Here is a 57,671-nt window from a genome sequence, read left to right on the forward strand (position 1 = left end):
ACTGGTATCGCTGATGGGACAATACCATCGGCTCAAATGTATGACGTGAACCGCCGTATACGGAACCGTACGTACGGTGGTGTGAGAGGACGGAGGCCGTGAGGCCTCCTCCTACTCGATTTCAAAAACGGCACCGCGACAGAATTTGTATTGCCTCAATAGCCATTCCGCAAGCAGCTGCTTTTCGCGCAGCCCAGTGACCGCAAATGCGTTAGGCGAGTTTGAATCGCTGTCTTGAAGCATGCCATCAGCAGCAGGCTCAGCATACCGCCTAAGCCGCCGGCCAGGTGCGCCGTCGGGTAGCCGGGCCAGCCGCCGGCAACGATCAGCGTACTGTTATCGATCAGCTCGAGCGCCGTTTTGCCGGCCACCATCAACAACGGCAGCCAGCCGAGCGGGCCATGTTGCCGACGACCATGGAGAAACAGTGCCACCGTCAGTGGTGCGTAGAGCAGGCCGGACAAGCCGCAGTACCGGGCCAGCGGTGACAGGTCTGACAGCAACAGCAGATCGACACTCAGCAGACCGACCAGCAGGCAGGCGCAGAGCAGGGTGCGGCTACGACGTTCCAGGTAACCGGCTGCCAGGCTGAAGGCCAGCAAGTCCCAGCACAGGTGACTGGCCGAACTGTGCACCAGGTGGCCGCTTATAAGCCGCCACCATTGCCCCTGGATGACAGCGTCATAATCGAAGCACCAGTCCAGCAGTTCGCCGAAATTGGCCAGCAACAAGCTGGCCAGACCAACCGACAGCGTAATCAGCGGCAGCTGAGGCCGGCCCGGCAACTGCGTTAGCGGCCGCATCAGCAGGTACTCCGATTAAACAACCGGCTTTGCAGCGGGGCGCCGAGGGCTATCAAAACAACCAGCAACAGCCAGGGCGAGACTGCGCCGCTACCGTTGCCGCCGCCGTTTCCATTGCCGCCACCCAGGCTGGCGCTGTTGCCGCTGAACATCGGCTGCTGCTGATCGGCCTGGCGTTGCTGCACCGGCAATTGTGCCCGCTGTACCCGGGCCTGCTGTTCATTGGCGACGCGTGTCCGGTTATCGCGATCGATGTTCATCGCCGCGAACACCTCGTCGCGCAGTACCACCATCGAGGTCTGGTCGGTGACCAGGTCGTATTGCAGGGCCAGGTCCTTCATCGCTTGGCGGGCGTCGGCATCGGCGCCCAGGTAGTCCTGCTCCGCCCGTAGGTTGTCGATGGTGGCGAACGCCCAGAGCCGCTCCAGTTCCGGATGCAGGTTGGCCTGTGCCGGTAGCTCTATGGTGGTCTGGTAGCTGCGCGGCTGGTCGCCGACCTTGCCGGTCAGGGTCACCGTGACCGGGCCGGGCTGCTGGTAGCGGCCCAGCGTGATCAGCTGCTGGCCGCGATAGAGCGAGCCCAGCTGGTTGCGGGTGACCTCGCTGACCCGGCCGCCGTCGATACGTAACTCGATATCCCGCAGTGCGGCGTGGTTCAGTTTGCTGGTCGCCTGCATCAGCTTGCCGACGATGTCATCGGCGTTGGAGACGGTCATCGCGAAGCCGTTGGAGACCCGGGTCATCCCCTCCAGCAGCGGCCGGTTGGCACTGTTGCCCATGATGAAGGTGAACAGCCTGACATCCTTGCGTTGCAGCAGGTCGAGAAAGTCCCGTCGTTCGGTGTTACCGACATTGGCCACCCCGTCGGTTACCAGCACGATGGCGCCGGGCCGGTCGCTGTCCAGGCTGTCGAGGCCCAGTTCCAGGCCGGCGTAGAGGTTGGTGCTGCCGCCGGCCTGCAGCTGGCCGAGCCGGTTCAGGGTGCGCTCGATATGGTCGCTGGTGGCGGGCTGGAAGCCGCGGGTGAACTCATCGGCGCTGTCATTGAACAGCATGATCCGGTAACGATCGTCCGGTCGCAGCTTGCCGAGCCCCTGGCGGACCCCTTCGGCCAGCGTGGCGAACTTGCCGCGCATCGAGCCGGAACGGTCCAGCACGAATACCCAATCGCGGCCGCCCTGCAGCGCCGGCAGGTCGTCGCCCGGTGTCAGGGTCAGCATGAAGGTGCCGGGCTCGGAGCCGGCATCGCGCTGGGCAACCAGTTCCAATCGGCCGGGCAGCCCCTGCTGGTGACGCCAGTAAACGAGAATGTCCTGGTCGAGCGTGGCGGCAGGGCCGCTCGATGTGGCAGCGCCTTCCTCGACTGCGGGGGCGCTGGCGAGGCTGACCTGCCACTGTTGGGCATCCAATTGCTGTACTCGGGCGTCGGGATGCTGCGGCAGCCGCAGGCCGTCGATCGGATAGCTGGTACGCAATTTCAGGTTGAAGCTGAACTGGGCTTCGACCGTCTCGTTGCGGCTCCAGAACGCCAGTTTCTGCTCGTCGACGCCGCCTTCCTCCAGCGGATAAAGGTAGCGACCGACACCGTGATCGACCTCGGCGGTCTGCAGGTAAACCAGCCGTACCCGCACCTCCTGCTGGGGCCGCACCGGATAGACGTTGATCTCGAAGGTCTTGTACGCATCCTTCTCGACCAGCGCGGTTTCCCGGCCCGCCAGCTTCTCCTGTTCGTAGACCTGACGTGCCTGCTGCTTCTCCAGCACCTCGCCGGTCACCGGCTGGCCGTCGATCCAGTAGCTGAATTCGCCGACCACCGCCTTGTCCGGTACCGGGAAGCTGTAGATCGCCTCCAACTCGCCGGCGTTGGGGTTGTAGAACACCTGTTCGACCTGGGTGGTGGCATAGCCGTCCTCGATCACCACCTCAACATGGTGCTGGCGGATCTGCAGATCGGCGTAGCTGCTGTTGACCGGCTTGATCAGGCCGGCGGCCTGGCTGGGCAGCGCCAGCAACAGGCTGGCGGCTGCAATCAGTATCAGTTGGCAAAAACGGAACATCGCTCTGTCCTCTCGGTTTGGTTATATCCGGTTCGATGACAGGCGAAGTGTCGAATGGCGAGCGGGTAGCGGACAGTAAAAACGTAAAAGTAGCGCATATCGCTACCTGATGGCTTGCTGGGTGCGCCGGGCTGCTTGGGTGAGGGGAGTATGAAACTAGCCGCAGTTGCTGGTTCCCGCCCCGGCGAACTGGTTGGGGGACAATCTATCTGCTGCAGGGAGCGCCGTATGCAGGCGTGGAAATGGCAGCGGCTCGCTCATTGAGCGAACCGCTTGGTACGACAGATCTCAATCAACTATCAGTTCGCCAACCCGGGTTTCCACCGGCCGGACGCCGGCCCAGACATCGAGCGCCATATCGGCCGGATCGTCGACCGGCCCGCCGGTGCGGATCTTGGCCGATACCTCTTCGATCGGAAAGGCGAACACCGAGGTCGCTTTCAGCTCGGTGTCATTCGGCGGCCGGGCCTCGCCGCTCCGGCCCGGGCTGTAGCGCTCCAGCAACGCGTCCAGCGCGGCCCGTTTTTCCTGTTCGTCCTCGATCAGTCGGCCCTGTCCATAGAGCATCACCGAGCGGAAATTGACCGAGTGGTGAAAGGCCGAACGGGCGAATACCAGGCCATCCAGCGTCGACACCGTGATGCAGGCTTTCTCGCCCTGCAGGATCGACTGGAACAGGGCGTTTTTGGCCGAGCCGTGCACCAGCAGTTCGTCGCCGATCCGCCAGTGCAGGTTCGGCTGTACCACCGCCTGGCCGTGGATGGTGGCGCCGATATGGCACAGGTAGGTGTCGTCGTAGATACGGTAGATGGTTTCCCGGTCGTAACAGGCCTTCTTCGGGCCCCGTTTTACTTGGGTTTGCTCGGTGACGGAGATCGGTTTCATAGCTGAGTCCTTACTGCAATGTTGTCAGGTGGGGCCAGATTACGCAGACTGTGGATCTAATATGAGATCCATTTATTGGAAGATATGGGGCCCACTTTGAGCGACAGTCAGCTATCGGCAGAGCTTTTCCGTCCTTTCCTGGCAGATAGCGGGCAGGACGACTCCAGGCCGCGTTATCGCCGGCTGTTTCGCGCCTTTCAGCAGGCGATTCTGTCCGGCCTGTTGCCGGCCGGTGCCAAGTTGCCTGCCAGCCGGGCGCTCAGCAGCGAGTTGTCGCTGTCGCGTAACACCGTCAAAACCGTTTACGAGATGCTGCAGGCGGAGGGTTATATCGAGACGCGGCACGGTGCCGGCAGTTTCGTGTCGACGCAGCTGCCGGAGCTGAAACCGCTTTCCGAACAGCTAGCGCCGGTTCGCTCCGGCGCGCGGCAAGCCCAGCTGTCCCGCTTGGCCGACCGGTTGGCACCACCGGCTGGCCGCCACCGGTTGAGGCGTGGTGACCTGCTACTGCCGGCGATGCCAGCGCTGGACCAGTTTCCCTGGCAGAGCTGGCAGCGCTCGGTGGCCAGGGCCGGGCGGGCGATGAAGTTTGAGACCGAGTCGGGGGGCTTGGGCCTGGCAGCGCTGCGTCAGCAGATTGTCGACTACCTCGGCGTCAGTCGTGGTATCCGTTGCGATGCCGGGCAGGTGCTGATCTGTTCCGGCTCCCAGCAGGCGATCTGGCTGGCGCTGAGCATGCTGGTCGATCCGGGCGAGCCGGTGTTGGTGGAAAATCCGGGCTTCCCGGGCATCGATGGGGCCTTGGCCGCGGTGAGTGCCGACAGGGTGCCGGTAACGGTGGATGTTGATGGCTTCAGGCTGTTGGACGGCTTGCAGGCAGCGCCACAAGCACGGTTGGCGCTGCTGACACCCTCGCGCAACTACCCGATGGGTTATACCCTGAGCCTGCAGCGCCGGCTGGAACTGCTGCAGTGGGCCGAGGCCTCCGGCGGCTGGATCATCGAGGATGATTATGACAGCGAGTTTCGCTTCGACGGATCGCCGCTGACCGCGTTGCAGGGGCTGGCCGCCGATGCGCCGGTGATCTATGCAGGTACCTTCAGTCGTATCCTGCATCCGGCGATCCGACTCGGCTACCTGATCCTGCCGCGTTCGGTGGTCGACGCCTTCGCGACCGCCCGGGCCTACCTGGATGGTGGTCTGTCGTTATTGCCGCAGCTGGCGTTGGCCGATTTCATGGCCAGCGGGCAGTTTTCCGGCCATGTACGGCGGATGCGCAAGCTCTACAAGCAGCGCCGCGATCTGCTGACGGAGATGGTGCAGGCCCGTTTCGGCAAACGACTGCAGCGGGTGGCATCCGACGGCGGCATGCACTCCGTCTACCTGTTGCCGGATGGCTGCGACGACCGTGAACTCTACCGGCAGGCGCTGGAGCGGGGCGTCGGGATACGCGCGCTGTCGCATTACTACCACCACCATGTCGGTCAGCCCGGCCTGGTAATCGGTTTCGCCGGCTACGACGCGCCGGCGATGGCGGAGGGGCTGGATCGGCTGCAGCCACTGATAGAGCAGGCGCTGGGTAACTGATCATGATTAGTTGCACCAGTAGCCGGTGCGCTACCGGAGTGCCTCCCGCACAGATCGACAGCAGTTTGATGCGCTCTCGACCGATGCTGTGCCGGAGGGGACGAGATAGGAAATCAGCTCTCGTAGATATAGCTTCCCGGTGCATCGCAGATCGCCGGATAGCCGGCGTCGGCCCGACCGAGCGGCGGCGGCTTGATTGCCGGACCGGAGTGGCGGTCCAGCCAGTCTACCCAGGCCAGCCACCATGAGCCTTCCTGCGGCTGCTGGCGCAGCTGCCAGTCGTCCGGGGCGATAAACCGGTCGTCCGCCTGGTGGCTGGCGATGCGGTAGTGGCGCCGTGGGTGGCCCGGCTCGCTGACGATGCCGGCGTTATGGCCGCCGCTGGTCAACGCGAAGGTCACCTCGGTATTGGTCAGGTCGATGATCTTGTAGACCGAATGCCAGGGGGCGATATGGTCGTTCTCGGTGGCCACTGCGAAGATCGGCGTACGGATATCGCGTAGCGAGATCGGTCGGTCGTCCACCACGTAGCGGCCGGTCGCCAGGTCGTTGTTCAGGAACAGCCAGTGCAGGTACTGGGTGTGCATCTTGTAGGGCATCCGCGTGGTGTCGTGGTTCCAGGCCATCAGGTCGTTGACCCGGCCGCGTTCGCCCAGCAGGTAGTCGTTGACCAGCCGTGACCAGAACAGGTCATAGGAGTGCAGCAGGGTAAAGGCACCGGCCATCTGGCTGGACTCCAGGAATCCCTGGTCCCACATCATGTCTTCCATGAAGCTGAGCTGGCTCTCGTCGATGAACAGCATCAGCTCGCCGGCCTCGGTGAAATCGGTCTGTGAGGCGAACAGGGTTACCGATTTAAGCCGCTTGTCGCCATCCCGTGCCATCGCCGCCGCGGCGATCGACAGCAGGGTGCCGCCCAGGCAATAGCCGGTGGCATGCACCGACTGTCCTGGCACAATGGCGTTGATCGCCTTCAATGCGTCCATGACGCCAAATCGCCGGTAGTCGCTGAGTCGCATGTCGCGGTCGGCTTCGGTCGGGTTGTGCCAGGAGATGGCGAACACCGTGTAACCCTGGTCGACCAGGTACTTGATCATCGAGTTGTGCGGCGACAGGTCGAGGATGTAGTACTTCATGATCCAGGCCGGCACGATCAGGATCGGCTCCGGTTTCACCTCGGCGGTAGTAGGGCTGTACTGGATCAGCTCGATCAACGGGTTGCGGTAGACCACTTTTCCTGGCGTTACCGCCAGATTCTCGCCGACCTTGTATTCGCTGTCGTTGTTCGAGGTGGCATTCAATCGGCCCAGGGTATCGTTCAGCAGGTTGCTCCAACCGTCGAGCAGGTTCTGGCCGCCGCTCTGCACGGTTTTATCGATGACTTCGGGGTTGGTGGCGGGGAAGTTCGTCGGCGACAGTAGATCCAGCCATTGGCGGGCCATGAAGCTGACGACCCGCTCATGGTGGCGCGACAGACCGGGAATATCGGTGGTAGCGTAATGCCACCACTGCTCCTGCAGCAGAAAGCCTTGGGAGATGAGGTTGAATGGATAGCGCTGCCAGGCCTCCGCACGAAAACGACGATCATCCATCAGCGGTTCGATAAAGGGAAAGGCATCGCCATCCCGGCGGTGATGGCTGAGCGCCGCCCAAGTCATGAAATCACCGCCCTTGCGGGCCATGTTTTCGGCAATCTCCGCCATCTTGCCGGGCGAATGGCACAGGTGGATCAGCCAGTCGCAGTAGGCCAGTTGCAGCGCAGCAGGTGACAGGCCGCCGGTATAGCGTCCCTGGATGGCGTGGGTGATGCGGTCGATGCTGTTTTTCAGTGAGGGGATCGACAATTCGAACATGGGGGGCACTCCCTTGGTCGGCGGCGCGGCTAACGGCAAAAATACCGACTAAGTGTAGATCGCTTTCCATGCCGGACGCCTGACCTGGGGCAAATGCGGGGCAGCGGAGCAGGGCGCCATCACCGTTATCGTCTGCTGGGAAAGTTCATACTTTGGAACGAATTTCGAGCCGAACTCCGCCGGAATACAGGCGGAGGATCTAGAGTGTGGGTGTAAGCAAACAAGCGCGCCGGGACTAATATTGGCCGAGACGCTGCTGACCTGCTCACCCCATCCAGGCTTCTAACAGCTGTCTGTTAGGGGAGGCCTTTATGAAACATCTCTTGATTACGCTGCTGGTGGTGCTGGGATTGGCCAGCGGTAGTGTTACTGCGACTGCTGACTCGATACCGGCAGCCGGACAGGATGTCATAGAACAGAACATCAACAACATCTTTAACCCTTACCAGCCCGCTGATCACGGCGCCAGAAAATAAGGGGCGCACCAACCGTCAGGAGTATATAGGCTGACTATCCGCAGCATTGATTAACCAAGAATCACCGCCACCGTAAGTGGCAACAGTTGCCCCGAAGCCCTTTGTGCATTCCAACGCCGGGGGCTTCCTTCGTTTGACGATTCTGTGGTTAAACGATCAGCGTTGCGATACGGACAATGGCTGCATCGGGCGTACCGCCTTCCAGTAATGCGTTTGCCAGTACGGGTTATTCAGATTGCTGATCATCACGCCGTTGCTGGTTGATGCGTGCAGGAAACGGTTGCGTTCGATATAGATGCCGACGTGGCGGACTTTGCGGCTGGTCTTGAAAAATACCAGGTCGCCCGGCTGCAGTTGCTGACGGGGCACCGGCTGACCGCTGTACTGCTGACGGGCGGTGGTCCGGGGTAGGCGGGTGCCGAACTGGTCGAGAAAGGTGCGTTGAGTGAAGGCCGAGCAGTCGATACCGCTACGGTCGGTACCGCCTAGCTCGTACGGGGTACCGCGCCATTGCAGATGCTGGTCGTACAGTGCCTGGGCGACCGGGCTGCTGTCGGGGGAGGCTGTGTAGTGGTATGAGGCAGGTTTGTGCGATAGGCCGCCACAGGCGGTCACCAGTGCGCAGATAATCAGCAGCAGTCCGACTCGAACCGATCTCAGTCCCATCATCCTCGTCCCAAATATTCCCTAATTCCACAACCGGTATTTCGGGCATCTTAGCAGTGGATTTGCCAGGATGACCAATGATTTAGGTTGGGATTTAGTACTATCGGTCGCGACAGGGTTAACGCAGTCTGCGGGTGTTGCCCTCGGTACCCGCGAGCATAAAAGCGGGCGGCTACGAAGCCCGGACCCCGTAGCAGCGGGCTCTGGCCGCGATAGGGTTGGAGCGGCCGCGGATGTTGCCCTCGGCACCCGCGGGCATAAAAGCGGGCGGCTACGAAGCCCGGACCCCGTAGCAGCGGGCTCCGACCGCGACAAGTCGGATAGTTCGTGGAAAGCGCCCTCGGCACTCACAGGTATAACAAGAGGGCTGCTACGATACGATCGGTACCTGCCTAGAGCGTGTGCCGTCAAAAGGATAGGGGACCAAACCATGCTTGACGTTGCGGAACGGGCGGGGATACTTGTACGCAATATACTTTAGTACGAGTAACTTGCCATGCACTTGGACGACTGTGTCTTTTTCTCCCTGACCACCGCGGCGCGGCGCGCCAGCAAATACTGGAAACAGCATGTTACCGGTTTCGGGGTGACCGGTGTGCAGGCCATGGTGCTGCACGCGTTGCAGGAGGGCGATCGCATCCTGTCGGTGGAGCTGGGCGAGCGTACCCAGCTGGACAGCGCCACGCTGACCGGGGTGCTCGACCGGCTCGAACGCGACGGACTGATCGAACGCCAACGCCACGACAGGGACCGGCGTGCCATCCTGATCTGCCTGACCCCGCAGGGCCGTGAACTGGCCGAACAGATCCACCCGGTAATGGAACAGGCCAACCGCTCATTTACCGGCAACTTATCCGACGCGGAACTGGAACAGCTTAAGGCGCTGCTGGCGCGACTCTGAGTTCCCCAAATAGACCTTGTAGGGAAACTCCCTGATTATCTATATTGCTTGTACACGAGTAATACGTGTAAATATAAAAAGCATATAAGTGATTTGGGAGTGAGGCGATGGGCAGTTATCCGTCAGGTTTGGAGTTTTTGCGCGGCATAGCCGAGGGGATGGTGCCGCCGCCCAGCATGTTGCAGACGCTGCCGATGCAGCTGCTGCGAGTCGAGTCGGGTCTGGTCGAATTCGAGGCCCGGCCGGACCGGCAACATCTGAATCCCCGCGGCATGGTGCATGGCGGTTTTGCCGCCACGGCACTGGATTCCTGCACCGGCTGTGCGGTGCAGACCCAGTTGGCGGCGGGCAGCAGCTGCAGCACCATCGAACTGAACGTCAAGATGATGCGGCCGATCCAGGCCGGCATGGTACTACGGGCGATCGGCACCACTCTCAACCTGTCCCGCCGTTTGGGCGTGGCAGAGGGGCGGCTGGTCGATGAAGCCGGCAAGCTGTACGCCCATGCCACCGCCACCTTCATGATTCAGCGCGACTGACCTCAGCCTGGGAGCCTCAACATGCATGCTCAAAGCAGTCGTATGAAGGTGCTGTTCGCCGGCATCTTCAGCCAGATTCTCTGTATCGGAATCGCCCGTTTCGCCTATACCCCGCTGTTGCCGGTGATGCAGCAGCAGACCTGGATCGGCGATGCCGAAGGGGGCTGGCTGGCGGCGATCAACTATGCCGGCTACATGTGCGGTGCGCTGCTGGCCGCCTCGGTCAGCGACCTGCGGTTGAAGGACCGGTTGTACCGGACCGGCCTGCTGCTGGCGGTGGTCACCACCGTGGCGATGGCCTGGACCGAGGATATGTTCTGGTGGTCGTTCTGGCGCTTCCTGTCCGGCCTCAGCAGTGCCGGCTCGATGCTGCTCGCCGCCGCGCTGATCCTGAACTGGCTGATTCGCCATCATCATCGCGGCGAGCTGGGCATCCATTACGCCGGCGCCGGCCTGGGGATCATCTTCGCCGCAGTGGCGGTGGAATTGATGTTACGGCTCAGCCTCGACTGGGCGCAGCAGTGGTTCTGGTTCGGTCTGCTGGCGGTAGTACTTGCAGTACCGGCCTGGCGTTGGTTGCCGCCGCCGGATACCCGGCCGGTGACCACCGGTGGTCAGCCGCTGGTCGACCGGCCGCCGAGTCGGCGCTTCATGCTGATCATGCTGGCAGCTTACTTTTGTGCCGGCTACGGCTACGTGATCCACGCCACCTTCATCGTCACCATTGTCGAGCGCCAGCCGGAGCTGACCGGTATGGGACCGCTGGCGTTCGCGCTGGTCGGCCTGGCGGCTACGCCGGCGGTGATGCTCTGGGACCTGCTCGCCCGCCGGTTCGGCTATCTGGGTGCCCTGATGCTGGCCTACGGCCTGCAGGTGCTGGGTATCCTGCTGCCGGCACTGGACCATGGCCTGGCCGCCGCGCTGCTTAGCGCGCTGCTGTACGGTGCCACCTTCATAGGCTGTGTCAGCCTGGTGCTGACCCTGGCCGGCCGGCTGTTCCCGACCAAGCCGGCCAAGTTGATGGGCAAGTTGACCCTGGCCTATGGCGTGGCGCAGATCGTCGCGCCGGCACTGACCGGCATGATGGCCGAACGGACCGGCAGCTACGACAGCGGCCTCTGGCTGGCCGGCGGTTTCGTCGCGCTGGGCACGCTGCTGATCGGCTGGCTCAAACTGAGCGACGATTCGCTGGATGAGCTGGACCGGGCCGCTCGGCCGCTGGCGGCGGTGCGTGGCTGATACCCGCGACTTGTAACCGGCCCGTGCTGTTCGCGTATACTGCGGCCATTGCGAACAGGGGAGAGTTTGAATGTCGCAGGCGGTACGCGGCCAGGTGTTGCTGGTCGACGACGAACAGATGGTCCGGCAGGCCACCGAGCAGTGGTTGAAGATGTCCGGCTTCGAGGTGATCAGTTGCTCCGGCGCCGAGCAGGCGCTGGCACAGCTCGACGAGGCGTTTCCCGGTGTGCTGCTGACCGACGTGAAGATGCCGGGTATGGATGGTCTGCAGCTGATGCGCGAGGCGCGCAGCCGGATCGCCGAGCTGCCGGTGATCCTGCTGACCGCACACGGCGACGTGGATATGGCGATCAGCGCAATGCGCGAGGGGGCCTACGATTTCATCGAGAAGCCGTTCGTACCGGAACGGCTGGTGGAAACCATCAACCGGGCCTGCGACAAGCGTCGGCTGATGCTGGAGAACCTGCGGCTGCAGCAGGACCTGGCCTCACGCTCCGGCATCGATGCCAAGCTGATCGGCATTTCGCCGGCGATTCAGCGGCTGAAACGGGAGATCCTGGCGCTGGCGGCGCTGGATACCAATGTGGTGATCTACGGCGAGACCGGCACCGGCAAGGAGCTGGTCGCCCAGTGCCTGCACGAGTTCAGCAGCCGCAACAGTCGTCATTTCGTGCCGATCAACTGCGGTGCGATACCGGAGGCGCTGATCGAGAGCGAGCTGTTCGGTCACGAGGCCGGTGCCTTTACCAGCGCCGCCAAGCGCCGCATCGGCAAGTTCGAGCACGCCGATGGCGGCACCCTGTTCCTCGATGAGATCGAGAGCATGCCGCCGCACCTGCAGGTCAAGGTGTTGCGTGCGCTGCAGGAAGGGGTGATCGAACGGTTGGGCTCCAACCAGCCGATCTCGGTCGATCTGCGGGTGGTAGCGGCCTCCAAGGCCGATCTGCGCGAGGAAGCGAATTTCCGCGAGGACCTGTTCTATCGACTCAATGTTGCCCAGCTGCATATCCCGCCGCTGCGCGAGCGGCTGGAGGATGTGCCGCTGCTGTTCGCCCACTATGTGCGCCAGGCCGCCGCGGCCCATGATCGCAACAGCCGTAACCTGAGCGAGCAGGACCAGCGCACCCTGCAGGGCTATAACTGGCCCGGCAACGTACGCGAGCTGAAAAACGTGGCGATCCGCTTTGCACTGGACCAGCGGGCCAGCCTGGCGGAGCTGCTCAGCGCTCATACTCAACCGGTGGTGTTCGAAGCGCCGCAGGATAAGCCGCTGTCACTGGCATTGCAGGTGGCGGCTTTCGAAGCGGAGGTAATTCGCCAGTCGCTGATGCGCCATAAGGGCAATATCAAGTCGGTAATGGATGAGCTGGACCTGCCGCGCCGGACCCTGAACCAGAAGATGGTCAAGTATGGCCTGAACCGCAACGATTTCCTGTCTGAAGCGGATCCTGAGCAAAGCGCCTGAACGGGATGGGCAAAATTTTGCCTATCCTGTTTTTCACCGCCGAAACCGGGTTCTTTTTTCCTCCGATACCCCTTCAACTATCCGCAGCAGTACAACGCTTGATCAGTATCTGCTGGCTATAGGCAAAATTTTGCTTATTGATTTGTGGGTCAATAAGCAAAAAATTGCTTACGGCTATCCTGTGTCTACCTGTGCTTGGCTCGTTTATTTATTAAAAAACAAATAGTTACAGAAAATAATAGAAATTGGCCTGTGGTTTGCTTTATCTGGTCTACGCTGAGGATTCTCCTCCGATGCCGGATTCATAATCTGAATAACAACAAGCATAAGGACTAGAAAATGAGCATGAGTAAACGCAGCTTCATCAAAGGTATGGGCGCCGCCCTGGTACTGAGCACCGCTGTGGGTGCCGCTACTCAGGCACTGGCGGACGACAAGCGTGCCTACGTGATGGCGACCGCGTCCACCGGCGGTACCTACTACCCGGTCGGTGTCGCGCTGGCGACCCTGACCAAGGTCAAGCTGGAGCCGACGCACAAGATCTCGATGTCGGCGATCAACTCCGCCGGTTCCGGTGAAAACATCAAGCTGCTGCGCGAGAACGAAGCCCAGTTCGCCATCCTGCAGGGCTTGTACGGCGCCTGGGGCTGGGAGGGCGAGGGCCGCATGGCGCAGTCCGGTCCGCAGAAACAGCTGCGCTCGGTCACCATGCTGTGGCAGAACGTCGAGCAGTTCGTGGTCAAGAGCGACTACGCCCAGAGCGGCACCATTACCGACCTGAAAGGGTTGAAGGGCGAGAAGTTCTCGATCGGTAAGAAGAACTCCGGTACCGAAGGTTCCGGCCGTACCATCCTCAACAACCTGGGTATCGATCCTGACAGCTTCAACCTGGCCTACATGGGTTACGGCCCGTCCGCCGATGCGCTGCAGAACGGCACCGTCGATGGCATGAACATCCCGTCCGGGGTGCCGACCAGCGCGATCACCCGTGCTTACGCGGCGCTGGGTAGCGATATCACCATGCTGGAGTTCACCGACGAGCAGATCGAGCAGGCCAACGGTAAATACAAGCTGTGGACCCGCTACGTGATTCCGGCCAACACCTACCCGGGCCAGAGCAAGGAGATCCGCACCATGGCGCAGCCGAACTTCCTGGCGGTGCGCGACGATATCTCCGAAGAAGATGTCTACCTGCTGACCAAGACCGTCTACGAGAACCTGCCGTTCCTGAACGGTATCCACAAGGCCACCAAAGCGATGGCGATTGAAAAAGCGATTGCCGGCCTGCCGGTACCGCTGCACCCGGGTGCCGCCCGTTACTACAAGGAAGTCGGCCTGGAGATCCCGGCCCACCTGATCGCCGACTAAGCGTTGCAGCGTTAAGCGGCAAGCTTCCAGCCGCAAGCTGTCCGGTGCAGGGCTGACGTATGCAGTCCTGCGCCGATTTCCTCATCAATCATAATTAGAAAGCTGAGCACAGCCGATGTCGCCTTTGCTGCGTCGTCGTTTCGCTGTTGCTCGAAAGCCTCAAACGGATAACGGGTCTAGCCATGTCTGAATCCAACGCCACACCGATGACCGATCGGGAGACGGCGGCCAAGCTGAAAAGCCTGGAGCTGGCCAAGCGCGACGAGCAATCGGCCGCCGGCCGCTTCATCTACTGGGCCGGCGTACTGTTCTCTCTCGCCCATATCTACTTCAATACCCTGGGTACGATGTCTGAGCTCTGGGTATCGGCGATCCACTTCGGTGGTTTTGCACTGATCTGCGCGCTGATGGTGCCGTCGATCCGTAGCAGCAGTGCCGCCAAGCAGAAGCTGGCGCTGGTGCTCGATGTATTGGTGGGGTTGGCGGCGATCGCCTGCACGCTCTACCTGATCGGTTTTGAGGATGCACTCTACGACCGCGGCGTGCACTTCATCGCCTCCGACTGGTTCTTCTCGCTGTGCGCAATCTTCATCGCACTGGAGATGGCCCGCCGCACCACCGGCTGGTTCATCCCGAGCATGATCCTGGTGGCGCTGACCTACGTGTTCTGGTGGGGCCCCTATATCGAAGGGATCTTCGGCTTTGCCGGGTTGAGCCTGGAGACCCTGCTGTACCGTTCCTATTTCTCATCCGAGGGGATGTTCGGCCAGATCGCCCGTATCTCCTGGACCTACGTGTTCATGTTCATCCTGTTCGGCGCTTTCCTGGTCAAGTCCGGCGCCGGTGACTTCATTATCGAACTGTCCCGTTGCGCGGCCGGTCGCTTCGTCGGCGGCCCCGGCTTCGTGGCGGTGCTGGGTTCCGGCCTGATGGGCTCGGTATCCGGCTCCTCGGTGGCCAACACCGTGTCCACCGGCGTGATCACCATCCCGCTGATGCAGCGCGCCGGCTTCCCGGCCCGCTTCGCCGCCGGCGTCGAGGCGGCCGCCTCCACCGGCGGTCAGCTGATGCCGCCGGTGATGGGGGCAGGGGCGTTCATCATGGCCTCCTATACCCAGATCCCCTATATCGACATCATCGCCATCGCTGCCTTGCCGGCGCTGCTGTACTTCCTGTCGGTCGGTTTCTACGTGCGGGTCGAGGCCAAGCGCAGCCACGCCCATGCGGTGGAGCTGGACAGCCGGCCGATCGGCGAAGTGTTCAAGGAGGGCTGGCACTTCCTGCTGCCGTTGGTGGTGCTGGTTGCTTTGCTGATCTACGGCTTCACGCCGACCTACGCCGCCGGTATCTCGATTATCTCGGTGGTGGTGGCCTCCTGGCTGTCGCGTCAGCCGATGGGGCCGAAGGATATCCTGGATGCGCTGGCACAGGGCGCCAAGAACATGGCGACCACCGCGATGCTGCTGGTCTCGATCGGCCTGGTGGTCAACGTGGTGGCGATGACCGGTATCGGTAACGTGTTCTCGCTGATGGTCACCGAATGGGCCGGCGGCAGCCTGCTGATCATGCTGGTGCTGGTGGCGCTGGCATCGTTGATCCTCGGTATGGGCTTGCCGGTGACCGCCTCCTACATCGTATTGGCGACCCTGTCGGCGCCGGCGCTGTACAACCTGATCGCCGAGTCCCAGCTGGTCGATCTGATCGCCGCCGGCAACCTGCCGGAGCAGGCCAAGATGATCTTCATGCTGATCAGCCCGGACCAGTTCGCGCTGCTGTCGGCGCCGATGAGTGAAGCGGATGCGCTGGCGCTGCTGGCCCAGGTGCCGGACGACTTCCGCAGCCAACTGCTGGAACAGGCGCTCGATCCGTCGATCCTGGCGGCTACGCTGCTGTCAGCCCATATGATTATCTTCTGGCTGTCGCAGGACTCCAACGTGACGCCGCCGGTCTGCCTGACCGCCTTCGCCGCGGCGGCGATTGCCAAGACCCCGCCGATGGCAACCGGCTTTACCGCCTGGAAGATCGCCAAGGGGCTCTATATCGTGCCTCTGCTGTTTGCCTACACCAACTTTATCGGTGGCTCGGCGCAGGAGGTGATGACTATCTTCCTGTTCTCGCTGTTCGGCCTCTATGCCTTCGTCGGCTTCATGGAGGGCCACCTGGAGGGCAAACTGAATATCCTGCTGCGGCTGGTCAGCGGCGTTTGCGCGCTGGCGATGCTCTGGCCGCACGGCCAGCTGGCGATCGACCTGGCCGGCCTGGTGGTATTCCTCGGTTTGTTCCTTTACAGTCGCCGGCAGAATGGCGACCAGGCGCAGGCAGCGAGTAACGGAGTAGTAGCTAAGTGATCTATGACTTTGTCGTAATTGGCGGCGGCATCATCGGTATGTCCACCGCCATGCAGTTGCAACAGGCCTACCCGGGCCGTTCGGTGCTGGTGCTGGAGAAAGAGTCCGGCCCGGCCCGTCACCAGACCGGCCACAACTCCGGCGTGATCCACGCCGGGGTCTACTACAAGCCGGGCAGCCTGAAAGCGCGTTTCTGTAAGGAGGGCAATATCGCCACCCGGCAGTTCTGCGAGCAACACGACATCAAGTACGACCAGTGCGGTAAGCTGCTGGTTGCCACCAACGCGGTGGAACTGGAGCGGATGCAGGCGCTGGTTGGCCGCTGTGCCGAAAACGGTATCGAGATCGAGGTGCTGGACGCCGAGCAGCTGAAAGCGCGCGAGCCCAATATCAGCGGTGTCGGTGCGATCTTCGTGCCGTCCACCGGGATCGTCAGCTACACCGAGATCAGCGCCAGGATGGGCGAGCTGGTGCAGGCCAACGGCGGCGAGGTGCGCTTCAACACCGAGGTGCAGAAACTGGAGGAGTTCGCCGACCGGGTGACGGTGTTCACCAACGAAGGGCGGGTGCAGGGCCGCTACCTGGTGGCCTGCGCCGGCCTGCACGCCGATCGGATCGTGCGGATGATGGGGCTGGAACCGGACTTCAAGATCATCCCGTTCCGCGGCGAATACTTCCTGCTGGACGCCCAGCACAACCAGATCGTCAACCACCTGATCTACCCGATCCCCGATCCGGAGCTGCCGTTCCTCGGCGTCCACCTGACCCGGATGATCGACGGTACCGTGACGGTCGGCCCGAACGCGGTGATCGCCTTCGCCCGCGAGGGCTACGGCAAGTTCGATATCAGCCTGAAGGACTGCTTCGAGATGTTCAGCTATCCCGGCATGCTGAAGGTGCTGATGCGCAACTTCAAGATCAGCCTGGTGGAACTGAAGAACAGCCTCTGCAAGCGTGGCTACCTGAAACTGGTGCAGAAATACTGCCCCAGCCTGACGTTAGACGACCTCAAACCCTACCCGGCCGGTATCCGTGCCCAGGCGGTGGCGAAGGACGGCTCGCTGGTGGACGACTTCCTGTTCTTCAACACCCAGCGCGCACTGGCGGTGTGCAACGCGCCTTCACCGGCCGCCACCTCGGCGATCCCGATCGGCGGCTATATCGTCGAGCAGGTGAAAGGGTTGGTGGAGAGTGCGGAAGCGGATGACGCGGCGCAGGTGGTGGCCTGATTTATTAGCGGTTGAAGATGTTCGACCGGTCAGGGGCTCAGGCCCCTGATCAGGTTAACCGCCTGCGGCGCTGGTGCCCCGGCAACGCCCTGCAGAGCAATTCCGTGCCCTGCACAAATATAGGTTCAGCTGCTTTCCTCTGCTGCTACCGCTGGGCGGTCTAGCGCCGCCATTGACTGCGCTTTCAATTCCGGCAATTCCATAATAAAACGACTGCCTTCACCCGGCGTGCTTTCGCAGTGGATAGTGCCGCGCAATACGTCGGTGACGATGTTGTGCACGATGCTCAGCCCCAGGCCGCTGCCGCCCTGGCCGCGGCGGGTGGTGAAGAACGGATCGAAGATCTTCGACAGGTGCTCCGCCGCTATACCCTTGCCGTTGTCGGCCAGCTCGATCCGACAGCCGTCTGTTGTGGCGATTGCGCTTACCACCACCTCACCAGGCTGATCGGGTTCGAAGGCGTGGGTCAGGCAGTTGGCCAGCAGCGCGGTCAACGCCTGCGCCAAGGCGCCCGGGCAGGTGGTCAGGTTCAGCGTCGGCGGGGCCTGCACCTTGATCTGCAGCCGGGTGCGCTTGAACTGCGGTTGCAGGGTGGTGACCACCTTGTCCAGGTAGTCGGGCAGTTCGATCTGACGGATATCCGGTTGCGACTGGTCGACGGCCACCTGCTTGAAGTCGGATACCAGGTCGGCGGCACGAGCGAGCTGGCTCAGCATCAACTCACAGGATGTCCGGGTGGAGCTAAGGAATCGGTCCAGGTCGCCGCGGGTGATCTGGCCGGCCTCGGCTTTGCCATGAATCTCGTCGGTCTCCTCCTTCAGGTGCGAAGCGCCGGTGATGCCGATCCCCAGCGGGGTGTTGATCTCGTGGGCCACTCCGGCCACCAAGCCGCCGAGGGCGGCCATCTTCTCGGAGCGGATCAGCTCCTGCTGGGCTTGTTGCAGTTCCTCCATGGCCGCCTGCAACTCCTGGTTGGTCCGGTGCAGCGCCTGGGTCCGCTCCTCGACCCGCTGCTCCAGGGTTTCATTCAACTCCTGCAACTGCGCCGTGCGTTCGGAAACCCGCAGTTCCAGCCGGGTATTGGCGTTCAGCAGGCTGTCCGCCAGGCTGTTGAAGCTGGTCGCCAGCAGCTGAATCTCTCTGGCATGCTGGGGTTCGACCTCCGCCCGCACCGTGCGTTCGCCCTGCTGTATACGGCGGGCATCCTCGGCCAGCTGCTCGACCGGCCGGGCGATGGCGCGGGCGATGATCAGCCCCAGTGCAATGGCGCAGGCGATCAGTACGCTGGCGGCGATCAGCAACCGGTTCTGGAAGGCGCTGACCGGGGCCAGGATCTCCTGCTGGTCCATCTTGACCAGCACCCCCCAGCCGGTACCGGACATCACCCGGGCAGAGGTCATGATTGGCTGGCTACGGTAGTCGATCGCTGCCGAGGCCAGCAATGACTGGCCGGACAGGGCCTGCTGCAGCGCCCCGGACGGGTCGGAGGAGACGACGGTCAACGCGCTATCCGGCTGGTGGCGCAGTGCGGTCAGGTAGACCGGCTGGCCACGGGCGTCTTCCGTGACCAGCAGGGTTTCGCCACTGTCTCCCAGCCCGGTGTAATCGGCGGCGGCCCGGATCAGCTCGTCGGCCAGCAGGGTCACCTGGGCGCGGCCGACCTGTTTGCCGTCCAGCAACATCGGCGCGTCGAAGCGGGCGTACAGCGTTCCGTTGGCGGCTAGATACATGCCGGCCAGCCGGATATCACTGGTGTCATTATTGAATTCCAGGCTGCGGATGGCCCCCTCCAGCGCCGGACCGGCCTGTGCCAGCACTTTGCCGTCTGGCGGGCCAACCGCGATGGATTGTACCGCGCGCACCGAGTGCTGGGCGTCGGTGATGATCTTGTTGATTCGTGCCAGCGAGGCCTGGTCGCCGGTGGTCAGGTAATGGCGCAGGCTGAGGCGCAGCTGGGTACGGCTGGCAATCAGGGCGACCCGGTCGTGCCAGGCTGCCACCACGGCTTCTATCTTGTCGTGTTGATTGGTCGCCACGGCGTCCAGCCGCGCGCGGATCGAGTCCAGCAGCATCCGCTGGCCACTCTGATAGGAAAGTACGCCGAAGGTAATGATGGCCACGATCGTCAAACCGACGCAGGCGGTAATAACGCGTTGATAGATGGACATTAACGTTGCTCCCTGCATGTTCCGGCGCATGAATAAGATATTACTCAACGGTCGACGGTGCGCACTTTTACTTTCCTGTACTAGATTTATCGAATGCGCAGTAATTATGTTTAGCAGGGAGCGCGGATGATGACAAATAACGCAGCGGATCAGTTGCTGTTCGGTAATAATTCTGAGTCTGAAATCGATCAGCCTGAAAAACCTTTCAAAAAGTGGAAGATTTTAATCGTCGATGACGAGGAGGGCATCCATGCCGTTACCGAGATGGCGCTGAGCCGTGTTCGTTTTGACGGCAGCGGCCTGCAGTTTCTGAAGGCCTATAGCGGTCAGGAGGCCCGGCGGGTGTTGGCCGAACATGAGGATATCGCCGTGGTGTTGCTGGACGTGGTGATGGAAACCGACGATGCCGGCCTGCAGGTGGCGGACTATATCCGCTACGAGCTGGGCAACCACAGTACCCGCATCATTCTGCGCACCGGCCAGCCGGGCCAGGCGCCGGAAGAGAAGGTGGTGGAGCGCTATGACATCAACGATTACAAGGAAAAGACCGAGCTGACCTACCGTAAGCTCTATTCTGCGGTCTATACCGCGTTGCGCTCCTATCGCGATATAGTCGCGCTTGAGCGTAATCGCGCCGGGCTGGAGAAGGTCGTCAACGCCACCACCAGCATCCTTCAGGAGAGTTCGATGCAGAGCCTGGCCCAGGGGGTGTTGGAACAGCTGGCTGCGCTGCTCTATATGGATCAACCGATGTTGCTGGCGGAATATGAAGGGGTGGTCGCTGAAAAAGATGACGATGGTATTTCTATATTGGCGCACACTTCCCAGGGGAATAAAGAGCACTCTATCGAGTATGACTTTGGTATTCGGGCCCAGATTCAGCAGGCGCTGGAATCAAAAACGGACGTGGTCGATAAAGATTACTGCGTACGTTATATCGCCAATAAAAATGGCGTCGAAACCGTACTCTATATGGCGGGAAAACAGCCATTGGCGATTTCCGACCAGCGTCTGCTCGATCTTTATTGCCGCAATGTGGCGGTCGCATTTGAAAATGTACGTCTGAACAGTAATCTGCGTGAGACCCAGAAGGAGATCGTCTACGCACTCTGCGAACTGGCGGAAACCCGCTCGCGGGAGACCGGCAACCATGTCCGTCGGGTGGCGTACTATTCGCGGCTGATGGCGCAGTCGCTGGGGCTGGACCGCTTGCAGTGCGACCAGGTGTTCCTGGCGGCGCCCTTGCACGATGTCGGCAAGATCGGCATCCCGGACGCAGTGCTGAACAAGCCCGGCAAATTGAGCGGCGACGAGTGGACGCTGATGAAAACCCATACCACCATCGGCGCGCAGATCATGAAGCGCTCGCGCCAGCCGGTATTGCAGGCCGGCGCCATCATTGCCGAGCAGCACCACGAGAACTGGGATGGCAGTGGTTACCCGCACGGCCTGGTCGGCGAGCAGATCCATATCTTCGGCCGGATCGTGGCGCTGGCGGACGTGTTCGATGCGCTGGCCAGCAAGCGCTGCTACAAGGATGCCTGGGCGCTGGAGCAGATCGACAACTTCATCTTTGAACAGTCCGGCGTCAAGTTCGACCCGGCGCTGGTGGAGATCTACCGGGCTAGACGGCAGGCGTTCATCGATATCCTGGAACGGTTCAGGGATCGGCCCAACGCGGCGAAACAGGTGGTTTGAGGGGGGCTGTACGCAGGCGATGGCAGGCCGTTACAGCACACAGCCGTTGAATGCTCTGGTATGATTGTCGATCAATCAGACGATCTTGAAGGATGCGTTCAACATGAAGAAAGCCGGGTTGATCAACAAGCGTAGCCTGGAGGAGCAGGCGGCCGATCTGTTGCGTCAGGATATCGTCAATGGCGTGCTGACACCGGGGACCCGACTGGTCGAAACCACGTTGGCGAAGGAGTACGGCCTGTCGCGTGGCACCATCCGCATCGCCTTGCATCAACTGGGCACAGAGGGGTTGGTGACCCAGGTGCCGTACGCCGGCTGGTCGGTGGCGACGCTGGATGACCAGGATATCTGGGAACTCTACACCCTGCGGGCTACGCTGGAGGGGCTGGCGGCGCGGCTGGCGGCGGAGCGGATCTGCCAGCAGGGGGTCGAACGCTTGCAGGCCGCCTACAACCAGTTGCTGAAACTGTGCGAAGGCGAGGATCTGCAGGCGATCACCCGTGGCGACCTCGATCTGCACAAGACCATCATCGAGCTGTCGGGGCACCGCCGGCTCGCCCACCAGTACCAACTGATCGAGAACCAGTTCCTGAGCTATATCACGGCAGCCAACCGGACCTTCGATCCCCATGAGGTCGGTCACAGTCATCAGGCGCTGGTTGAAGCGATCTGTGCCGGCGAGGGGGAGCGGGCCGAGGCCGAGGCGGTGAACAATATTACCGGGTTTGAGCAGTTGCAGCAGGAGCGGGCCGGTTAAGCACGCTCCATGCGGTGATCATCGGACGCGGTAACGCGCGACCGTCTCTTCATTCAGAGTCACGCCAAGCCCCGGTCCTTGCGGCACTGGGATCATGCCGTCCGAATCGATGCCGGGGCCGTTTTTCGCCAGTTGCCAGCGCAGCGGCGAGGCGGAGGTGGAGAACTCGGCGTATTCTGCCAGCGGTTGCACCGCCAGAAACTGCAGGTTGGCCGCCAGCGTCAGGTCGGTGTTCCAGCCATGCGGGATCAGCCGGCTGCCGGCCCGGGCCGCCATCTCTGCGAGCTGCTGTAATGCGGTAAAACCGCCGACCCAGCTGATATCCGGCTGGGCGATATCGATCTGGCCCTGTTCGAAGTAGGGCCGCCACTCGGCCGGCGCGGTCAGGCCGGTGTCGCCGGCGCCCACCGGAATTCCTGCTTCTTTTAGCTGACGGTACTGGTCGATCTCGTCCAGCGGAAAGGGCGCTTCCAGCCAGCGCACCTGGCAGTCGCGCAGTACCGGCAGCAGCGGTTCCAGCTGCTGGCAGTTGGCGAAGCTGGCGGTGGCATCCAGCATCAGTTCGATCTCGTCGCCGACATACTTGCGGGCTGCGCACAGCAGTTCGGTCGCCAGCGCGGGCTGTTCCCGCCAGAACGGATCGATCGCCAGCTTCAACGCCCGTACCGGGTACTGCAGGGCGTGATCCAGCGCCTGCTGCAGTTCATCGACTGTGCCGCCAAGCGGATAGACGGTGATATAGGCCGGCAGCCGTTGGTGCTGTGGCTGGCCCAGCAGCTGGCTGACCGGTTTGTTCTCCAGCTTGCCGAGCAGGTCCCAGAGGGCGATATCGATGCCGCTGATCGCGTGCATCACCACCCCGCGCCGGCCGCAGTAGCTGGTGTGGTGGTACATCTTCTGCCACAAGCCGGCGATATCGCGCGGATCTTCCCCGACCAGTATCGATTTCAGCCCCATCAGCGTTCGGATCCGTGGCGGCGCCTCGACGATCGCCTTGATCACCGACGGCAGGCTGTCGACCTCGGCGATGCCGCTGATACCGGCGTCGGTATGAATCCGGATCAGGCAGCCGTTATCGGTCGGGTCGAGATCCAGCTGGCGCTTGCCGGGCACCCGCAGTTCGATCACCTCGATATCAATAATACGTATCATCTAGCCTCCGATACGGTGATGCCAGAGTGCCTGCTTGGCGACCTGCTGCCAGTCAATCTCGATTCCCAAACCGGCCCCGTCCGGTGCATGCACCCGGCCGTTGTCGGTACGGATCGGCGTCGGGCAGCAGGCTTCGTGGCTGCTGGAGGGCACCGGTTGCTCGAAATAGACCGCGTTGGGGATCGACAGCATCATCTGCAGGTTGGCCGCCTGGCTGGGGGTGTAGCCCCAGGACTGCAGCTCCAGCGGCAGGCTGTGGGCCTGGGCCAGGGCGGCGATGGTGCGGGTGGCGGTAAAACCGCCGGCATAGGTGACATCGGTACGCAGGGCGTCCCAGGCCTGCTGCTCGATCCCCTGGTTCATCAGGCCGGGCGTCAACAGGGTGTTGCCGGCCGGCAGGATCGGCACCGAGGTGTTGCGGCGCAGTTCGGCATAGCCGGCCAGGTCGGTGTCTATCAGCGGCGCTTCCAGCCAGACGCAGTTCATCGTTTCCAGCCGCCTGGCGATACGCTGCGCATCCGGTCGGCTGTAACGCTCCTCGAGATCGACCATAAAGGCCAGCTCCTTTCCGAACGCCTGATCCAGCGCATCGAGCAGCGCCAGATCCTGCGACAGTTCGCAGGGCACGTGGAACTTGACGGTATCGAAGCCCTGGGCCCGCAGCGTATGCACGAAATCCACGTACTCGGCCGGGGTGTCGAACACCGGCGTGCTGGCATAGCTGCGGATGCTGTCACGGCTGCCGCCGAGCAGTCGGTAGAGCGGCAGGTCGAGCGCCTTGGCTTTCAGGTCCCAGAGGGCGATATCGATCGCCGACTGCGGCTTGGGTGTCATGCTGTTGTAGCGCAGCATCAGCTGCTGCCAGATAGCATCGCTGTTCCAGGCATCGAGCCCCGGCAGGATTGGCAGCAAGGGCTTCAGCGCGGCACCCAGCGACTCGTCGAAACAGTGTTCGGAGTAGGTGGTGACACCGGCGAACCCTTCCAGGCCGCAGGCGGTATGCAGTCGCAGCAGCGTCAGGGTTTCATAGACCTCGCCCATGTCCGCCGCCAGCCGGCAGCGGGCCACGTCTGGGCCCACCACGAACAGTTCGGCACGGTCAATGATAAGTGGTTTCATCGGGAATCCTGTGTGCTTGATGGTCCGGCTGGCGGCGACCTGTTTTTTATGGCCGCCGCCTGACGGATGATTACAGCGCTATGTACTGTTTATTAAGTGAGAACGGCTTCGCTACGTTGTTGAGCGGTACTAATCGTCTGCTGAGCGATCTGCACGCCGTTTCGCTCATCCTGGTATAGCCAGCGGATCAGCGAGACCGCCATGATGGCGGTGATGAACAGCTGCGGCAGCGCCAGGGTGATCGCCGTGGTCTGCAACGCTTTCAGACCGCCGACGAACATCAGGCTCAGCGGCAGGCCGGCCAACGCGAAGGCCCAGAACAGGCGCTGCCAACGGGCCGGGTGCTCGTCCTCGCGCAGCTCAACGGTGGCCACCGCGGCCATGGTGTAAGCGGCGGAATCGAACTGGGTGGCCAGGAAGATCAGCGCCAGTACGCAGAACAGCGGCAGCACGATGGAGGAGAGCGGTAGCGCGTTGATCACCGCGATGATCGCCGTGGGGGCATCCTTTTCGTTCAGCAGGCCGGTGACCGACAGGATATCGTTCAGCTCCAGGTGCATGGCGAAGTTGCCCAGCGCGCCGAAGTAGGCCCAGCAGCCGATGCTGCCGAACACCAGCATGCCGGTAACCACCTGGCGGATGGTGCGGCCACGGGAGATCTTGGCGACGAACAGCCCCATGAACGGACCGTAGGCGATCCACCAGGCCCAGTAGAAGATGGTCCAGCCTTCCGGGAAGCCGGAGTTGCTGATCGGGTCGGTCCAGAAGTTCATCTGCACGAAGTTCTGCAGCATCAGCCCCAGACCGTTGGTGGTGGTTTTCAGGATGAACAGGGTCGGACCGGCCACCACGATAAACACCAGCAGCGCCACCGCCAGCCATACGTTGATATCGCTGAGCACCTTGATCCCCTTCTTCAGGCCGGAATAAGCGCTGATGCCGAAGATGGCGGTGCACAGCAGCATCACGAAGATGCTCAGGCCGAAGGAGTTCTCGATACCGAACACTTCGCTGAGGCCGGCGGCGACCATCGGCGTGCCCAACCCCAGGCTGGTGCCGACCCCGCCCAGCAGGCCGAACATGAACAGGATGTCGATCAGCCGACCCAGCGGGCCGTGGGCGTGCTTGCCCAGCACCCCTTCACAGGCGGCGCTGAGCTTCAGTTCCGGCTGCTTGCGGACATGGTACAGGTAGGCCAGCGGAATCGCCGGAACGCCGTAAAACGCCCAGGCGGTAATGCCCCAGTGAAACATGCCGTAGGTGGCGGCCCACTCGGCGGCCTTGTCGCTGCCGGCCTCAATGCCCAGCGGCGGCGACTGCAGGTAGTAGGCCCACTCGATGGTGCCCCAGTACAGGATGCCGGAGCCGATGCCGGCGCAGAACAGCATGCCGGCCCAGCTGAAGGCGGTGAACTCCGGCTTGTCGTTCGGGCCGCCCAGCTTGATATGGCCGAACCGGCTCAGTGCCAGCCAGAGCATCAGGCCGACCGCGGCGATGCCGCCCCACAGGTAGAGAATGCCGAACTTCTCGGTCATCACCGCAAAAGCCGCATTGATGAAATCGTTTGCCTGCTGCTGCATCACCAGCAGCGGAATGCAGATGCCGAGCAGCACCACCAGCGTGGCGCCGAAGGTCGGCCAGTCAGTGCGAGCACCCATCGTAGATACCTCTCTTATTGTTGTCGTTGGTCGCGAGTGTCGACGCTCCGTTGTCGTCACAGACTCGGCTCAGTCACCGAGTAACGGGGTGAGAATAGCACAGCATTGTTGATTGTCCAACAATCTGCAATCTTGTGTTTTTGAGCTTCATGCAGATATAGCAAGGCGGGCGGATGGGGTGCGCCGGTATGCTTGATCTTTGTTTATGGACTAGCCTGACTTTGAGGCTTGGTGCGGCGAACCTGTTTATAGCCAGGGTTCCGGCGTGTGTATAGGCGGGATGGTCTCAACTTGAAACCCGTACTGATGTGAGCAGGCTGGCTGAGTGGCATGGGGACAATGCAGGCGCACAGTCTGATTGCCATCACACGAATCCTGTCGCCTATCGTGCAGAGGGGAAGGGATCAATAGTGTTGCGAAACATGAAGACCACGCAGAAATTATCTATACGGTATGCAGTATAGATAGGTAAATTACGGCGTGTCGTATAACAAACTGATAGCTCAGGTGGTATAGGAACGAGTTAGGTGCCGATATGAAGAAAAAGGAAAATGGTTTTTGGCTTACCCTGGGTCTTCTTGGTCTTCTCCTTGTACCATTAATCTTCATCGGATGGATTTTCTTAGGGGTGAGCTTTCAGGCTCAACTAGAGTTGAATGCTGTCTCAGTATCATCGTGGGTTGTCGCTCTATCCACGGTGATCATTGCGATGCTGATACTTGTTCTTGCCACGGAAACATGGTGTTTGAGAGGGGCCCAAATAGAATAGATTGAAGAGTTAAGGCGTGATGCACTGTGTCCGAATGTAATTTAGAGTTTTACCTGTTGTTCGCTCCTTCCTTACTCTAACTTATTAATATTCGTATCGAGAATAACGGAAAAGGTGCTAAAATAAAATCAGATGTGATTTTAAGCCGAAAAACGGTGAATTGGATGAAAAAACGAAAACCAATTGATACAACAGCTTATTGGTTTAGATATGCTTCATAACGGAATTTTCTCTTTGGATGCTAAGCGATAGGCTTTGGCCGCCGGTTCGAGAATAGCGAGGGTTGAGCACGCGAAGCGCTTTGACCAGCTTCGCCTCACGCGGACGCACTATAGTGCGTTGGTGCGCTTCGACGTTGGGCGGCACGGGGGAATCGCGAAATATTGAGACAGGCGTAGATCTTGTCCGACCGTGATAGAATTCAGGTTGAACCGATAGTTTGAAAATCCATTGATCTGACTGGGAGACTAGTCAATGGCAATTAAACGACGTGCGACAGTCAAAAGAAAAAACGCTCTGGGGTTGTATATTTCGCCATAAATTCGAGAATAACTCAGATGGTTAAAATCGGCATGACAATCGAAACTGCGGAATCACGCATTGAGCTGGCGAACCGTAGAAACGAATTTATGTGTGGAAGATGGGAAATAGCCCAGAAAGTTAAAACAAACGATGCCAAGCGAACTGAAACATTGGCCCATACATTATTTGAGCAATATCACGATAAAGATAGCATCTCAACGGAGATGTACTTTATTCCAGATGGCATGTCTGTTAAACAGATGGCCGATCATGTTCGTGAAAAAGACCGAGTGCATATTGAACATCTTGAAGAAAAAGAAAAGCTGGAGGCGGAAGTTGCTGCTGCACAAGAAAAGCTTAGGCAGTTGGCAGCCAAGCACAAAGCTGAATTGACTCGTGATCTTCCAAGTACTGAAGTGGAAGAGGATTGACGCCTAACCAGTCGCTGCAGGGGACGTTAGACCCGTCACGCGCTTTGCTGCCGAAAAGCTGTTGCCGCTTCAAACGATCCTGAGCCTAGGTGTTATTCAAATTAAGGACTGACGATGCAAATAGCATGTTTAGGATGGGGCTCTCTGATATGGAACCCTGGTAATTTACAGCTTTCATCTGGTTGGAACAGCGATGGACCTAACCTGCCGATAGAATTTGCTCGCGAATCTGCTGATGGTCGAATTACATTAGTATTGGTTGATGGTGTTAAACATTCACCCGCGCTGTGGGCGATACTAAGGGCAACGGACATCGAAACAGCTAAGGCTGATTTAGCTAAGCGTGAAGGAATATCTGATAAGAGTATTAAATTTTCTATTGGGTGTTGGGAGTCTAACTCAGGTACATCGCATGGGAAGTGCTCGGAAGAAATATCTAGATGGGCATTGGGGAAAGGATTGGATGGTGTAGTGTGGATAAATCTGAAGTATGGGTTTCGATCCAATCGAGATGAATTTCCCACATTGACTGGAGTCATAGAGCATCTGAATGGGTTGTCACTGGATCAAAAATGCGTGGCAGAGGAGTATGTTCGCAAAACACCAGTTCAAGTAAGAACCGAATACAGAATTGAGTTGGAAAAAAAATTTGGCTGGTTTCCGGTCAGTGATGATGCATCACAAAACCATTAACTAAGAAAAGATGTTAGGCCCAATTAGACTAGATATTTAGATAGGTAATTTGAAGTATGCCGAATAATAAGCCGTTATGTGGAGAGAACGTGGTTCATGAAAATTACAACTGAAATGACACGGTCAGCCTATGCTGCAGCAAAGGATGTGTATGAAAGGATAACTAAGCTTGGTGATGCATTAGATCATCTTGAAAGTGATTTCGGCATGAATCGTGGAACTGCTAATGATTATATCTACGGCTTCAATAAAATGATGAGTGGTGAAAGGTATAAGCGTACATTTAATTCCGAGGCAACTGACTATTATTTTAATAATATCTATATGGATTATGGTTTATGTGCCCTAAGAAATGCATTGCAGGCTGCCACAGCTCATGTTGAATATTATGAGGGATTGGGTCGTGGAAATTTGAATTCGATAAGAAGTTTAATAGCAGAGTACCAATCGCTTATTTTCACTGAACAATCGATTTATCCGGATGATTTGGATGAGCCAGAAGTTTTGCTGGAAGGGCATAAGAAAAGAGTATTCGTAAACTCTTATGAACGAAACCCTAGAGCTAGGGCCAAATGTGTCGAACACTATGGAACAACATGTTCAGTATGTGAAATGAACTTTGGAGAGGTATACGGGGAGTTGGGTCAAGGATTTATTCATGTCCATCATCTGCTTCCTGTCTCTCAATTAGGAAAGGAATATGAGGTAGATCCGGTCCTTGATTTACGGCCTGTCTGCCCAAATTGCCACGCGATGCTGCATAGAAGAAACCCACCTTTATCAATCAGTGAGCTAAAAGAAATGAAAAAGGGTATCAGGCCAAGGTAGTTACAGTTTGGTAGATAGATGTATGAAGCTAATAACTTCTATTTTTATTTTAACTCTGATGGGTTGTTATTCCTCGCTGATTGGAACTTCTGTCCCCCCTTACCCTGACGGTATAGTGAGCAAATACGGTAAATGTATTGGAAAATCACTCGGTAAAGGGCGGTTGTGTGATTACGCTGTGGGTGAATTACGACAAGAAGATGAAAAACCATATGCTCTAACCGTTAAAAAGCAGATCGGTCGTTCAGGTAACCGAGCAATTTGGGAGATCACAGATCAGATAGATTGGCCTGAAGAACCCGATAATACTTTTCTCTCGATGGGAATATGTCTACAAAATGGAGTGTTTGATGATACTATTGTTGCACTTGTGGAAGTTACAGAGAAACGGTGGTTCAAAGCTAAAAGTTGGGCACAAAAAGTAGACTTAAAGACAGGTAAATTTTTTGATATATCCCCTGATGGAGTTGAGTGTGAGAATGAAGGATGGGGACTATAAAATAGTGAATGTGTCGCTCCCTTTTTCAGGTAGTGTAGGAAACGACACAGAACTCTGAACACTACCCCGGGGTTAACTGGTAACCTTTCTGCATCACCTCTGAGTTAGCTTCAATTGGCCATGGCACATTCCACACAGAGCAACTGGGTTCACTTTGATCGTGATACCGACAGCGGGATCGAGCTGGTGCGTACCCATTTCACCGGTCATAGCCATGCGTATGATCCGCACTGGCACGACGATTACCTGGTCGGCTACAACGAGCAGGGCTTGCAGCAGTTTCACTGCCGTGATCAGGTGCAGCGCGTCACGCCGGGCAACAGTTTTCTGATTGAGCCCGGCGAGATCCATGACGGCGAGGCGCCGCAGCAGGAGGGGTTCACCTACCGCGCGCTCTATCTGCCGGCGGACTGGCTGCACCGCCAGCTGAGCGGCATCTTCGAGGATCTTCCCGATCAGTACGAGCTGCATGTGGAGTCCACCCTGTCGGACGACCGTCGCCTGATGGGCAGTATCGCCTCGGCCTTTATCGCGCTGCAGGCGCAGGAACCGCGTATCGTGCGCAGCGCCTGTCTGGATCAGATGATCGAGCGGATGACGACCCACCTGAGCTGGCGGAGAAAGCAGGCGCATGAACTGCTGCTGCCGCGATTGGCCCGGGAGGGGCGCGATTACCTGCATGCGCACCTCTTCCAGGATATCGGGTTGGAGGATATGGCGGCGGCGTTGGGCAGCGATCGTTTCCGGGTCACTCGGGCGTTCAAGGCCGCTTTCGGCGTGGCGCCCCACAGCTATCTGATCCAGTTGCGACTGGTACAGGCCCGGCAGTTGTTGGCGCTGGGGCGTAGACCTGCCGATGTGGCCAGCGCACTCTGTTTTTCCGATCAGAGCCACCTGGGCCGCTGGTTCAGGCGTGCTTACAACCTGACGCCTGCCGCTTATCGTAATCTCTGCACCAGCGTTCCAGACTGACCATCAGCCGGCGGGGGAGAATTTGAAGACACACCCAGAGAGGAGTCTTCATGTCTACGTTGGTTTTCAGCTTTTCCCTGTTCGCGTTCGTCGCCTCTATCACGCCGGGGCCGACCAATGTGCTTGCCCTGAGCAATGGTAGCCGGTTCGGTACCCTGGCGACCTTGCCCTTCGTGATCGGCGCCGCCTTCGGCACCTCGGTGATCCTGTTGTTGACCACCAGCGGGCTGGCGGAGCTGATCGCAGGCTATCCGTTGCTAAGCCGGATGTTGGCCTGGCTGGGAGCACTCTGGCTGAGCTGGATGGCTTGGAAGCTGTTCCATGCCCCCGACATCGACCACCAGGCGCGCAATGGGCTCGCCCGGGCAGGTTGGCACCAGGGCGCGCTGATGCAGCTGGTCAACCCCAAAACCTGGATGATGGCACTGACGGTTAGCGGGCTGTTCGCGCCGGGTGATGGTGCCGCCCTGGCCCACAACCTGCTGCTGGCGCTGATCTTCTTTACCGTCACCGTGCCCTGCATCGCCGCCTGGGCCTGGTTGGGTGAGGGCAGCGGCCGGTTAATGAAAACCGAGGCTCGGCAGCGCCGACTGAACCAACTGCTGGCGCTATTGCTGGGGGCATCGGTATGGATTGCACTGCTTAGCTGAAGGCTGCTCCCTGTGATTGAGGGGGCGGTTTTGCTGGCGCCTGAGCATTTGGCGAATGAGGTGTCGCGTGGGCACAAGAGATGTGCCCACGCTTTCGAACTGTATGCGCTGTCAGGTACATGCGATCACACCTCAGCCGGTGTCCCTTGGGGCATGCGGCTGAGAGGGGGATTTACTGCGGGCGCCAAAGCGTCTGCTGAATTAAGAATTGGGTCCGACCATATTTTGAGGGTATGCAAATAGGCACTCAGCCACTCGGTCTATCGAAGCTGCTGCTTTAGTTGAGTCACTGTTTTGCCTCCCAGTGCCAGGTTGTCATCGGGAAGCTCGCGAATCGACACCATGAACATCGCTTCAGGGATGCCGGTTATATCGGCGGAAGCTTGCGTCAAACACTCGATAAGCTTTTGTTTAACGGCATCAGGCAGTTGGCCGGACTCGAAAGCAATATGGGGCATAAGGGGTTCTCCGGGTTAGGGTTTAGGCCGCATTCATCAAGCGGTATTGCTCAATTTGGTTGAGTAATCGATCGGCGTGATTTTCCGCACGTAGCGCAACCGCTTCTTTCTCGTTCCATACCCCGGGGATATAGACCATATCATGACTGATAACGGGCGCTTGCCATTGCATCCCGCAGAACTTAGCCGTTTGCTGCAAGGGCGTCAGAAAGGTTGTCATCGGGAAGCTATTGTCGCCGCCTTCCTGGTATGAATTCTCCGGTCCGCCCACCGTGACGGATACCATAAATCCTTTGCCGTGTAACTTATCGCCCTGCGAACCATAGGCAAACCCGTATTGCAGAACCCTGTCCATCCATTCTTTTAGCAGTCCTGGCGCGTTGTACCAGTGGATCGGGTATTGAAGTACAATCAGATCGGCACTTTGTAAAGCGCGCTGCTCAGCCTCGATGTCGATATCAAAGTCGGGGTACAAGCGATAGAGATCGCGGACTTCCACATGACTCTCAGCTTTAAGCTTGGTTATAATTCGACGGTTGGCAATAGATCGGTTTTCCATATCGGAATGGGCCAGCAAAACAAGGGTGTTCATTATTAGTCCTCATGAGATGGAATTTTTAAAGTCCGTATTGCGAGATGGAAAGACGATAGCAAAGGCCGAAATTTTTCGTAAGAACGCAATTTTTTGATACCTGGTACCCTTTTGTATACCAATGGAGTTTTGAGGCCCATGGCTCACACGGACTACGACTGCAATCATGGCTGCCCGGTAGAGGCGGCCCTGGAAGTTATTGGCGGCAAGTGGCGGGGCGCCATCCTCTACCACCTGTTGCAGGAGGTCATGCGCTTCAACGAGATACGGCGCCTGATGCCCGATATAACCCAGCGAATGCTGACCATGCAGCTGAGGGAGCTGGAGGCCCACGGCCTGGTTTTACGAACGGTTTACCCGGAAGTTCCACCACGGGTGGAGTACGCCATTACCGACTACGGAAAAACCTTGGCTCCGGTAATCAGTTCATTACATAGCTGGGGGCGAATGCACCTTGATAAGGTGAGACGGGTGGATAATGATGAATTTTAAAATCTTGTTACGGTGTTGTAATAAGTTTTTTAAGTGATTATGCGCAGGCTTGATAAAATAAAAATCACTGAAACTGTGATAATTCAGAAGGGCACTGAGCTTTGATGGAAGGGAACCAATGGTGAAATTCCTATTACGACAGGCTAAAGACAAGGGTTGTACAGAGCAATTGACCCGGCGAAATATGGAAGCCTACGATGCTTGGTCAGGGTTCAGCTGGGGCCGCACATTGTTCGAAAAGAACTTTAACTAAGCTCAGCAGCGGAAGTTGTCTTCCTGCGATTTGCATCCATCAGGCCGAAAGCGTTAAGCGAGAATATACAAATAAAAAAACCGGCGTATCGGATACGCCGGTGTTAATGGGGTGTAGCACGAACTAAGGATCAGGCCGCTTCGGTTTGGCCGGTTTTTTCGGTTTCTTCAGTCCCTTCGGTCTGGCTGAAGTGCTTGCCGAGCAGGCCGTGGTAGAAGTTGTGGTCCGACAGTACGCCGACGAAGTTGCCCTGTTCTTCCAGCAGTACCGGCAGGCCGGTCTGGTAGCGCAGCTCGATGGCGGTGCGCATCGAAATCTCCGGAGAAGCGATCGCCACCGTGCCCTTGTCCAGTGGCGGGGCGTCTTTCTGCCAGCGTTGTGCCGGTAAAGGCTGGCTGCCACGCAGTACGCTGCCGATGCCGTCCTGTTCCGGTTGCAGCCAGAGATCGTGGGCGGGATCGAGCTGCTGGCGACCGTCCAACTGCGACAGTTCTGCCTTCGGCGTCATCAGGGTGCGGCCGGCCAGTACGTTGAGCGGGTTGGTATGGGCGACGAAATCCTCGACGTAGCGGGTTTTCGGGTTCAGCACGATCTGCTCCGGGGTGTCGTGTTGGATGATGCGGGCCGATTCCATGATCGCGATATGGGAGCCGATCTTCAGCGCTTCGTCCAGGTCGTGGCTGACGAAGATGATGGTCTTCTTCAGCGCCCGTTGCAGCTCGATCAGTTCGTCCTGCAGCTGGGCGCGGATCAGCGGGTCCAGCGCGGAGAACGGCTCGTCCATCAACAGGATGTCGCTGTCCATCGCGAACGCCCGGGCCAGGCCGACCCGCTGCTGCATGCCGCCGGACAGTTCGTGCGGCAGTTGGGCGTGCCAGTCGGCCAGGCCGACCATCTCCAGCTTCTCCATCGCCCGGCGCTGGCGTTCCTTCTTGTCGATCCCCTGCATCTCCAGGCCGAAGGCCACGTTGTCCAGTACGCTGAGCCAGGGCATCAACGCGAACTTCTGGAACACCATCGAGATGCGGTGGGTGCGCAGCTGGCGCAGGGTGCGCTCGTCGCAGTCGGCCAGGTCGATACTGCGTTCGCCATCGCGCACCCGCAGGTGGCCGCGGCTGATCGGGTTAAGGCCGTTGATGGCGCGCAGCAGGCTGGATTTGCCGGAGCCGGACAGCCCCATCAGTACGCAGATCTCGCCTTCGTCGACCGAGATGCTGGCGTTGTGTACGCCGACCACGTCGCCGGTCTGGTCGATGATCTGTTGCCGGCTGAGGCCCTGGTCGAGCAGCGTCAGCGATTTGGCCACGTTGTCGCCGAATACCACGTCGAGGTTCTGGATATCGATTACGCTCATGGTTATGCCTCCTGACCCGGTTTCTTACACAGCCGGTCGAGCAGGATCGCCACCAGCACGATCGCCAGGCCCGCTTCGAAGCCCTGCGAGATATTGACGGTGTTCAAGGCACGTACCACCGGTTTACCGAGGCCGTCGGCGCCGACCAGCGCCGCGATCACCACCATCGACAGCGACAGCATGATGCACTGGGTGACCCCGGCCATGATGCTCGGCATCGCCGCCGGCAGTTCCACCTTGAACAGCAGTTTCCAGCGGGTGGCGCCAAACGCCTTGGCCGCTTCGGTCAGTTCCTCCGGCACCTTGGATACGCCCAGGCAGGTCAGCCGGACCGGCGCGGCGATCGCGAAGATGATGGTCGAGATCAGCCCCGGTACCACGCCGAGGCCGAACAGCACCAGCGTCGGGATCAGGTAAACGAAGGTCGGAATGGTCTGCATCAGGTCGAGTACCGGCCGCAGCAGCGCGTAGAAGCGCGGGTTGTGCGCAGCGATGATGCCCAGCGGGATGCCGATCAGCACGCACAGGAAGGTGGCGACCAGCACCAGCACCAGGGTTTCGATCATCTCCTGCCAGTAGCCGAGGTTGGCGATCAGCAGCAGCGCGCCGACTACGAACAGCAGCAGCGGCCAGCTGCGGTGCAGCCACCAGGCCAGGCCGGCCACCAGGGCGATGATGGCCAGCGGCGGCAGCCAGAGCATCAGGCTGGTCACCGCGAGGATCATCCATTCCATGCCGGCGGCCAGGGCATCGAAGAAGCCGGCGGCGTTGAGGGTCAGCCAGTCGACGAAGATTTCCATCCATTCGCCGACCGGTATTTTATTGTCGGTAATCCAGTTCATTGGCAATCCTCCGGGTGGGGCGTGGCAGAGGGGAGCGGGACGCTCCCCATTGGGCTGAGACGGGGGTTACAGCTCCAGGTGACGACGCACCGCTGCCAGGCCCGGCTGGCCATCTTTGGTGTTGATGCCGTCCAGCCAGCTGTTCAGCACTTCGGGATTGTTTTTCAGCCAGATGCGTGCCGCTTCACGCGGTTCCTCGCCGTCGTCGAGGATCGAGCCCATGATCTGGTTCTCCATCGCCAGCGAGAACTGCAGGTTCTTCAGCAGCTGACCGACGTTCGGGCACTCCTTCAGATAGTTCTTGCGGACGTTGGTGTAGACGGTGGCGCCGCCGTAGTTGGGGCCAAACCAGTCGTCACCGCCGCTCAGGTAGGCGATATCGAAGTTGGCGTTCATCGGGTGCGGGGCCCAGCCGAGGAAGGCGACCCACTTGTTGCGGCGGATCGAGCGCTTGACCTGGGACAGCATGCCGGCTTCGGAGGACTCGACCAGTTTGAAGTCGCCCAGCTCGAAGGCGTTCTTGTCGATCATCTCCTGGATCAGACGGTTGCCGTCGTTGCCGGCCTCGATGCCGTAGATGGCGCCGTCGAACTTGTCCTTGAACTTGACCAGGTCGGCGAAGCTTTTGACGCCCTGATCATAGGCCTCCTTGTTGACCGCCAGGGTGTACTTGGCACCCTCCAGGTTGGCGCGCACGGTTTCGACGGTGCCGGCTTTACGGTATTTGGCGATATCGCCCTCCATGGTCGGCATCCAGTTGCCGAGGAACACGTCCAGGTCGCCGGCCGCCAGCGAGCTGTAGGTGACCGGTACCGACAGCAGTTCAACGCGCGGCTGGTAGCCGAGCCCGGCGACCAGTTCCGAGGCTACCGCGGTGGTGGCGGTGATATCGGTCCAGCCGACATCGGAGAAGCGCACCGTTTCGCAGCTGTTGGCCAGCGCGCCGGCGGAGCCGAACATCGCCGCGGCCAGGCCGGTGGTGGCGATCAGCCGGCGCCAGGCCGGCGTGCGCTGGGTGGAGGTGTAGTTTTTGTCAGTATTGTTGCTCATAGGGCTTCCTTTTATTTTTCTGATTCAGCCATATCGCCAAGGAAACCAGGCCTGCCGGTCGGGTTGCCTTGGGGATACAGCGTGGCGGCAGCTCGGCTGCCACACAGGTTTTAAGGGATTCGTTGGTTCAGCGCTGGGTGGTCTGGTACTCCGGATGGATCCAGACCGGCACATTCGCCGCCGGCAGTGCCGGCTTGCCGAGAATCAGGTCGGCGGCGCGTTCCGCCACCATGATGGTCGGCGCGTTCAGGTTGCCGTTGGTGATGGTCGGGAACACCGAGGAGTCCACCACCCGCAGTGCGTTCACACCGCGTACCCGGCAGTCGGCATCCAGTACCGCCATCGGGTCGTCGTCGGCGCCGATCTTGCAGGTACAGGAGGGGTGGTAGGCACTCTCCACGTTGGCCCGTACCCAGGCGTCGATCTGTTCGTCGCTCTGCACCGCCATGCCCGGCTGGATCTCGTCGCCCCGGTAGGACGCCATCGCCGGCTGCTGCAGGATCTCGCGGGTCAGCCGGATGCAGGCGCGCCAGTCGATCCGGTCCTGCTCGTCCTGCAGGTAGTTGAAACGGATGCTGGGCTTGCCGGCCGGATCGGCCGAGGTGATCCGCACATAGCCGCGGCTTTTCGGCTTGTTCGGTCCGACATGGACCTGGAAACCATGGCCCGGAATCGCTTTGCCGCCGTCGTAGCGCATCGCCGCCGGCAGGAAGTGGTACTGGATATCCGGCCACTTGAGCCCGGCCCGCGAACGGATGAAGGCGCAGGATTCGAAGTGGTTGGTGGCGCCGAGGCCATCCTTGAACAGCAGCCAGCGGGTGCCGATCAGACCTTTGCTGATCGGGTCCAGCTTGCTGTTCAGGGTGATCGGCTGGCTGCAGTGGTACTGGAAATAGACCTCCAGGTGGTCCTGCAGGTTTTCCCCGACCCCCGGCAGTTCATGCTTGAGCTCGACGCCGGCCTGCTGGAGTACCTCGGCCGGACCGATGCCGGACAACTGCAGCAGCTGCGGCGAGCCGATTGCGCCGGCCGCCAGGATCACCTCCTGGTTGGCCTTCAGCTGGCTGACCTTGCCATTGCGCTCATATTCGATGCCGACCGCGCGACCATCTTCCAGCAGTATCCGGCGGCACAGTACCTGGCTGATCAGGGTCAGGTTCGGCCGCGACAGGGCGGGGCGCAGGTAGGCGTTGGCGGTGGACCAGCGCACGCCGTCTTTGACGGTCATATGCATGGTGCCGAAGCCTTCCTGCTGCTGGCCGTTGTAGTCCTCGGTGGTCGGATAGCCGGCCTGCTCGCCGGCATCGATGAATGCTTGGTAGAGCGGGTTCAGCCGCATGTCGTTGCCGGCACAGGTGGCCAGCGGGCCGTCACCGCCGCGATAATCGTCGGCACCGTCCTTCCACTGCTCGGCGCGGCGGAAGTAGGGCAGGCAGTTCTGGTAGTTCCAGCCCTCGGCGCCTTCGGCCTCCCATTGATCGAAGTCGCAGGCGTGGCCGCGCACGTAAACCATGCCGTTGATCGACGAGGAGCCGCCCAGCACCTTGCCGCGTGGGCAGTCCAGTACGCGGTTGTCGAGATGCGGTTCCGGTTCGCTGTGGAACTGCCAGTTGTAGCGCGCGGTATTCATCGGGTAGGACAGCGCGGTCGGCATCTGGATGAAGATGCTCTTGTCGCTGCCGCCGGCTTCCAGCAGGGCGACCGAGTAACGGCCGTCCTCGCTGAGCCGGTTGGCCAGTACACAGCCGGCGGAACCGGCGCCGACGATGATGTAGTCAAACTTGTCTGCCATGAGGGCTCCTCCGCCGATCGGTCAGTAGGGACGCTCGAGGTCGTCCAGACGGACGTAGACGCTCTTGGTCTGGGTGTAGTGGTAGAGGGTGGCGATGCCGTTCTCGCGGCCGATGCCGGACTGCTTGTAGCCGCCGACCGGCATTTCGGCCGGTGAATCGCCCCAGCTGTTGATCCAGCAGATGCCGGCCTGCAGCTGGTTGATCACCCGGTGGGCGCGGCTGATATCGCGGGTGAACACCCCGGCGGCCAGACCGTAGTCGGTGTCGTTGGCGCGCTCGATCACCTCCAGCTCACTGCTGAAGCGCAATACCGACATCACCGGGCCGAAGATCTCTTCGCGGACCTGCGGCATCTCGTCGCTGCAGTCGACGAATACCGTCGGCGCGACGAAATTACCGCTGGCCAGCTTACCGTCGGTAACCCGTTGGCCACCGCAGAGCAGGCGGGCGCCGGCCGTTTTGGCAGCCTCGATGTAGCCCAGTACCTTTTCCAGATGGTTGGTGGAGATCAGCGCGCCGACCTGGGTGGCCGGGTCGAGCGGATCGCCGACGATCATCTGGCCGGTGCGTTTGGCCAGTTCCTCGACAAAGGCGTCGTAGATGCCGTCCTGCACGAATACCCGGGTGCCGTGGGTGCAGACCTCGCCCTGGGTGTAGAAGTTGGCCAGCATCGCGCCGGATACCGCGTTGTCCACCGAGCTGTCGTCGAACACGATCAGCGGCGACTTGCCGCCCAGCTCCATGGTGACCTCTTTCAGGCTGGCGGCGGAATCGGCCATCACCGCCTTGCCGGTGCCGCACTCGCCGGTGAACGACACCTTGGCGATACGCGGATCGCCGGTCAGCAGCCGGCCGGTGCGGGCGTCGCCCTGCACCACGTTGAATACCCCGTCCGGCAGGCCTGCTTCGCTGTAGATCTCGGCCAGTTTGAGGGCGGTCAGCGGCGTCTCCTCGGACGGCTTGAACAGCATCGCGTTACCGGCCGCCAGCGCCGGGCCGGATTTCCAGCAGGCGATCTGGATCGGGTAGTTCCAGGCGCCGATGCCGGCGCAGATACCCAGCGGTTCACGGCGGGTGTAGAAGAAGTTCTGTGCGTCCAGCTGCTGGTAGTCGCCCTGGATCTTGGCCGCCAGCCCGGCGTAGTACTCGATCACGTCGGCGCCGGTCTGGATATCCACCACGCTGGCCTCCTGCCAGGGCTTGCCGGTATCCAGCACTTCCAGCCGGGCCAGTTCGTCGTTGCGCTCGCGCAACAGGTCGGCGGCACGCTGCAGGATGCGGCCGCGTTCGACGCCGGTCATCGCCGCCCAGCGGGCCTGGCCCTGGCGGGCCGATTCGATCGCCTTGTCGATCACCGCTGCATCCGCCAACTGGACCTCTGCCAGCGGCTCGCCGGTGGCCGGGTTGCGGGTCAGAAACGTCTCGGCGTTCGGCGCGTCATGGGCGCAGCCGTGAATATATGAGCGTTCAACCTTCATGATGTTCTCTCTCGTACCCTGAACTTAGTTGGCGGAGCTGCCAGCGTGCAGCTGCAGCTCCAGGTAGTCGGCAATGATTCGCTGGGCCAGGTCGCTGTTGATCCCTTCGGGGGTCAGCGCGCCGCGCAGCCAGATGCCGTCGATCAATGCGGCAATCGCCTGGGCCACGAACTGGGCCCGGTCGCGCGGCATCAGCCGGCGCAGTTCCAGCCGCAGATGGGACAGCAGCCGTTTTTCGTTGACCCGCTGTAGCCGGTAGAGCGCCGGGTCGTGCATCGCCAGCGACCAGAACGCCAGCCAGGTCTTGACCACCTTGGGGTCCAGCTGGCGCGGGTCGAAGTTCCCGCCGACGATCGCCTTGATCCGGCCCGGCACGTCGTCCGGCTGGCACTCGGCCAGGCGCAGACGCACCGCCTCGGACAGCTGGCGCAGCACGTGGCGCATGGTGGCCTCTAGCAGGCCGTGCTTGCCGCCAAAATAGTGGTTGATGATTGCCGGCGAGACCCCGGCGTGGCGGCTGATCATCGCCACGCTGGCGCCCTGCAGGCCAACCTCGTTGACCGCGTCCATGGTGGCGTTGATCAACTGCGGTTTCCTGATCTCCGGCATCCCGATTTTAGGCATACAGCAATCCGAATCTGTTTTTTTAATTAAATGTTTATTTAATAAAAACAGAGTGGGTCATTCGAAGTCAAATCAAAATCTGTAATTTTTTTGTCGGATTGAATGAGATTTTCGCAACTTCGTCAGACGAGGTAGCGCGGATGGAAGTGTTTTTTCGCTGCCTAAAGGGTTTCATTCAGGAAGGCCAGGGAAGTGGTTTTTGCAAGCTGATAGCGGCAATATGTCGCCAACTGGCAGCTGGATGTCGCTTAATGGTGGAAATGTCGCGGATCGGCAAGAATGACTGTCGTAGACGGACTTGAGCGGCTGTGTGGCTGGTGCGCTAGGTCAATGCGAATGTTTTGTGTCGAAATAATTAGTGTTGTAATGGCTTGGTGCTGGGCTGAGCATCTTTGCGTGCCCAGGCCATCAGAGATCGGCAGGCCCAGTAAACGGGAGCGGGCTGCTGCGGCACGGACTCCTGTAGCAGCGAGCTCCGACCGCGACCGGGCTGGCACGGCCTGCGGGTGTCGCCCTCGGAGCGGGCTGCTACGGCACGGACCCCTGTAGCAGCGGGCTTGGCATGCCCTTTGGGTACTGACCGCGACCGGGCTGGCACGGCCTGCGGGTGTCGCCCTCGGAGCGGGCTGCTGCGGCTAGACTCCTGTAGCAGCGGGCTTGGCATGCCCTTTGGGTACTGACCGCGACCGGGTTGGCACGGCCTGCGGGTGTTGCCCTCGGAGCGGGCTGCTGCGGCACGGCCCCCTGTAGCAGCGGGCTTGGCATGCCCTTTGGGTACTGACCGCGACCGGGTTGGCACGTCCTGCGGGTGTCGCCCTCGGAGCGGGCTGCTACGGCTAGACTCCTGTAGCAGCTGTAGCAGCGGGCTTGGCATGCCCTTTGGGTACTGACCGCGACCGGGTTGGCACGTCCTGCGGGTGTCGCCGCGGGGTGCGCCTCCCACGAAACCCGGTTGGACCAACCGACAGCGCGCCAAACTTTCCGCTACGACCCACTACAACCCGCGACTTGCCGCTTCAAGCTTGTCGCTTATGGCTTTTTAGCTGAGGGCGTCGGGCCATTGCTGCGACGCCGGTCGCTGCTCTGTTTCTGCCGCACCCAGTTGATCAGCCCGCCGGCCAGCAGTACCGCCACCTGGCGCTGGCTGAGGCTGTGCGAGAGCGGGTAGTGCTGGTTGCGGCTCTGGTTGGTCAGTCGGATGGCGCTGTTCTGCTCCAGCGCGGTACGGATATCCTCGAGTGCCAACTGGTCGTCCTGCTGCAGTCGATCCCAGTCGGCCGGATCGTCGAAGGTCAGCGGCAGGATGCCGAAGTTGACCAGGTTCTGCCAGTGGATACGGGCGAAGCTCTTGGCGATCACTGCCTTGAGACCCAGGTAATGCGGCGCCAGCACCGCGTGTTCGCGACTGGAGCCCTGGCCGTAGTTGCGTCCGCCAACCACAAAGGAGCCCTCGTGCTGGTAGGGCAGGGCGCGCTCGTAGTAGCTGGCGTCTATGCGGCTGAAGGTGAACCGGCTGATCGCCGGGATATTACTGCGCAGCGGCAGGATCTCGGCGCCCGCCGGCAGAATCTCATCGGTGGAGACGTCGTCGCCCATCTTCAGCAGCAGCGGGCCCGCCAGCCGTTCCGGTAGTGGCTCGAATGTCGGCAGCGGCTGAATATTGGGGCCTTTCTCCAGCGCCACCGGCGGCCCGCTGGCCAACGGCTGGATCGCCTCGAGGTTCAGCGGCAGGTTGTCCGGTTCGACGAAGCGCGGATACTGCATCGCCAGCGTGCGCGGGTCGGTGATCACTCCGGTCAGCGCCGAGGCGGTGGCGGTTTCCGGGCTGCACAGGTAGACCTGATCCTCCGGCGTGCCGGAGCGGCCAGGGAAATTGCGCGGTACCGTGCGCAGGCTGATCCGGCCGCTGGCCGGGGCCTGGCCCATGCCGATACAGCCGTTGCAGCCGGTCTGGTGCAGACGGGCACCGCTGTGCACCAGTTTGCTCAGCAGGCTGAGCTTGATCAGCTGCTCGAGCACCTGGCGGCTGCTGGGATTGATATCCAGCGACACGTTGTCCGGTACCCGCTGGCCGTCGACCATCAGCGCGGCGATGGCGAAGTCGCGCAGTCCCGGGTTGGCCGACGAGCCGATATAGGCCTGGCCGATCTCCCGGCCGGCCACTTCGCTGACCGGCACCACGTTACCGGGGCTGCTGGGGCAGGCGATCAGCGGCTCCAGTTGGCTCAGATCGATGGTCTCGTGCAGGTCGTAATCGGCGCCGGGGTCGGCGATAAGTTCTGACCAGTCAGCGGCGCGCTGCTGCCGGGCCAGAAATGTCCGGCTGTTGTCGTCCGATGGAAACAGGCTGGTGGTGGCGCCCAGTTCGGCACCCATATTGGCGATCACATGCCGGTCCATCGCCGACAGCTGGGCCAGCCCGTCACCGTGGTACTCGATGATCTTGCCGACCCCGCCATCGACACCGTGGCGACGCAGCATCTCCAGGATGATGTCCTTGGCGCTGACCCAGTCTGGCAGCGTGCCGGTCAGCTCGACGCCCCAGATCTGCGGCATCTTCAGGAAGAACGGCTCGCCGGCCATCGCCATCGCCACCTCCAGGCCGCCGGCGCCGATCGCCAGCATGCCCAGCGCGCCGGCTGCGCAAGTATGGCTGTCGGAGCCGAGCAGGGTTTTGCCCGGCACGCCGAACCGCTCCATGTGCACCGGGTGGCTGATGCCGTTACCCGGCGGGCTGTAATAGACGCCGAAGCGGCGGCAGGCGCTACGCAGGAAGCGGTGGTCGTCGGCGTTCTTGAAATCGGTTTGCAGCAGGTTGTGATCGACGTACTGGGCCGACAGTTCGGTCTGTACCCGCGCCAGCTCCATCGCTTCCAGTTCCAGCATCACCAGGGTGCCGGTGGCATCCTGGGTCAGCGTCTGGTCGATCCTGATGCCGATCTCCTGGCCGGTTTGCAGCTGTCCCTCCAGCAGGTGGCTGGCCAGCAGTTTCTGGGCGACATTGCGCTTCATCGTGGTGACCCCGCTCGGTCAAATCGTTCAGTGACGCAGACTGGTATCCAGTTGGTCGACCACTTCGGCCCAATCGGCATCTTCGAGGATCGCTTCCTGCAGGAAGCGGGCCTGGGCGGCGTTCCAGAATGGCGCTTGGTCAAGACGGATATCGTCCTGCAGGTTTTTGTGCTTCTTGATGAAGTTTTTGATCTCCCGATCGCTGCTGGGTAGACCGAGTTGTGCGAACAGGGTGCTGAGGTCGTGGTGCGAGGTATCCATGGTCCGGCTCCCGAAGTTGATACGACGTTCAGTAGTCAAGGCAGGTACAAGTATAGTGGCTGTTGGTGGGTTTATTGGCCGGGGGGATGAGCAGCGGATTGGCCTGAACGATGATTGGCAGGTGTCTGTGCCGCATTGAAGATTATCTGTCGCCCGACGGACGTGTCACACCCGTCGCGGTCGGTACCCAAAGGGCATGCCAAGCCCGCTGCTACAGGAGTCCGTGCCGTAGCAGCTCGCTCCGCGAGCGACAGAGTGTAGATGTTCATTCAACGCCGGCCGAGCAACTGCAGTATCTCCATAAAGACGCCGTTATCCAGCGACTCTTCAATATCCAGGGCGAGGCTGCGGCGGTAGTAGGCGCTGAGATCCAGGCCGACGCCCAGCGCGTAGAGCTCGATCTCGCCGCGGCTCTCCAGCATCGCCGCCACCTGCTTGAGGTGGTTGTCCAGATAATCCGCTTCGTTGTTCAGGCTGGTAGCGGTGTCCATCGGACAGCCGTCCGACAGCACGATCAGGATCTTGCGCTGCTCCGGCCGGCCGTTCATCCGGCTGGCGGCCCAGAGCAGTGCCTCGCCGTCGATCCCTTCGCGGAACAGGTCGGGTTTGAGCATCGCGGCGATCGACGGCCGGGCACGGCGCCAGCGGGTATCGGCATCCTTGTAGACGATATGGCAGAGTTCGTTGAGCCGGCCCGGGTTGGCCGGTTTGCCCTGGCGCTGCCACTGCTTGACCACCTTGCCGCCCTGCCAGGCGCCGGTGGTGAAGCCGAGGATCTCGGTGTTGGCGCCGGCCTGTTCCAGTGCCCGGCTGAACAGGTCGACCAGCATGGCGATCGATTCGATATGGCCCTTCATCGAGCCGGAATTGTCGATCAGGAAGGTCACCAGGCAGTCGCTTTGCGGCTGGTTGCGCTCCTGCTTGAACAGCTGGCGGTTATCCGGGTTGGTCACCAATGCCGGCAGCCGTCGTCCATCCAGGTAGCCTTCCTCCATGCCGAACTGCCAGCCGTCCCGTTGTGGCGCGGCCAACAGTCGACGCAGCAGGCGGGTCAGCCGGTTCAGGTTAACCCCCTGGCCGGCGATGCGCCGGTCCAGCCGCTCGCGCAGCTGTGGCAGCAGGGCGGGGCGCACCGCCTTGGCAGCCGGTAGCTCGCGGTCGAAGGCACGACTGAACACCCGGTAGCTGGCCAACTGCTCGGTCAGTGTTTTCCATGCCTGTGTCGAGCCGCTGGCACCCAGCGCAGCCAGCTCACTGTCGCCCTCGTCGATGTTCAGATGCAGGTTGAAGCTGCTGATCAGCTCCTCTTTGCGCGCCTTGGCCGCCTGTTCGTCGCTCTCCCGGTCGAGTTGTTCGACCAGGCTTTCCAACACTGCGACTATCCCCAGTGCATGGTCGGCATACTTGGCCTGGAAAGCGGCCTGGCGACGCAGCCCGGCCAGGTCGTGACCGATATGGGGTGCCAACATCATCCGGTGCGGCTCGATCAGTCCCTCGGTACGTTCGTCCACCGGCCGGCCGCTAAGCCGCGACCAGCAGACCTGGGCCAGGGTGTAGACCAGCAGCCCGACATGATTCTCGGTCATGCTGGAGCTGTTGAACTGTTCGCACCAACGCTGAAATCGATGCAGCAGGTTCTGCTTCATGCCCGGCAGTTGGGCCGTCGCCAGCGCCTCGCAACGTAGCTGCTCCAGCAGTTCGAATACCAGCCGGGAGACCGGCGCCTGCGGCATCTTCTGCTGGTGCAGAACCGGATCGCTGTACAGCAACCTGAGCGCCATGCCGTCGGCGGCGCCACGGAACGATCGGAAGTCGTCGACGGCGGCATCGGTGTGCAGGTGCGGCGCGTGGATCGGGCAGCGTTTGCCGTTCAGCTCCAGTTGGCGGCCGCGAAAGCGCAGCCCCGGCAGGCCGGTCAGCGCCCGCAGGGTGGCGGCGCAGAGTTCTTCTGCCTGCTGCTGCAGCTTTTCGGTACGCGGTGCGCGCTCTTCAGCTTGGCTCATCCGGCCAGAACCTCGGCCTGGTTCATATAGGACTCGGCCAGCTCCTGGTCGAAGCAGCGCTGGTAGTACTCGGCGACGACGGTACGCTCGGCCTCGTCACATTTGTTCAGGAATGACAGTCGGAACGCCACCGCCGGGTCGCGGAAGATCTCGATATTCTCCGCCCAACTGATCAGGGTGCGCGGCGACATCAGGATCGACAGGTCGCCGCTGGCGAAACCCTGGCGGGTCATCTGAGCGACGCCGAGCATGGTCTCCACCAACTGGCGGCCCTGTTCGTTCTGCAGCGAGGGGACCCGCGCCTGGACGATCTGCACCTCGTCGGCCGGCGGCAGGTAGTTCAGCGTGGTGACGATGTTCCAGCGGTCCATCTGTGCTTGGTTGACCAACTGGGTACCGTGGTACAGGCCGTTCAGGTTGCCGAGGCCGACAGTGTTGGCGGTGGCGAACAACCGGAAGCTCGGGTGCGGTTGGATCACCTGATTCTGGTCCAGCAGGGTGAACTTACCGTCCCGCTCCAGAATCCGCTGAATCACGAACATCACATCGGGCCTGCCGGCATCGAATTCGTCGAAGATCAGCGCCACCGGCCTCTCCAGCGCCCAGGGCACGATGCCCTGCTGGAACTCGGTCACCTGCTTGCCGTCGCGCAACACGATGCTGTCGCGGCCAACCAGGTCCAGCCGGCTGATATGGCCGTCCAGATTGATTCGCACGCAGGGCCAGTTCAGCCGTGCCGCCACCTGCTCGATATGGGTCGACTTGCCGGTGCCGTGCAGCCCCTGTACCAGCACCCGCCGGTCGCGGCTGAAACCGGCCAGTATCGCCAGGGTGACCTCCGGGTTGAAGTGGTAGGCCGGGTCGATCTCCGGTACATGGTCGTCCCGCTCGCTGAACGCGGGTACCTGCAGGTCGCTGTCGATCGCGAACAGCTCGCGTACCGAGACCATCTTGTCCGGCTGATCAATCTGAATGTCGCTCATCGGGTTACCTTTTGCTGGATTCCGGCCGTAGTGGGCGCAATGATGGGCTCGATTCTAGGTCAGCAAAGGCTTTGGATATTGGACCAATTGTGCAGGGCATATACGGCCAGGCGGCGGCAATGGGCGATTTTTAGCCCCATATTTCCGTTGGTTATTTGGTAAGATTGTTCAACTTCGCAGGGTGCTTCAGTATGGCGGTTTATGTTACCGGCCGGCGAAGGGAAGCTTGGTCGGTGCCGGCTTACAAGGGGGCGACCAGGCGATGAACAGGGTTACAGGTAGGTTGTCGGGATGCATTTTGCGGGTTCATTTGTTATAGCGGTGTTTTTGACAGCGCTGGGTTACCTGGTTACCGGTGCCCTGGGGTTGTCGCTGGCCATTCCACCCGGATTTGCCACCGTGATCTGGCCGCCGTCGGGTATCGCCCTGGCGGCGGTGCTGTTGCTGGGCGATCGCGCTTTGCTGGGCGTCTGGCTGGGGTCCTTCCTATTGAACCTGTTCGTGGCCGCCGGCGGTGAACTGTCGGCAATCGGCAGCCCGGTCACGCCGGCGCTGATCGGTCTGGGCGCAGCGCTGCAGGCCAAGCTGGCGGCGACCTTGGTTAGGCGTAGCGTCGGCTTCCCGTTCCCGATCCACCGTACTCGCGAGTCGCTACGCTGTCTGCTGCTGGGCGGGCCGCTGAGCTGCCTGTTCAATGCCACGATGGGCACCGGTGTGCTCTACTGGCAGGGCATTGTCACGTCGGCCAACTACTGGGACCAATGGCTTACCTGGTGGGTGGGCGACACCATCGGCGTGGTGGTGATGACACCGTTGTTGCTGCTGTTCTTCGCGCCGCCGCGCAATCTCTGGTGGCCGCGGGTCAGGACGGTCGGCCTGCCGTTGGCGCTGATTCTAGCGATCGGAATGGCGCTGTTTCTGCTGGGCGATGAAAAGGAAAAGTCGCACCAGGCGGAGCTATTCGCCGAGCATTCGGCGCTGCTGCAGGACTCGCTGCAGGAGAAGGTCGATGCCACCGTCGACTCGCTGTACGCGCTGCGTGGCTATATTCGCGCCACTGACAACCCGACCCCCGAAGGCTTCGCAACCTTTAGTGAGGAACTGCTGCAACGCTCGCCGCATCTGTTCGCCGTGTCCTGGAACTGCTGGGTGCCCCATGCGCAACGGGCCGAGTTCGAGCGGCAGATGGCCCGCCGCTATGATCAGCCGGACTTCAGCATCCGTCAAAAGAAACCGGAAGGGGGGCTTAAAGTTGCCGACCCGGCCGACCACTATCTGGTGGTCAGCCTGGTAGAGCCGATGGCAACCAACCGGGCGGCATTGGGCTTCGATGTCTACTACGATCCGATCCGCCGGTCGACCATCGATCAGGCGATCCGCACCGGTCGGGCGATCCCCACCGAGAAGATTTCGCTGATACAGAATCACGGTTCCCGCGATGGCATGCTGATCTTTCTGCCGGTGGCGCAACAGGCGGATTCGCTGCAACAGTCGGCCGGCATGGTGGTCGCCGTACTGGTGTTCGACGAGCTGGTGGCGCCGGTGATCGCCGATCACCGGATGCCGGGCAGCGAGGTGGCGCTGATCGATCCGCGCGCCCAGCGCAAGGTGCTCTACCGCTCGGAGCAGGCGATCAGTGACGAACAGCTGCTGGCGGCACTGGACCGGGCCGAGTATCCGCTGCAGCAGCAGCGGGAGATTCGCATCGACGGTCACCGCTGGCTGTTGGTGCAGTATGCGCCGCACGAACTGCTGTCGCTGGCCTGGGACAGCTATTTCCTGATGGCGGCGGGTTTCCTGTTCACCGGTCTGTTGAGCTGGTTGCTGCTGGTGATCGCCGGTCGCACCACGGAAGTAGAGGAGGAGGTCAGTGAGCGTACCCACCAGCTGTCGGTACTGAACCACCTGCTGGCCGAATCCCAGCGGCTGGCGGAACTGGGTAGCTGGCGCTGGAATCTCGCGGACGATACTCACCACTGGTCGGCGCAGATGTACCAGTTGCTGGGGCTTTCGCCGGAGGAGCAGACCGCTTCGCGGGAACTGTTTTTCAGCCATGTCCGCCCCGAGGCCCAGGCACTGGTGCGCGAGGGCTTCGAGCGGGCGCGCCAGAATATGCAGACCGTCAGCGACCTGTGCTGCCCGCTGGTCGGTTCGACATCGCGTGAATCGGGCCGGCTGCTGCGGATCAATATCGAACCGGCCGGCGACGCTAATCGCCCAGCACTGACCATCGTCGCTCAGGATGTGACCGAACAGCAGGCGGTGGAGGATGCGTTACGACGTAATGAATCCCGTTTCCGCGCGCTGGTCGAGGATGTCAATGCGGTCGGCTGGGAATACGATGTTCGCGCTGACCGGTTCACCTACGTGTCGCCCCATAGCCAGAAGATGCTGGGTTATCCGGCAGAGGCTTGGGGCACTCTGTCTGCCTGGGCCGAAATGATCCACCCGGATGACCGCGATCAGGCGGTTCATTTCTGTACCATAGAGACGGCGCAGGGCCGAAGTCACACCTTTGAGTATCGGATGTTGACCATTGACGGCCGGGTTATCTGGGTCCGGGATGCGGTTACCGTGATCTGCGACGATGAGGGACGGCCCTCTCATCTGGTCGGGGTGCTGACCGATATAGATACGTTGAAGGCGCAGTCAGAAGTGTTGGCGGAACAGCGACGTACCTTCGAAGCGTTGCTGGACAACGCGCCGATCGGAATCTGGCTGACTGATCGCAATGGTCGGGCCCGGTTCGTCAACCAGACTTTCTGCAATGCGCTGGGGATCGACGAGCAGACCTTCCTGGAAGCGGAGCACTATGTGGTGCCGCTCGGCGAGGAGACCGCGCAGCGCTTCCGCGAGTCCGATACTGCTTGCCTGGCGCAGCAGGCTCCCCACCGATCAACCGAAACCCTGACGTTCGACGATGGCGAGTTGCATACCCTGGAACTCACCAAGGTCACCCTGCGCAACGATGATGGCGAGGTGGTCGGCTTGATCGGCCTGGCCAACGATGTGACCAGCCGGCTGAAAGCGGAAGAGTGGCAGCGCCAGGCGGCGGTGGTGTTCGACCACAGTCGTGAAGGGGTGATCGTCACCGACGCCGAGCAACGGATCCAGGCGGTTAACCGCGCCTTCTGCGATATTACCGGCTACACGGAAGAGGAGGTGCGTGGCCGGCGTCCGGGGATTCTCAAATCCGGCCGCCATGACCACGACTACTATCGACGGATGTGGCAGTCGATCGACGGTCAGGGGAGCTGGCAGGGCGAGATCTGGAACCGCCGCAAGGATAGTGAACTTTATCCCGCCTGGCTGACCATCGCGGCGGTGCGGGACGAACGGCAGAATCTGCAGAACTATGTGGCGGTATTCTCCGATATCAGCCAGATCAAGGAGTCACAGCGGGAGTTGGAGCATCTGGCCCACCACGACCTGCTGACGGGCCTGCCCAACCGGGTATTGTTCAACGATCGGCTGGAACATGCGATGGCGCGGGCCGATCGCAGCGGCGAGCGGCTGGGACTGTTGTTCCTCGATCTCGATCATTTCAAGAATATCAACGACAGTCTTGGGCATGAGACCGGCGACCTGTTGCTGCGCCAGGTGGCTGAGCGGATTCGCACGACCCTGCGCCAGTCCGACACCGTGGCCCGGCTCGGTGGCGATGAGTTCGCCATCCTGCTCGAGGAGATGGGCGAGGCGGATGAAGCTGGCCGCCTGGCCGAGTTGCTGATCAAGCGGATTGCCAGTGGTTACCAGGTTGAGGGGCGCGAGCTGTTCGTCGGTACCAGTATCGGTCTGGCGTTCTATCCACAAGACGGCATCGGACGCACCGAACTGCTGCGCAACGCGGATGCGGCGATGTACCGTGCCAAGGCCGCCGGCCGCAACACCTACCATTGCTATACCCGGCAGATGACCGATGACGCCTATCGTCATGTCCAGCTGGAAAGTGAATTACGTCGCGCCATCGAACAGCAGCAACTGGAGTTGTACTACCAGCCGCAGTTTTCGATGGATGGCAGCCGGTTGAGTGGACTGGAGGCGCTGGTGCGCTGGCGGCACCCGGATCTGGGCATGATCCTGCCGGGCCATTTCATTCCACTGGCCGAAGAGTCGGATCTGATCGTGGCGCTGGGCGAACTGGTACTGCATAAGGCCTGCCGCCAGGGTCGCCAATGGCTGGATCAGGGGCTGGAGTTCGGCCGCATCAGCGTCAACCTGTCACGCGCCCATATGCTGCGTGCCAATATCCTGCAGCTGGTGGAGCAGGTGCTGGCCGGCAGCGGTCTGCCGGCCGAGCGACTGGAGCTGGAAATCACTGAAAGCTTCTTCCTGGATCACCGCGACCAGGCCTATGAACTGTTGCACAGTATCCGCCAGTTGGGCGTGACCCTGGCAATTGATGATTTCGGTACCGGTTACTCGTCGATGTCCTATCTGAAGCAACTGCCGGTGCAGAAGCTGAAGATCGACCGCGCCTTCGTGCAGGCGTTGCCGGACGACGCCGATGATGCCGCCATCGCCCGGGCGATCATCGCGCTGGGCCACAGCCTGAAGTTCACGGTGATCGCCGAGGGGGTTGAAACCGAGGCGCAGCAGGCGTTTCTGATGGCAGCCGGCTGTGATCAGCTGCAGGGCTATCTCTACGGTACACCACAGCCACCGGCGGAAATCGAAGTGCGCTGGCTGGCATCTGCAGAACTACGGTGTCCAGTCTGATCAAGGACGGTGCCTTGGCACCGTCCTTGCAACTTCTACTACTTCAGTGGGTCAGTTGGCAGCTTCTTCCGGACGCAACTGGGAGATTTGGCTGGCCGAGAAATCTTTGTCGGGCAGCAGCCGGATCAAGTTGCGAGCGGACTCTTCGACCGCGGTGGTGAAGCTGATATTACGTTCGCTACCGGTGTCCTCGGCCAGGATCAGCTCCTCGATCCCCTCCCAGACAATCGAGCCGTTGCTGGTATCCCAGATCTGGAAGAACATCCGGATGTTGGCGTGCTTGGTCTGGAACAGCCGGTAGCCCAACACGCTGAACCGCCCGTGGCTGCCCTGGTTGAAACTGGCCAGGTTCAATTGCACCAGGTACCGCGCATTGACCGCGCCGCCGATCTTTTTCAGCCGGTCACGATCGAAGATACCGGTAGCCTGGTAATCCCTGAACATCGACTTGTACTCGTTCGCCAGCCCGGCCTGGTTGATGGCGCCAAGTGCCTGTGGCAGCGGCGTGTGGGGGATATCCGGCCGCTCCTTGTCGAGCATTTTCGAGAAGATGAACGCCATGGTCTGTTTATCTTCCTCCTTACCGGTAATGGTCGAAGGGCTGATAAAGGCCACGCCATGCTGTTGCAGTTGGAGGGCGTCCAGGTCAATGGCGTTATGTTGGGCGGTAGAGTGCTTCTGGGAAAGCGAACAGCCCGCCAATAGCCCGATAGCCAGCAGCAGGGTGCATAGCTTGAAGGCCCGGGCCTGGTAACGTCGGACAAAGAGTGGGGGACGTAGGGCGCTATGAATGGTCATCTGCCTGCTCCTCATACTATGGGTTTCGCACGCTGCAGATGCATCAGCTCAACAGGATTGTGCTGGTGCTGTTTAATCTTTGAAACACAGGTTTACAAAAAGTTTAGTTCGCGTTTTGAACTTTCCTCCAGTTTCCGGTATCGACATGGCTATATCCGTGGGCAACCCGCTATCCGAGCTGAATCCGAGGCGATTGGGAGGGGAGTCTTTTGGCAAAGCAACGCAGCAAGCGCTCTTTCTGGCGTATTTTCCTGGCGGCAGCAACCTTGATCGGTCTGGTGCCGCTATTGGTGGCGGCCGGACTGATCGGCTATCTCGAGTTCAAGGTCGACCAGCGCGATGCCTTGAAAAATCAGGTCGCCGGGCTGCCTTTGTCCGCGCTCAATACGCCCGGGATTTCGTCCTATCATGGGCCCCACCCCAGTCTGCTGAGCCGGGCGCCGGATCCATTCGAGTATCCGATCCGGCTTGGCCAGCTGGGACCGCAGGCGCATATCTATGCCGGGCCACACCAGTATCCCTTTTACTGCCGTACCGAGGAGTCGGGCCTTGGCCAGCCGCTGGTGGACAATCAGCGTGGTGAAGGTGCGCCGGTTTATCAGGAGATCAACCGACGCAAGACCGATCAGGTGATCGGCTACACCCGCGATTGTCTGCTGCCGACCAATGCCCGTTACTGGTACAACCGCGAGGGCACCGAGGATTTCTTTCCGCTGTCGCAGGCACGTGGCGATATCGCCAAGATCGAGATCGATGGTGAGTCGGTTGACTTCATCGTCCGAGTCGAAACCGGTACCATCAACCGCTTTATTTACGTGATCGCCGCGTTGAAAGGCCCCCGCGGCACGCTGGCCAAGCCGGATGGCAGCCGTTGGAATCGCCGCCTGGTTTACCAGTTCCGGGGCGGTGTCGGCATCGGCAGGGTGCAGGGACGGGCCAGCCCGGAGGATGTGTTGCATCGGCGCATCGACCAGCTGCGCGATGGTTATGCGGTGATCTACTCCAGCGCCAATCAGACCAGCAACCACTACAACATCTGGCTGTCGGAGGAGACCGCATTGCGGGTCAAGCGGCAGTTCAACGCGCTCTATGGCGAGGATCTGTACACCGTGGGTATCGGCGGCTCCGGCGGTGCCGTCCAGCAGTACCTGATCGGCCAGAACGGCAGCGGGCTGATCGACGCTGCGATTCCGCTCTACTCCTACCCGGATATGATCACCCAGACCACTTACGTGTTCGACTGCGAACTGCTGGAGTATTACTTCGATGTGACCGGCGCCGATAACCGCCGCTGGCGCGACTGGGAGCAGCGCCGTCTGGTGGAAGGGATGAACGCGCTGAACGGCTTCGTCACGGAACGCTCGATCGTCTATGACATTGGTTTGATGCTGCAGAACCAGCCGCCGAATTACTTTTCCGGCACCAGCGAGTGTGTCCATGCCTGGCGGGGCCTGACCCCGCTGGTCAACAACCCGCGCTTTATCCATCATGCCAACCGCTATGCGCCTTCGGTCCATGAGCGGGTGCATTGGACCTACTGGGATGACCTTAAATATATATTCGGTACCGATGGCCAGGGCTATGCCCGTCACACCTGGGACAACGTCGGCGTGCAGTACGGCCTGGCCGCACTGCGTGGCGGTGAGCTGAGCCCGCGGGAGTTCCTGCACCTCAATGCCAATGTCGGTAGCTGGAAGCCGCACCCGCAGATGAGCGATGCCCGGTTCTGGAAATGGGGCGGCAACACCGACCTGCTGAGCTTTTCACCCTGGAGTCACCACAACATGAATCTGAGTCCGGATGGTGGTGCCACGCCGGCACCGCGTATGCGTGGCGATATACCGGCGATGGAAGCCTCCTACCGCTCCGGCCAAGTGTTTATCGGCCGGATATCCATACCAATCGTCGATATTCGTCACTACCTGGACGATCAGCTGGATATGCACCACAGCACAGCTTCGTTTTCGACCCGCCAGCGGATGATCGAGGGGCAGGGGCATGCCGACAACCAGTTGATCTGGATGACCCGCAAGCCCCATTCACCGCTGCCGGAGGCGTTCGAATTGATCGACCGCTGGATGCTGGCGATGCTGGCGGCGGATGATCGGGATGCGCGGCACTACAAGCCGATCGATGCGGTCGATCGCTGCTACGATGGCAAGGGCCGGCTGATTGCCCAGGGTGAGCATGTCTGGGACGGCGGCTGGAATAGTCGGCCGACCGGCCAGTGCAGCCACCGTTACCCCAGCTACAGCCTGTCGCGCCGGGTGGCTGGCGATTCCATCGCTGGCGATATGCTGAAGTGCCAGCTGCAACCGGTAGAGCAGGCGATCGAGCGGGGGCTGTACGGCGCGGTCGATATGACCCCGTACCTGGTGCAGTTGCGGACGATCTTCCCCGATGGAGTATGCGATTACAGCCGACCGGACCGGGGCCGGCCGGCCGATCTGCTGGCGCCACCGCGCCAACCGCAGTACCTGACGCTGAATCCCGGGCTGCAGAGCGAAGACGACAACGGCCGTATGGCACAGCACTCGCCGGCAACGGCGCATTGACCACCGTTAGCGCGACCTCAGTTGCGCCAGTTGGCGGTCATGTAGCCGACCCAGCAGCAGTAATGCGAGGATCGCACCGCTCAATGCGAAGGCCATGTCGGACTGGGTATCCCAGATGTAACCCTGGGTTCCCAGAAAACTGTCGCCGGCCTGCTGGCTTAACAGCGCCACCCACCATTCGATCAGTTCGTAGAAGGCGCTGAGCGCCAGGCAGAAACAGACGATCAGGAAGTTGCGCCAGCTTGTGCCCTTGATCACCGCTTTGCGCAGTAGGATCTCGCGGGCGACAAGCGCCGGTACGAACCCCTGCAGAAAGTGGCCCAGCTTGTCGTAATTGTTGCGTTCGAATCCCACTGTGGCTTTCAGGTAATCGAACACCGGCACCTCGGCGTAGGTGTAATGGGCGCCTACCATCAGCACGATGGCGTGCAGCAGGATCAACTGATAGACCAGCCGGGTCAGCGGAAAGCTGCGCCAGGTGACCAGTAGCGCGACTGCTGCCGCCAGTGCCGGTGCAGCCTCGAGCCACCAGATCAACCGGTCTTTGGGGGCAATTGCCGACCAGACCAGTACTGCCAGGAAGCAGATCAGCCAGGGTACGGCCAGTGGTCGGGCCGGGATTTTATCCGGTGGAGTCATAGGCGGTTCCTGAATGGAAGGACGTTACCACCTTAGGGTGGTTCAGCGGCATTCGCCAGCCGGTGAATGCTCAGGCCGTGATCAGCAGGCTGGTGCCGATCAGGATCAGCAGCGCGAAAGCGAATCGCCGTAGCCAGAGTTCACTGACCGGTGGCGGATATTGTTTGCCGATCCAGGTGAACAGTGCCACCACCGGCAGGGCCAGCGCAGTGTAGAGAAAGATCTCCAGGTTCAAGCCGTCCTGCAGACCGATCAGTGCCGTGCGACCGATGCTGGTGATCAGGAAGATCGACAATAGGCAGAGGCGGATGGTACGCAGCTCCAGCGGTTGGCGGTAGAACTGGTAAACCAGCGGCGGTCCGGCAATCGAGAACAGGCCGCCGATCACGCCTGCCGCAGCGCCCGCAGCGCTGAATGCCACGGCGCCTGAACGCTGCTTGAGCGGTTCGGGTTTCAGCATGATGAACAGGCCACCACAGACGATCGTCGCGCCCAACAGCAGCTGCAGTGTACGGGCGAATGATTCGCTCAGATAATCCAGCAACCAGACGCCGAACACCAGTGCCGGCACCAAGCCGGCCAGGGCGGCAACCACCGCGCGTTTGTCGATGGCACTCAGATTGCCTTTCAGCACCAGCACGCCATTGGCCAGGCTGACCAGGCTGATTACCACGGTGGTGAAGGCGACCGGTGCCAGCCCGAAGCCAGTGACTCCACCCAGTACGATCATCCCTAGTGCGAAGCCGGTAACGGTCTGCACATAGGTGCCGAGCGCGATGATCGCCATAAACGGCAACAGTGTTTCGACGGTCATTAGCAATCCTTGAAAAAGGGGCGCCATTCTACTCGTTATGGCGTAGCAGTGCCGCATCTCCGATGCTGCAGCGATGCAGTCATTCTGGCACACTGCTGCTATGAGCGAGATTCATACGGATGCACTGCATCGGATTCTAGAAAATACTCCCGACGGACGTCGGCTTTTCGAACTGTTGTCCGGCGCCTGCCAGGGGGCGATCGTCATCGACAGCCGCTGTAAGGTTGCCTGGATCAGCGATGCCTACCGCCAGTTGCTTAGCGTGTCGCCTGACGCGGCGGTATTGGGCCGGCCGGTCGAGGAGCTGCTGCCGACCAGCCAGTTGCCGCGGGTGGTACGCAGCGGCAAGCCGATGTTCGCCGACCTGATGCAGCTGAACGAACGCTGGTGCCTGGTCAATCGGATGCCGCTGCGGGATGAGCAGGGCGAGGTGATCGGTGCCATCGGCCTGGTGTTCTATCAGGAGCTGGACAGCCTGCAGCCACTGTTCGACAAGTTCGCCCGGCTACGTCAGCAGCTGGAGAGCCACAATCTGATCCGCTCCAGCAAGTACGCGCTGGATGACCTGATCGGTGAATCGGAGGTGCTGAAACAGCTGCGCCGGCAGGCGTTGCGCGCCGCCCAGCTGGACACCACGCTGCTGCTGCTGGGCGAGACCGGCACCGGCAAGGAGCTGCTGGCGCAGGGCATTCATAACGCCTCGCCGCGCTGCCAGGGGCCGTTCGTCGGTATCAATATGGCGGCGCTGCCGGAATCGCTGGTGGAGGCGGAGCTGTTCGGAGCGGCCCCCGGCGCCTATACCGGCATCGACAAGCGGGGCCGGCAGGGAAAGGTGCAGCTGGCCAACGGCGGCACCCTGTTCCTCGACGAGATCGCCGAGATGCCGCTGACCATGCAGGCCAAGCTGCTGCGGGTGTTGCAGGAACGGGAGGTGGAGGCGCTCGGCTCCAACCGGCTGGAAAAGGTGGATGTGAGGGTAATCGCCGCCACCGCGGTGGATCTTAAGGAGCGGGTGGCGCGCAAGGAGTTCCGCGCCGACCTTTACTACCGGCTCAACGTGTTGCCGATCCGCCTGCCGCCGCTGCGCGACCGCAAAGAGGACATTTCACTGATCAGCCATCACCTGCTGAACCGGATTCAACAGCAGGCCCAGCTGCCGTCGCTGGCGCTGAGTGAGCAGGCGTTGCACTGGCTACAGCAATACCCCTGGCCGGGTAACGTGCGCGAGCTGCACAACCGGTTGGAGCGGGCCTGTGTCATGGCGGAGGGTGAGCGGATCGAGCCGGTCGACCTGGGCGCGTACGACGACCTGCCGGCTCAGCCGCTAGGCCAAACGCCGGCAGGGCAGTCCAGCTTGGCGGAGAGCCGCTGGCAGGCGGAGTGCCGTACGTTGCAGCAGGCGATCGACAGCTGTGCCGGCAACAAAAGTCGTGCCGCCCGCCAACTGGGTATCTCGCGTGCTACATTGTACGAACGGTTGAAGCGATACCAGCTGTCCTGACAGTTGTCCTGATAGTGCCGGACAGCTAGACACTAATGTCTGACTATTCAGACGGTTAGCGCTATGCAGATCTCGAATGCTTTGTTATAAGTATTTGAAATAATTATGGATATATCTT

The 57,671-nt window shown here is 60.8% G+C and carries 45 protein-coding genes and 1 pseudogene; 22 read left to right on the plus strand and 24 right to left on the minus strand.

The features are described 5' to 3' along the window. Positions 1–155: 155 nt before the first annotated feature. From rrtA to K6T12_RS12520, 3 genes are all read right to left on the minus strand, one after another. Complete coding sequence (gene rrtA / locus K6T12_RS12510; protein WP_222222996.1) at positions 156–803, minus strand: rhombosortase; 648 nt, start codon at positions 801–803, stop codon at positions 156–158. Further along, the gene (locus K6T12_RS12515) at positions 803–2,860 is read right to left on the minus strand and encodes a VIT and vWA domain-containing protein (protein WP_222222998.1); all 2,058 of its coding nucleotides are present in this window, start codon (positions 2,858–2,860) and stop codon (positions 803–805) included. Before K6T12_RS12515 ends, rrtA begins: the two co-directional genes overlap by 1 nt. Before the next feature lie 288 nt (positions 2,861–3,148). Then, positions 3,149–3,745, minus strand: coding sequence for a pyridoxamine 5'-phosphate oxidase family protein (locus K6T12_RS12520; protein ID WP_222223000.1), 597 nt, complete (start codon positions 3,743–3,745; stop codon positions 3,149–3,151). Between the two features lie 96 nt (positions 3,746–3,841). Between K6T12_RS12520 and pdxR the strand changes: the two genes are divergently transcribed. After that, entirely contained in the window at positions 3,842–5,332 is a 1,491-nt protein-coding gene (gene pdxR / locus K6T12_RS12525; protein ID WP_255611707.1) for a MocR-like pyridoxine biosynthesis transcription factor PdxR, read from the plus strand. Between the two features lie 113 nt (positions 5,333–5,445). Here pdxR and K6T12_RS12530 read toward each other — a convergent pair whose 3' ends face one another. Next, the gene (locus tag K6T12_RS12530) at positions 5,446–7,185 is read right to left on the minus strand and encodes a PHA/PHB synthase family protein (RefSeq protein WP_222223004.1); all 1,740 of its coding nucleotides are present in this window, start codon (positions 7,183–7,185) and stop codon (positions 5,446–5,448) included. 311 nt (positions 7,186–7,496) lie between these two features. On the opposite strand from K6T12_RS12530, the gene K6T12_RS12535 reads away from it, so the two are divergent. Then, the gene (locus K6T12_RS12535) at positions 7,497–7,661 is read left to right on the plus strand and encodes a hypothetical protein (protein WP_222223006.1); all 165 of its coding nucleotides are present in this window, start codon (positions 7,497–7,499) and stop codon (positions 7,659–7,661) included. Positions 7,662–7,817: 156 nt separating this feature from the next. On the opposite strand, the gene K6T12_RS12540 is transcribed toward K6T12_RS12535, so the two are convergent. Beyond that, the gene (locus K6T12_RS12540; protein WP_255611708.1) at positions 7,818–8,330 is read right to left on the minus strand and encodes an NlpC/P60 family protein; all 513 of its coding nucleotides are present in this window, start codon (positions 8,328–8,330) and stop codon (positions 7,818–7,820) included. 493 nt (positions 8,331–8,823) lie between these two features. Here K6T12_RS12540 and K6T12_RS12545 point away from each other — a divergent pair, with 493 nt between their 5' ends. The 7 genes from K6T12_RS12545 (at position 8,824) to lhgO (ending at position 17,416) form a co-directional block, all read left to right on the plus strand. After that, positions 8,824–9,228 (plus strand): MarR family winged helix-turn-helix transcriptional regulator, encoded by a 405-nt coding sequence (locus tag K6T12_RS12545; protein ID WP_222223008.1) that lies wholly within the window; start codon positions 8,824–8,826, stop codon positions 9,226–9,228. A 107-nt stretch (positions 9,229–9,335) separates the two neighbouring features. Then, positions 9,336–9,767, plus strand: a complete 432-nt coding sequence (locus K6T12_RS12550; RefSeq protein WP_222223010.1) for a PaaI family thioesterase — start codon at positions 9,336–9,338, stop codon at positions 9,765–9,767. Positions 9,768–9,788: 21 nt separating this feature from the next. Continuing rightward, positions 9,789–11,006, plus strand: a complete 1,218-nt coding sequence (locus K6T12_RS12555) for a YbfB/YjiJ family MFS transporter (protein WP_222223012.1) — start codon at positions 9,789–9,791, stop codon at positions 11,004–11,006. Positions 11,007–11,076: 70 nt separating this feature from the next. Beyond that, a complete protein-coding gene (locus tag K6T12_RS12560; RefSeq protein WP_222223014.1) occupies positions 11,077–12,471 on the plus strand; it encodes a sigma-54-dependent transcriptional regulator in 1,395 nt (464 codons plus the stop codon). Between the two features lie 339 nt (positions 12,472–12,810). Continuing rightward, positions 12,811–13,839 carry a TAXI family TRAP transporter solute-binding subunit gene (locus K6T12_RS12565; RefSeq protein WP_222223016.1) on the plus strand — a complete coding sequence of 343 codons (1,029 nt, stop codon included), beginning with the start codon at positions 12,811–12,813 and terminating at the stop codon, positions 13,837–13,839. Positions 13,840–14,021: 182 nt separating this feature from the next. Next, on the plus strand, positions 14,022–16,187 hold the full coding sequence (locus tag K6T12_RS12570; protein WP_222223018.1) for a TRAP transporter permease: 2,166 nt from the start codon (positions 14,022–14,024) through the stop codon (positions 16,185–16,187). Continuing rightward, entirely contained in the window at positions 16,187–17,416 is a 1,230-nt protein-coding gene (gene lhgO / locus K6T12_RS12575; protein ID WP_222223103.1) for an L-2-hydroxyglutarate oxidase, read from the plus strand. The genes K6T12_RS12570 and lhgO overlap by 1 nt, the downstream gene beginning before the upstream one ends. Before the next feature lie 125 nt (positions 17,417–17,541). Here the strand turns inward: lhgO and K6T12_RS12580 are convergent, their stop codons facing one another. Then, entirely contained in the window at positions 17,542–19,584 is a 2,043-nt protein-coding gene (locus K6T12_RS12580; protein ID WP_222223020.1) for a sensor histidine kinase, read from the minus strand. A 126-nt stretch (positions 19,585–19,710) separates the two neighbouring features. Here K6T12_RS12580 and K6T12_RS12585 point away from each other — a divergent pair, with 126 nt between their 5' ends. Together K6T12_RS12585 and K6T12_RS12590 are read left to right on the plus strand one after the other, a co-directional pair. Next, complete coding sequence (locus tag K6T12_RS12585; protein WP_222223021.1) at positions 19,711–21,282, plus strand: DUF3369 domain-containing protein; 1,572 nt, start codon at positions 19,711–19,713, stop codon at positions 21,280–21,282. A gap of 103 nt (positions 21,283–21,385) precedes the next feature. After that, a complete protein-coding gene (locus tag K6T12_RS12590; protein WP_222223023.1) occupies positions 21,386–22,039 on the plus strand; it encodes a GntR family transcriptional regulator in 654 nt (217 codons plus the stop codon). Between the two features lie 18 nt (positions 22,040–22,057). On the opposite strand, the gene K6T12_RS12595 is transcribed toward K6T12_RS12590, so the two are convergent. From K6T12_RS12595 to K6T12_RS12605, 3 genes are all read right to left on the minus strand, one after another. After that, positions 22,058–23,191, minus strand: a complete 1,134-nt coding sequence (locus K6T12_RS12595; RefSeq protein ID WP_222223025.1) for a mandelate racemase/muconate lactonizing enzyme family protein — start codon at positions 23,189–23,191, stop codon at positions 22,058–22,060. Further along, a complete protein-coding gene (locus K6T12_RS12600) occupies positions 23,192–24,310 on the minus strand; it encodes a mandelate racemase/muconate lactonizing enzyme family protein (RefSeq protein ID WP_222223027.1) in 1,119 nt (372 codons plus the stop codon). It abuts the gene before it with no gap. Between the two features lie 92 nt (positions 24,311–24,402). Continuing rightward, positions 24,403–25,968, minus strand: coding sequence for a BCCT family transporter (locus K6T12_RS12605; RefSeq protein ID WP_222223029.1), 1,566 nt, complete (start codon positions 25,966–25,968; stop codon positions 24,403–24,405). A gap of 535 nt (positions 25,969–26,503) precedes the next feature. Here K6T12_RS12605 and K6T12_RS12610 point away from each other — a divergent pair. The 7 genes and pseudogenes from K6T12_RS12610 (at position 26,504) to K6T12_RS12640 (ending at position 31,332) form a co-directional block, all read left to right on the plus strand. Then, a complete protein-coding gene (locus tag K6T12_RS12610; protein WP_222223031.1) occupies positions 26,504–26,737 on the plus strand; it encodes a hypothetical protein in 234 nt (77 codons plus the stop codon). A gap of 530 nt (positions 26,738–27,267) precedes the next feature. Further along, positions 27,268–27,690 (plus strand): annotated as a pseudogene (locus K6T12_RS12615) (GIY-YIG nuclease family protein); the annotation flags it as partial. A 114-nt stretch (positions 27,691–27,804) separates the two neighbouring features. Then, a complete protein-coding gene (locus K6T12_RS12620; protein WP_222223035.1) occupies positions 27,805–28,383 on the plus strand; it encodes a hypothetical protein in 579 nt (192 codons plus the stop codon). Between the two features lie 96 nt (positions 28,384–28,479). Then, on the plus strand, positions 28,480–29,211 hold the full coding sequence (locus K6T12_RS12625) for an HNH endonuclease (RefSeq protein WP_222223037.1): 732 nt from the start codon (positions 28,480–28,482) through the stop codon (positions 29,209–29,211). 22 nt (positions 29,212–29,233) lie between these two features. Then, a complete protein-coding gene (locus tag K6T12_RS12630; RefSeq protein ID WP_222223039.1) occupies positions 29,234–29,710 on the plus strand; it encodes a hypothetical protein in 477 nt (158 codons plus the stop codon). 120 nt (positions 29,711–29,830) lie between these two features. Further along, positions 29,831–30,682 (plus strand): AraC family transcriptional regulator, encoded by an 852-nt coding sequence (locus K6T12_RS12635; RefSeq protein ID WP_222223040.1) that lies wholly within the window; start codon positions 29,831–29,833, stop codon positions 30,680–30,682. Positions 30,683–30,732: 50 nt separating this feature from the next. Next, on the plus strand, positions 30,733–31,332 hold the full coding sequence (locus K6T12_RS12640) for a LysE family translocator (protein ID WP_222223042.1): 600 nt from the start codon (positions 30,733–30,735) through the stop codon (positions 31,330–31,332). Positions 31,333–31,592: 260 nt separating this feature from the next. Here K6T12_RS12640 and K6T12_RS12645 read toward each other — a convergent pair whose 3' ends face one another. Together K6T12_RS12645 and K6T12_RS12650 are read right to left on the minus strand one after the other, a co-directional pair. Next, positions 31,593–31,790, minus strand: coding sequence for a tautomerase family protein (locus K6T12_RS12645; RefSeq protein WP_222223044.1), 198 nt, complete (start codon positions 31,788–31,790; stop codon positions 31,593–31,595). Positions 31,791–31,812: 22 nt separating this feature from the next. Then, positions 31,813–32,382: an NAD(P)H-dependent oxidoreductase gene (locus K6T12_RS12650; RefSeq protein ID WP_222223046.1), complete on the minus strand. Its 570-nt coding sequence runs from the start codon at positions 32,380–32,382 to the stop codon at positions 31,813–31,815. 138 nt (positions 32,383–32,520) lie between these two features. On the opposite strand from K6T12_RS12650, the gene K6T12_RS12655 reads away from it, so the two are divergent. Then, entirely contained in the window at positions 32,521–32,874 is a 354-nt protein-coding gene (locus K6T12_RS12655) for a winged helix-turn-helix transcriptional regulator (RefSeq protein WP_222223048.1), read from the plus strand. A 383-nt stretch (positions 32,875–33,257) separates the two neighbouring features. Here K6T12_RS12655 and choV read toward each other — a convergent pair whose 3' ends face one another. From choV to K6T12_RS12705, 10 genes are all read right to left on the minus strand, one after another. Next, the gene (choV, locus tag K6T12_RS12660; protein ID WP_222223050.1) at positions 33,258–34,481 is read right to left on the minus strand and encodes a choline ABC transporter ATP-binding protein; all 1,224 of its coding nucleotides are present in this window, start codon (positions 34,479–34,481) and stop codon (positions 33,258–33,260) included. A 2-nt stretch (positions 34,482–34,483) separates the two neighbouring features. Beyond that, entirely contained in the window at positions 34,484–35,323 is an 840-nt protein-coding gene (choW, locus tag K6T12_RS12665; protein ID WP_222223052.1) for a choline ABC transporter permease subunit, read from the minus strand. A gap of 66 nt (positions 35,324–35,389) precedes the next feature. Further along, positions 35,390–36,283, minus strand: a complete 894-nt coding sequence (locus tag K6T12_RS12670) for a choline ABC transporter substrate-binding protein (protein WP_255611710.1) — start codon at positions 36,281–36,283, stop codon at positions 35,390–35,392. Between the two features lie 217 nt (positions 36,284–36,500). After that, entirely contained in the window at positions 36,501–38,165 is a 1,665-nt protein-coding gene (gene betA, locus K6T12_RS12675; protein ID WP_222223057.1) for a choline dehydrogenase, read from the minus strand. A gap of 21 nt (positions 38,166–38,186) precedes the next feature. Next, positions 38,187–39,644: a betaine-aldehyde dehydrogenase gene (gene betB / locus K6T12_RS12680; RefSeq protein ID WP_222223059.1), complete on the minus strand. Its 1,458-nt coding sequence runs from the start codon at positions 39,642–39,644 to the stop codon at positions 38,187–38,189. 24 nt (positions 39,645–39,668) lie between these two features. Further along, positions 39,669–40,268 carry a transcriptional regulator BetI gene (gene betI / locus K6T12_RS12685; protein WP_222223061.1) on the minus strand — a complete coding sequence of 200 codons (600 nt, stop codon included), beginning with the start codon at positions 40,266–40,268 and terminating at the stop codon, positions 39,669–39,671. A gap of 1,029 nt (positions 40,269–41,297) precedes the next feature. Next, positions 41,298–43,280: an aconitate hydratase gene (locus tag K6T12_RS12690; protein WP_222223063.1), complete on the minus strand. Its 1,983-nt coding sequence runs from the start codon at positions 43,278–43,280 to the stop codon at positions 41,298–41,300. Between the two features lie 27 nt (positions 43,281–43,307). After that, the gene (locus K6T12_RS12695; RefSeq protein WP_222223065.1) at positions 43,308–43,541 is read right to left on the minus strand and encodes a DUF2789 domain-containing protein; all 234 of its coding nucleotides are present in this window, start codon (positions 43,539–43,541) and stop codon (positions 43,308–43,310) included. Between the two features lie 269 nt (positions 43,542–43,810). Continuing rightward, positions 43,811–45,544 carry a cobaltochelatase CobT-related protein gene (locus tag K6T12_RS12700; RefSeq protein ID WP_222223067.1) on the minus strand — a complete coding sequence of 578 codons (1,734 nt, stop codon included), beginning with the start codon at positions 45,542–45,544 and terminating at the stop codon, positions 43,811–43,813. Continuing rightward, positions 45,541–46,527: an AAA family ATPase gene (locus K6T12_RS12705; RefSeq protein ID WP_222223070.1), complete on the minus strand. Its 987-nt coding sequence runs from the start codon at positions 46,525–46,527 to the stop codon at positions 45,541–45,543. The genes K6T12_RS12700 and K6T12_RS12705 overlap by 4 nt, the downstream gene beginning before the upstream one ends. 327 nt (positions 46,528–46,854) lie before the next feature. Here K6T12_RS12705 and K6T12_RS12710 point away from each other — a divergent pair, with 327 nt between their 5' ends. Beyond that, positions 46,855–51,246 carry an EAL domain-containing protein gene (locus K6T12_RS12710; protein WP_222223072.1) on the plus strand — a complete coding sequence of 1,464 codons (4,392 nt, stop codon included), beginning with the start codon at positions 46,855–46,857 and terminating at the stop codon, positions 51,244–51,246. A gap of 51 nt (positions 51,247–51,297) precedes the next feature. Here K6T12_RS12710 and K6T12_RS12715 read toward each other — a convergent pair whose 3' ends face one another. Beyond that, positions 51,298–52,044 (minus strand): hypothetical protein, encoded by a 747-nt coding sequence (locus K6T12_RS12715; protein WP_222223074.1) that lies wholly within the window; start codon positions 52,042–52,044, stop codon positions 51,298–51,300. Positions 52,045–52,253: 209 nt separating this feature from the next. On the opposite strand from K6T12_RS12715, the gene K6T12_RS12720 reads away from it, so the two are divergent. After that, the gene (locus tag K6T12_RS12720; protein ID WP_222223076.1) at positions 52,254–54,599 is read left to right on the plus strand and encodes a DUF6351 family protein; all 2,346 of its coding nucleotides are present in this window, start codon (positions 52,254–52,256) and stop codon (positions 54,597–54,599) included. A gap of 6 nt (positions 54,600–54,605) precedes the next feature. Here the strand turns inward: K6T12_RS12720 and K6T12_RS12725 are convergent, their stop codons facing one another. Both K6T12_RS12725 and K6T12_RS12730 read right to left on the minus strand, forming a co-directional pair. Next, positions 54,606–55,238 (minus strand): DUF2238 domain-containing protein, encoded by a 633-nt coding sequence (locus K6T12_RS12725; protein ID WP_222223078.1) that lies wholly within the window; start codon positions 55,236–55,238, stop codon positions 54,606–54,608. Between the two features lie 70 nt (positions 55,239–55,308). Continuing rightward, positions 55,309–56,052, minus strand: a complete 744-nt coding sequence (locus K6T12_RS12730; RefSeq protein ID WP_222223080.1) for a TSUP family transporter — start codon at positions 56,050–56,052, stop codon at positions 55,309–55,311. Between the two features lie 100 nt (positions 56,053–56,152). On the opposite strand from K6T12_RS12730, the gene K6T12_RS12735 reads away from it, so the two are divergent. Further along, positions 56,153–57,553 (plus strand): sigma-54 interaction domain-containing protein, encoded by a 1,401-nt coding sequence (locus K6T12_RS12735; RefSeq protein WP_222223082.1) that lies wholly within the window; start codon positions 56,153–56,155, stop codon positions 57,551–57,553. Positions 57,554–57,671: the final 118 nt, after the last annotated feature.

Origin of the sequence: Marinobacterium arenosum (assembly GCF_019795155.1) — a bacterium.
Classification (GTDB): Bacteria; Pseudomonadota; Gammaproteobacteria; order Pseudomonadales; family Balneatricaceae; genus Marinobacterium_C; species Marinobacterium_C arenosum.

Excerpts from the sequence above, each read along its gene's own strand:
- rrtA (WP_222222996.1), bottom strand. The coding sequence starts at position 803 with ATGCGGCCGCTAACGCAGTTGCCGGGCCGGCCTCAGCTGCCGCTGATT.
- K6T12_RS12515 (WP_222222998.1), bottom strand. The coding sequence starts at position 2,860 with ATGTTCCGTTTTTGCCAACTGATACTGATTGCAGCCGCCAGCCTGTTG.
- K6T12_RS12520 (WP_222223000.1), bottom strand. The coding sequence starts at position 3,745 with ATGAAACCGATCTCCGTCACCGAGCAAACCCAAGTAAAACGGGGCCCG.
- K6T12_RS12530 (WP_222223004.1), bottom strand. The coding sequence starts at position 7,185 with ATGTTCGAATTGTCGATCCCCTCACTGAAAAACAGCATCGACCGCATC.
- K6T12_RS12535 (WP_222223006.1), top strand. The coding sequence starts at position 7,497 with ATGAAACATCTCTTGATTACGCTGCTGGTGGTGCTGGGATTGGCCAGC.
- K6T12_RS12540 (WP_255611708.1), bottom strand. The coding sequence starts at position 8,330 with ATGATGGGACTGAGATCGGTTCGAGTCGGACTGCTGCTGATTATCTGC.
- K6T12_RS12545 (WP_222223008.1), top strand. The coding sequence starts at position 8,824 with ATGCACTTGGACGACTGTGTCTTTTTCTCCCTGACCACCGCGGCGCGG.
- K6T12_RS12550 (WP_222223010.1), top strand. The coding sequence starts at position 9,336 with ATGGGCAGTTATCCGTCAGGTTTGGAGTTTTTGCGCGGCATAGCCGAG.
- K6T12_RS12555 (WP_222223012.1), top strand. The coding sequence starts at position 9,789 with ATGCATGCTCAAAGCAGTCGTATGAAGGTGCTGTTCGCCGGCATCTTC.
- K6T12_RS12560 (WP_222223014.1), top strand. The coding sequence starts at position 11,077 with ATGTCGCAGGCGGTACGCGGCCAGGTGTTGCTGGTCGACGACGAACAG.
- K6T12_RS12565 (WP_222223016.1), top strand. The coding sequence starts at position 12,811 with ATGAGCATGAGTAAACGCAGCTTCATCAAAGGTATGGGCGCCGCCCTG.
- K6T12_RS12570 (WP_222223018.1), top strand. The coding sequence starts at position 14,022 with ATGTCTGAATCCAACGCCACACCGATGACCGATCGGGAGACGGCGGCC.
- K6T12_RS12580 (WP_222223020.1), bottom strand. The coding sequence starts at position 19,584 with ATGTCCATCTATCAACGCGTTATTACCGCCTGCGTCGGTTTGACGATC.
- K6T12_RS12585 (WP_222223021.1), top strand. The coding sequence starts at position 19,711 with ATGATGACAAATAACGCAGCGGATCAGTTGCTGTTCGGTAATAATTCT.
- K6T12_RS12590 (WP_222223023.1), top strand. The coding sequence starts at position 21,386 with ATGAAGAAAGCCGGGTTGATCAACAAGCGTAGCCTGGAGGAGCAGGCG.
- K6T12_RS12595 (WP_222223025.1), bottom strand. The coding sequence starts at position 23,191 with ATGATACGTATTATTGATATCGAGGTGATCGAACTGCGGGTGCCCGGC.
- K6T12_RS12600 (WP_222223027.1), bottom strand. The coding sequence starts at position 24,310 with ATGAAACCACTTATCATTGACCGTGCCGAACTGTTCGTGGTGGGCCCA.
- K6T12_RS12605 (WP_222223029.1), bottom strand. The coding sequence starts at position 25,968 with ATGGGTGCTCGCACTGACTGGCCGACCTTCGGCGCCACGCTGGTGGTG.
- K6T12_RS12610 (WP_222223031.1), top strand. The coding sequence starts at position 26,504 with ATGAAGAAAAAGGAAAATGGTTTTTGGCTTACCCTGGGTCTTCTTGGT.
- K6T12_RS12620 (WP_222223035.1), top strand. The coding sequence starts at position 27,805 with ATGCAAATAGCATGTTTAGGATGGGGCTCTCTGATATGGAACCCTGGT.
- K6T12_RS12625 (WP_222223037.1), top strand. The coding sequence starts at position 28,480 with ATGAAAATTACAACTGAAATGACACGGTCAGCCTATGCTGCAGCAAAG.
- K6T12_RS12630 (WP_222223039.1), top strand. The coding sequence starts at position 29,234 with ATGAAGCTAATAACTTCTATTTTTATTTTAACTCTGATGGGTTGTTAT.
- K6T12_RS12635 (WP_222223040.1), top strand. The coding sequence starts at position 29,831 with ATGGCACATTCCACACAGAGCAACTGGGTTCACTTTGATCGTGATACC.
- K6T12_RS12640 (WP_222223042.1), top strand. The coding sequence starts at position 30,733 with ATGTCTACGTTGGTTTTCAGCTTTTCCCTGTTCGCGTTCGTCGCCTCT.
- K6T12_RS12645 (WP_222223044.1), bottom strand. The coding sequence starts at position 31,790 with ATGCCCCATATTGCTTTCGAGTCCGGCCAACTGCCTGATGCCGTTAAA.
- K6T12_RS12650 (WP_222223046.1), bottom strand. The coding sequence starts at position 32,382 with ATGAACACCCTTGTTTTGCTGGCCCATTCCGATATGGAAAACCGATCT.
- K6T12_RS12655 (WP_222223048.1), top strand. The coding sequence starts at position 32,521 with ATGGCTCACACGGACTACGACTGCAATCATGGCTGCCCGGTAGAGGCG.
- choV (WP_222223050.1), bottom strand. The coding sequence starts at position 34,481 with ATGAGCGTAATCGATATCCAGAACCTCGACGTGGTATTCGGCGACAAC.
- choW (WP_222223052.1), bottom strand. The coding sequence starts at position 35,323 with ATGAACTGGATTACCGACAATAAAATACCGGTCGGCGAATGGATGGAA.
- K6T12_RS12670 (WP_255611710.1), bottom strand. The coding sequence starts at position 36,283 with ATGTTCGGCTCCGCCGGCGCGCTGGCCAACAGCTGCGAAACGGTGCGC.
- betA (WP_222223057.1), bottom strand. The coding sequence starts at position 38,165 with ATGGCAGACAAGTTTGACTACATCATCGTCGGCGCCGGTTCCGCCGGC.
- betB (WP_222223059.1), bottom strand. The coding sequence starts at position 39,644 with ATGAAGGTTGAACGCTCATATATTCACGGCTGCGCCCATGACGCGCCG.
- betI (WP_222223061.1), bottom strand. The coding sequence starts at position 40,268 with ATGCCTAAAATCGGGATGCCGGAGATCAGGAAACCGCAGTTGATCAAC.
- K6T12_RS12690 (WP_222223063.1), bottom strand. The coding sequence starts at position 43,280 with ATGAAGCGCAATGTCGCCCAGAAACTGCTGGCCAGCCACCTGCTGGAG.
- K6T12_RS12695 (WP_222223065.1), bottom strand. The coding sequence starts at position 43,541 with ATGGATACCTCGCACCACGACCTCAGCACCCTGTTCGCACAACTCGGT.
- K6T12_RS12700 (WP_222223067.1), bottom strand. The coding sequence starts at position 45,544 with ATGAGCCAAGCTGAAGAGCGCGCACCGCGTACCGAAAAGCTGCAGCAG.
- K6T12_RS12705 (WP_222223070.1), bottom strand. The coding sequence starts at position 46,527 with ATGAGCGACATTCAGATTGATCAGCCGGACAAGATGGTCTCGGTACGC.
- K6T12_RS12715 (WP_222223074.1), bottom strand. The coding sequence starts at position 52,044 with ATGACCATTCATAGCGCCCTACGTCCCCCACTCTTTGTCCGACGTTAC.
- K6T12_RS12725 (WP_222223078.1), bottom strand. The coding sequence starts at position 55,238 with ATGACTCCACCGGATAAAATCCCGGCCCGACCACTGGCCGTACCCTGG.
- K6T12_RS12730 (WP_222223080.1), bottom strand. The coding sequence starts at position 56,052 with ATGACCGTCGAAACACTGTTGCCGTTTATGGCGATCATCGCGCTCGGC.
- K6T12_RS12735 (WP_222223082.1), top strand. The coding sequence starts at position 56,153 with ATGAGCGAGATTCATACGGATGCACTGCATCGGATTCTAGAAAATACT.